At 70.5% G+C, this 55,545-nt stretch carries 52 protein-coding genes and 7 pseudogenes (1 of these 59 only partly in view); 33 read left to right on the top strand and 26 right to left on the bottom strand.

Features of this window, described 5'->3' with window-relative positions; translation table 11 throughout:
• Positions 1–713, top strand: the 3' portion of a protein-coding gene (locus ACWDEW_RS39380) for an epoxide hydrolase family protein (protein ID WP_450519684.1). The gene continues 451 nt to the left of window position 1, outside the view; the window shows 713 of its 1,164 coding nt (coding positions 452–1,164); its start codon lies beyond the left edge, outside the window; its stop codon occupies positions 711–713.
• A gap of 144 nt (positions 714–857) precedes the next feature.
• On the opposite strand, the gene ACWDEW_RS39375 is transcribed toward ACWDEW_RS39380, so the two are convergent.
• Positions 858–1,274 (bottom strand): major capsid protein, encoded by a 417-nt coding sequence (locus ACWDEW_RS39375; protein ID WP_450519682.1) that lies wholly within the window; start codon positions 1,272–1,274, stop codon positions 858–860.
• A 641-nt stretch (positions 1,275–1,915) separates the two neighbouring features.
• Between ACWDEW_RS39375 and ACWDEW_RS39370 the strand changes: the two are divergent.
• A pseudogene (locus ACWDEW_RS39370) lies at positions 1,916–2,218 on the top strand (glutamate-cysteine ligase family protein); the annotation flags it as partial.
• Positions 2,219–2,324: 106 nt separating this feature from the next.
• Here the strand turns inward: ACWDEW_RS39370 and ACWDEW_RS39365 are convergent.
• The 6 genes and pseudogenes from ACWDEW_RS39365 to ACWDEW_RS39340 all read right to left on the bottom strand — a co-directional run.
• A pseudogene (locus ACWDEW_RS39365) lies at positions 2,325–2,588 on the bottom strand (GH25 family lysozyme); the annotation flags it as partial.
• A 419-nt stretch (positions 2,589–3,007) separates the two neighbouring features.
• Positions 3,008–4,216, bottom strand: a complete 1,209-nt coding sequence (locus ACWDEW_RS39360) for an ABC transporter substrate-binding protein (protein ID WP_450519680.1) — start codon at positions 4,214–4,216, stop codon at positions 3,008–3,010.
• A gap of 49 nt (positions 4,217–4,265) precedes the next feature.
• Positions 4,266–6,791, bottom strand: a complete 2,526-nt coding sequence (locus ACWDEW_RS39355; protein WP_450519678.1) for a branched-chain amino acid ABC transporter ATP-binding protein/permease — start codon at positions 6,789–6,791, stop codon at positions 4,266–4,268.
• Positions 6,792–6,803: 12 nt separating this feature from the next.
• On the bottom strand, positions 6,804–7,673 hold the full coding sequence (locus tag ACWDEW_RS39350) for a branched-chain amino acid ABC transporter permease (protein ID WP_450519676.1): 870 nt from the start codon (positions 7,671–7,673) through the stop codon (positions 6,804–6,806).
• Between the two features lie 171 nt (positions 7,674–7,844).
• The gene (locus tag ACWDEW_RS39345) at positions 7,845–9,203 is read right to left on the bottom strand and encodes an FAD-dependent oxidoreductase (RefSeq protein ID WP_450519674.1); all 1,359 of its coding nucleotides are present in this window, start codon (positions 9,201–9,203) and stop codon (positions 7,845–7,847) included.
• 119 nt (positions 9,204–9,322) lie between these two features.
• Positions 9,323–10,402 carry an NAD(P)-dependent alcohol dehydrogenase gene (locus tag ACWDEW_RS39340; protein ID WP_450519672.1) on the bottom strand — a complete coding sequence of 360 codons (1,080 nt, stop codon included), beginning with the start codon at positions 10,400–10,402 and terminating at the stop codon, positions 9,323–9,325.
• A 61-nt stretch (positions 10,403–10,463) separates the two neighbouring features.
• Between ACWDEW_RS39340 and ACWDEW_RS39335 the strand changes: the two genes are divergently transcribed.
• The 17 genes from ACWDEW_RS39335 to ACWDEW_RS39255 all read left to right on the top strand — a co-directional run bounded on the left by ACWDEW_RS39335 (position 10,464) and on the right by ACWDEW_RS39255 (position 25,659).
• Positions 10,464–11,258, top strand: coding sequence for an SDR family NAD(P)-dependent oxidoreductase (locus ACWDEW_RS39335; RefSeq protein WP_450519670.1), 795 nt, complete (start codon positions 10,464–10,466; stop codon positions 11,256–11,258).
• A 118-nt stretch (positions 11,259–11,376) separates the two neighbouring features.
• Complete coding sequence (locus ACWDEW_RS39330) at positions 11,377–12,501, top strand: acyl-CoA dehydrogenase family protein (RefSeq protein ID WP_450519668.1); 1,125 nt, start codon at positions 11,377–11,379, stop codon at positions 12,499–12,501.
• Between the two features lie 91 nt (positions 12,502–12,592).
• Positions 12,593–13,381 carry an enoyl-CoA hydratase/isomerase family protein gene (locus ACWDEW_RS39325; protein ID WP_450519666.1) on the top strand — a complete coding sequence of 263 codons (789 nt, stop codon included), beginning with the start codon at positions 12,593–12,595 and terminating at the stop codon, positions 13,379–13,381.
• A gap of 5 nt (positions 13,382–13,386) precedes the next feature.
• Complete coding sequence (locus tag ACWDEW_RS39320) at positions 13,387–13,743, top strand: Zn-ribbon domain-containing OB-fold protein (RefSeq protein WP_450519664.1); 357 nt, start codon at positions 13,387–13,389, stop codon at positions 13,741–13,743.
• Positions 13,740–14,888 carry a thiolase family protein gene (locus ACWDEW_RS39315; RefSeq protein WP_450519662.1) on the top strand — a complete coding sequence of 383 codons (1,149 nt, stop codon included), beginning with the start codon at positions 13,740–13,742 and terminating at the stop codon, positions 14,886–14,888. Before ACWDEW_RS39320 ends, ACWDEW_RS39315 begins: the two co-directional genes overlap by 4 nt.
• Before the next feature lie 41 nt (positions 14,889–14,929).
• Complete coding sequence (locus ACWDEW_RS39310; RefSeq protein ID WP_450519660.1) at positions 14,930–16,141, top strand: acyl-CoA dehydrogenase family protein; 1,212 nt, start codon at positions 14,930–14,932, stop codon at positions 16,139–16,141.
• The gene (locus ACWDEW_RS39305; protein WP_450519658.1) at positions 16,138–17,106 is read left to right on the top strand and encodes a phosphotransferase family protein; all 969 of its coding nucleotides are present in this window, start codon (positions 16,138–16,140) and stop codon (positions 17,104–17,106) included. Before ACWDEW_RS39310 ends, ACWDEW_RS39305 begins: the two co-directional genes overlap by 4 nt.
• Positions 17,107–17,118: 12 nt before the next feature.
• On the top strand, positions 17,119–18,333 hold the full coding sequence (locus ACWDEW_RS39300) for an acyl-CoA dehydrogenase family protein (RefSeq protein ID WP_450519656.1): 1,215 nt from the start codon (positions 17,119–17,121) through the stop codon (positions 18,331–18,333).
• Positions 18,330–19,139 (top strand): SDR family oxidoreductase, encoded by an 810-nt coding sequence (locus ACWDEW_RS39295; protein WP_450519654.1) that lies wholly within the window; start codon positions 18,330–18,332, stop codon positions 19,137–19,139. Before ACWDEW_RS39300 ends, ACWDEW_RS39295 begins: the two co-directional genes overlap by 4 nt.
• Entirely contained in the window at positions 19,136–19,912 is a 777-nt protein-coding gene (locus ACWDEW_RS39290) for an SDR family NAD(P)-dependent oxidoreductase (RefSeq protein WP_450519653.1), read from the top strand. The genes ACWDEW_RS39295 and ACWDEW_RS39290 overlap by 4 nt, the downstream gene beginning before the upstream one ends.
• Positions 19,909–20,748: an enoyl-CoA hydratase/isomerase family protein gene (locus ACWDEW_RS39285; protein WP_450519651.1), complete on the top strand. Its 840-nt coding sequence runs from the start codon at positions 19,909–19,911 to the stop codon at positions 20,746–20,748. Before ACWDEW_RS39290 ends, ACWDEW_RS39285 begins: the two co-directional genes overlap by 4 nt.
• 422 nt (positions 20,749–21,170) lie before the next feature.
• Positions 21,171–21,797: a TetR/AcrR family transcriptional regulator gene (locus ACWDEW_RS39280; RefSeq protein WP_450519650.1), complete on the top strand. Its 627-nt coding sequence runs from the start codon at positions 21,171–21,173 to the stop codon at positions 21,795–21,797.
• Positions 21,798–21,938: 141 nt separating this feature from the next.
• On the top strand, positions 21,939–22,289 hold the full coding sequence (locus ACWDEW_RS39275) for a nuclear transport factor 2 family protein (protein ID WP_450519648.1): 351 nt from the start codon (positions 21,939–21,941) through the stop codon (positions 22,287–22,289).
• Positions 22,286–22,666 (top strand): nuclear transport factor 2 family protein, encoded by a 381-nt coding sequence (locus ACWDEW_RS39270; protein ID WP_450519646.1) that lies wholly within the window; start codon positions 22,286–22,288, stop codon positions 22,664–22,666. Before ACWDEW_RS39275 ends, ACWDEW_RS39270 begins: the two co-directional genes overlap by 4 nt.
• Before the next feature lie 11 nt (positions 22,667–22,677).
• Positions 22,678–23,028, top strand: coding sequence for an EthD family reductase (locus ACWDEW_RS39265; protein WP_450519644.1), 351 nt, complete (start codon positions 22,678–22,680; stop codon positions 23,026–23,028).
• A gap of 49 nt (positions 23,029–23,077) precedes the next feature.
• Positions 23,078–24,610: a class I adenylate-forming enzyme family protein gene (locus ACWDEW_RS39260; protein ID WP_450519642.1), complete on the top strand. Its 1,533-nt coding sequence runs from the start codon at positions 23,078–23,080 to the stop codon at positions 24,608–24,610.
• Positions 24,607–25,659 (top strand): MBL fold metallo-hydrolase, encoded by a 1,053-nt coding sequence (locus ACWDEW_RS39255; protein ID WP_450519640.1) that lies wholly within the window; start codon positions 24,607–24,609, stop codon positions 25,657–25,659. The genes ACWDEW_RS39260 and ACWDEW_RS39255 overlap by 4 nt, the downstream gene beginning before the upstream one ends.
• A 6-nt stretch (positions 25,660–25,665) precedes the next feature.
• Here ACWDEW_RS39255 and ACWDEW_RS39250 read toward each other — a convergent pair whose 3' ends face one another.
• The 6 genes and pseudogenes from ACWDEW_RS39250 to ACWDEW_RS39225 all read right to left on the bottom strand — a co-directional run.
• Positions 25,666–26,415 (bottom strand): SDR family NAD(P)-dependent oxidoreductase, encoded by a 750-nt coding sequence (locus tag ACWDEW_RS39250; RefSeq protein WP_450519638.1) that lies wholly within the window; start codon positions 26,413–26,415, stop codon positions 25,666–25,668.
• Between the two features lie 48 nt (positions 26,416–26,463).
• Positions 26,464–27,267, bottom strand: coding sequence for an SDR family NAD(P)-dependent oxidoreductase (locus ACWDEW_RS39245; protein ID WP_450519636.1), 804 nt, complete (start codon positions 27,265–27,267; stop codon positions 26,464–26,466).
• Positions 27,268–27,505: 238 nt separating this feature from the next.
• A pseudogene (locus ACWDEW_RS39240) lies at positions 27,506–27,613 on the bottom strand (IS5/IS1182 family transposase); the annotation flags it as partial.
• A 318-nt stretch (positions 27,614–27,931) separates the two neighbouring features.
• Entirely contained in the window at positions 27,932–28,207 is a 276-nt protein-coding gene (locus ACWDEW_RS39235; RefSeq protein WP_450519635.1) for a CocE/NonD family hydrolase, read from the bottom strand.
• 70 nt (positions 28,208–28,277) lie between these two features.
• Positions 28,278–28,439: pseudogene (locus ACWDEW_RS39230) on the bottom strand (pirin family protein); the annotation flags it as partial.
• A 111-nt stretch (positions 28,440–28,550) separates the two neighbouring features.
• Positions 28,551–28,631, bottom strand: a pseudogene (locus tag ACWDEW_RS39225) (hypothetical protein); the annotation flags it as partial.
• A gap of 404 nt (positions 28,632–29,035) precedes the next feature.
• Between ACWDEW_RS39225 and ACWDEW_RS39220 the strand changes: the two are divergent.
• Positions 29,036–29,170: pseudogene (locus ACWDEW_RS39220) on the top strand (metallophosphoesterase); the annotation flags it as partial.
• Positions 29,171–29,305: 135 nt separating this feature from the next.
• Here the strand turns inward: ACWDEW_RS39220 and ACWDEW_RS39215 are convergent.
• Positions 29,306–30,205 carry an NAD-dependent protein deacetylase gene (locus ACWDEW_RS39215; protein WP_450519633.1) on the bottom strand — a complete coding sequence of 300 codons (900 nt, stop codon included), beginning with the start codon at positions 30,203–30,205 and terminating at the stop codon, positions 29,306–29,308.
• Positions 30,206–30,431: 226 nt separating this feature from the next.
• Between ACWDEW_RS39215 and ACWDEW_RS39210 the strand changes: the two genes are divergently transcribed.
• Positions 30,432–30,605 carry a hypothetical protein gene (locus tag ACWDEW_RS39210; RefSeq protein WP_450519632.1) on the top strand — a complete coding sequence of 58 codons (174 nt, stop codon included), beginning with the start codon at positions 30,432–30,434 and terminating at the stop codon, positions 30,603–30,605.
• Positions 30,606–31,078: 473 nt separating this feature from the next.
• Positions 31,079–32,143 carry a LacI family DNA-binding transcriptional regulator gene (locus ACWDEW_RS39205; RefSeq protein WP_450519746.1) on the top strand — a complete coding sequence of 355 codons (1,065 nt, stop codon included), beginning with the start codon at positions 31,079–31,081 and terminating at the stop codon, positions 32,141–32,143.
• A 251-nt stretch (positions 32,144–32,394) separates the two neighbouring features.
• Here the strand turns inward: ACWDEW_RS39205 and ACWDEW_RS39200 are convergent, their stop codons facing one another.
• The 4 genes from ACWDEW_RS39200 to ACWDEW_RS39185 are packed head-to-tail and all read right to left on the bottom strand — an operon-like array spanning position 32,395 to position 37,085.
• Complete coding sequence (locus tag ACWDEW_RS39200; RefSeq protein ID WP_450519630.1) at positions 32,395–33,786, bottom strand: glycoside hydrolase family 32 protein; 1,392 nt, start codon at positions 33,784–33,786, stop codon at positions 32,395–32,397.
• On the bottom strand, positions 33,783–34,655 hold the full coding sequence (locus ACWDEW_RS39195) for a carbohydrate ABC transporter permease (protein ID WP_450519744.1): 873 nt from the start codon (positions 34,653–34,655) through the stop codon (positions 33,783–33,785). Before ACWDEW_RS39195 ends, ACWDEW_RS39200 begins: the two co-directional genes overlap by 4 nt.
• 22 nt (positions 34,656–34,677) lie before the next feature.
• Positions 34,678–35,679 (bottom strand): carbohydrate ABC transporter permease, encoded by a 1,002-nt coding sequence (locus ACWDEW_RS39190; RefSeq protein ID WP_450519628.1) that lies wholly within the window; start codon positions 35,677–35,679, stop codon positions 34,678–34,680.
• On the bottom strand, positions 35,676–37,085 hold the full coding sequence (locus tag ACWDEW_RS39185) for an extracellular solute-binding protein (protein ID WP_450519626.1): 1,410 nt from the start codon (positions 37,083–37,085) through the stop codon (positions 35,676–35,678). The genes ACWDEW_RS39190 and ACWDEW_RS39185 overlap by 4 nt, the downstream gene beginning before the upstream one ends.
• Before the next feature lie 204 nt (positions 37,086–37,289).
• Between ACWDEW_RS39185 and ACWDEW_RS39180 the strand changes: the two genes are divergently transcribed.
• The gene (locus ACWDEW_RS39180; RefSeq protein WP_450519624.1) at positions 37,290–38,849 is read left to right on the top strand and encodes a glycoside hydrolase family 32 protein; all 1,560 of its coding nucleotides are present in this window, start codon (positions 37,290–37,292) and stop codon (positions 38,847–38,849) included.
• Between the two features lie 298 nt (positions 38,850–39,147).
• Here ACWDEW_RS39180 and ACWDEW_RS39175 read toward each other — a convergent pair whose 3' ends face one another.
• Positions 39,148–39,327, bottom strand: a complete 180-nt coding sequence (locus ACWDEW_RS39175) for a hypothetical protein (protein WP_450519622.1) — start codon at positions 39,325–39,327, stop codon at positions 39,148–39,150.
• A gap of 65 nt (positions 39,328–39,392) precedes the next feature.
• The gene (locus ACWDEW_RS39170; protein ID WP_450519620.1) at positions 39,393–40,454 is read right to left on the bottom strand and encodes an alpha/beta fold hydrolase; all 1,062 of its coding nucleotides are present in this window, start codon (positions 40,452–40,454) and stop codon (positions 39,393–39,395) included.
• Between the two features lie 229 nt (positions 40,455–40,683).
• On the opposite strand from ACWDEW_RS39170, the gene ACWDEW_RS39165 reads away from it, so the two are divergent.
• From ACWDEW_RS39165 to ACWDEW_RS39140, 6 genes are all read left to right on the top strand, one after another.
• Complete coding sequence (locus ACWDEW_RS39165) at positions 40,684–41,358, top strand: response regulator (RefSeq protein ID WP_450519618.1); 675 nt, start codon at positions 40,684–40,686, stop codon at positions 41,356–41,358.
• The gene (locus ACWDEW_RS39160; RefSeq protein WP_450519616.1) at positions 41,355–42,398 is read left to right on the top strand and encodes a sensor histidine kinase; all 1,044 of its coding nucleotides are present in this window, start codon (positions 41,355–41,357) and stop codon (positions 42,396–42,398) included. The genes ACWDEW_RS39165 and ACWDEW_RS39160 overlap by 4 nt, the downstream gene beginning before the upstream one ends.
• Positions 42,399–42,562: 164 nt before the next feature.
• Entirely contained in the window at positions 42,563–42,916 is a 354-nt protein-coding gene (locus ACWDEW_RS39155) for a DoxX family protein (protein ID WP_450519614.1), read from the top strand.
• Between the two features lie 310 nt (positions 42,917–43,226).
• Positions 43,227–44,063 carry a PIG-L family deacetylase gene (locus ACWDEW_RS39150; RefSeq protein WP_450519612.1) on the top strand — a complete coding sequence of 279 codons (837 nt, stop codon included), beginning with the start codon at positions 43,227–43,229 and terminating at the stop codon, positions 44,061–44,063.
• Between the two features lie 195 nt (positions 44,064–44,258).
• Positions 44,259–46,160 carry a glycoside hydrolase family 5 protein gene (locus tag ACWDEW_RS39145; RefSeq protein WP_450519610.1) on the top strand — a complete coding sequence of 634 codons (1,902 nt, stop codon included), beginning with the start codon at positions 44,259–44,261 and terminating at the stop codon, positions 46,158–46,160.
• 622 nt (positions 46,161–46,782) lie between these two features.
• Positions 46,783–47,250, top strand: coding sequence for a hypothetical protein (locus tag ACWDEW_RS39140; protein WP_450519608.1), 468 nt, complete (start codon positions 46,783–46,785; stop codon positions 47,248–47,250).
• A 14-nt stretch (positions 47,251–47,264) separates the two neighbouring features.
• Here the strand turns inward: ACWDEW_RS39140 and ACWDEW_RS39135 are convergent, their stop codons facing one another.
• Both ACWDEW_RS39135 and ACWDEW_RS39130 read right to left on the bottom strand, forming a co-directional pair.
• Positions 47,265–47,456, bottom strand: coding sequence for a hypothetical protein (locus tag ACWDEW_RS39135; protein ID WP_450519606.1), 192 nt, complete (start codon positions 47,454–47,456; stop codon positions 47,265–47,267).
• A 105-nt stretch (positions 47,457–47,561) separates the two neighbouring features.
• Positions 47,562–47,930, bottom strand: a complete 369-nt coding sequence (locus ACWDEW_RS39130) for an amphi-Trp domain-containing protein (RefSeq protein WP_450519604.1) — start codon at positions 47,928–47,930, stop codon at positions 47,562–47,564.
• A 234-nt stretch (positions 47,931–48,164) separates the two neighbouring features.
• Here ACWDEW_RS39130 and ACWDEW_RS39125 point away from each other — a divergent pair, with 234 nt between their 5' ends.
• Entirely contained in the window at positions 48,165–48,491 is a 327-nt protein-coding gene (locus tag ACWDEW_RS39125; RefSeq protein WP_450519602.1) for a carboxymuconolactone decarboxylase family protein, read from the top strand.
• Between the two features lie 174 nt (positions 48,492–48,665).
• Here ACWDEW_RS39125 and ACWDEW_RS39120 read toward each other — a convergent pair.
• Positions 48,666–48,848: pseudogene (locus tag ACWDEW_RS39120) on the bottom strand (transposase); the annotation flags it as partial.
• 11 nt (positions 48,849–48,859) lie between these two features.
• Between ACWDEW_RS39120 and ACWDEW_RS39115 the strand changes: the two are divergent.
• Positions 48,860–49,378, top strand: a complete 519-nt coding sequence (locus ACWDEW_RS39115) for an aspartate racemase/maleate isomerase family protein (RefSeq protein ID WP_450519601.1) — start codon at positions 48,860–48,862, stop codon at positions 49,376–49,378.
• 118 nt (positions 49,379–49,496) lie between these two features.
• Here the strand turns inward: ACWDEW_RS39115 and ACWDEW_RS39110 are convergent, their stop codons facing one another.
• Positions 49,497–50,075 (bottom strand): cysteine dioxygenase, encoded by a 579-nt coding sequence (locus ACWDEW_RS39110; protein ID WP_450519599.1) that lies wholly within the window; start codon positions 50,073–50,075, stop codon positions 49,497–49,499.
• A gap of 338 nt (positions 50,076–50,413) precedes the next feature.
• Between ACWDEW_RS39110 and ACWDEW_RS39105 the strand changes: the two genes are divergently transcribed.
• On the top strand, positions 50,414–51,430 hold the full coding sequence (locus tag ACWDEW_RS39105) for a LacI family DNA-binding transcriptional regulator (protein WP_450519598.1): 1,017 nt from the start codon (positions 50,414–50,416) through the stop codon (positions 51,428–51,430).
• Between the two features lie 27 nt (positions 51,431–51,457).
• Here ACWDEW_RS39105 and ACWDEW_RS39100 read toward each other — a convergent pair whose 3' ends face one another.
• Positions 51,458–53,437 (bottom strand): hypothetical protein, encoded by a 1,980-nt coding sequence (locus tag ACWDEW_RS39100; protein ID WP_450519596.1) that lies wholly within the window; start codon positions 53,435–53,437, stop codon positions 51,458–51,460.
• A gap of 292 nt (positions 53,438–53,729) precedes the next feature.
• On the opposite strand from ACWDEW_RS39100, the gene ACWDEW_RS39095 reads away from it, so the two are divergent.
• A complete protein-coding gene (locus tag ACWDEW_RS39095) occupies positions 53,730–54,023 on the top strand; it encodes a hypothetical protein (RefSeq protein WP_450519742.1) in 294 nt (97 codons plus the stop codon).
• A 45-nt stretch (positions 54,024–54,068) separates the two neighbouring features.
• Here the strand turns inward: ACWDEW_RS39095 and ACWDEW_RS39090 are convergent, their stop codons facing one another.
• A complete protein-coding gene (locus ACWDEW_RS39090) occupies positions 54,069–55,388 on the bottom strand; it encodes a DEAD/DEAH box helicase (RefSeq protein ID WP_450519594.1) in 1,320 nt (439 codons plus the stop codon).
• Positions 55,389–55,545 lie beyond the last annotated feature (157 nt).

The following is a 55,545-nucleotide window of genomic DNA, read 5'->3' as shown; positions in this document are numbered from 1 at the left end:
CCCAAAAGCCCACCGAGACCGGGTGGAATGTATCGCGCATCGCCGGCGCATGGGCGGAGCTGATGAAGCGACTCGGCTACGCGAGATGGGCCGCACAAGGCGGCGACTGGGGTGCCGTCGTCACCACCGCCCTCGGGGCCATGCAACCTGAGGGGCTTCTCGGAATCCATCTGAACACCCAGTACGCCTTTCCCGCACAGATACCCGACACCCTGTCGCCCGAACAGCGCGACGCCGTGAAGACCCTCGCCCTCTACACCGGCGAACTCGGTGGGTCTAACCACCTCCAGGGCACGAAACCGGAGACCGTCGGATTCGCCCTGGCGGACTCTCCCGCCGGCCAGGCAGCCTGGATCTACGAGAAGTTCCAGTCCAAGACCGACAACCACGGGCTCGCCGAGGACGCTCTCAGCATCGACGACATCCTCGATGCGATATCCCTCTACTGGTTCACCAACAGCGCAGCGTCGTCCGGTCGCATCTACTGGGAGAACAAGTCGCTCACCTTCGCCGGCCCGAAGGTGACGCTTCCGGTCGCGGTGACCGTCTTCCCGAAGGACATCCCACGCGTGCCACGTAGCTGGATCGCAGACACCTACAGCAATCTCGTCCACTACGGCGAGGCCGACAAGGGCGGGCACTTCGCAGCCTTGGAACAGCCGGAGATCCTTGTCAGCGAAATCCGCACCGGCCTGCGCACCCTTCGGCGGTGATGACTCCCTTGCCGTGCAGCTCGATCGCTTCGGCGGTCCGACCGTACTGGGTCTCGCCCCACGGTTCGCGGCGCGGCGGGATCATCGCCCACAGCGACTCCGGGGTTGTGCGCCAGGGTGTCGCTGCTGTCGTACGCCTGCACGTCAGAGGTGGTCACGGGCGGCAGGTTGTACTTGGCGGGGACCCCGGTTGACCGCCTCTGGCGCCAGCACCGCGGTCGGGACCTGGTCGGCGGACGGCGAGTTGTGAAAGGCGGCCCGGTACTCCGCCGTCGAGCCGAGCAGCGACAGCGCCTTCTCCGAGCTGATGACCCTCTCGGGGCGGGGTGCGCCGATGCTCTTGAGGTACTGGATCCACGCCAGCTCGTCGGTGACCGGGGTGGCCGCATCCGACTGGGACCACGGCACCGCGACCGTCGGACGGTTGGCGGCCGGCCCCTTCCAGTCGACGTCGACTCCGGGCAGGGACTCCGCACCGGTGGACAGCATCTGCCCGGCGGCGATCTCCATGGCGGCCTTCGTGGCCTCCACGTGCTGTTCGAGGTCGTCGTTGAGACTCACTCCACGAGTGCGTGCGGCAGGTCGACTGGGGCAGGATACGGGACGAACACGGTTCCTGAGCTGGAGAGTTGAGACCTAGACACCTCTCTCAACGGCACGGGGACTCTGTCCGTTGCTTACGGTCCCGCCGTCACCCATCCGGGCACCACTCTGAAAACCCTCACTACTGCTATTCCGCCGACCGCACCCTGGCCCGCCACCACGTGCCGCGCCTACGCGGCCTCGGCACACCCGCCGGGCACGCCCAACTCGCCCACCATGTCCTGCCGTTCGCCCTCAAAACCTGGGCCGACCTGCCGTGTAGAAGGTCGCGGTGCAGATCCAACCCGTGGCGCGGTCGCAGCACACAGGTCTCGGCGCTCTCACGGATGGCACCGCTGGCAAGCGGATCGGGATCGTAGCGGAAGGCGGGGAGTTCGGAGGGCACCGATGCAGTCTGTTCGCGGAGCAGCCTCCCGATCAAGCAGTTTCAGCACCGGCGAGACACCAGCGGGCTCCAATGAGATCAAGGGCCAAGGCCCCGGAAGCTCGACCGCGAGACGGGGCTTCCTTCGCCGTGCATCGGCGAGGTCCGTGCCGCGGCGGGACGCGAGCCCGGGGTACGGCGGGAGGACATCGACACCGAACTGCTCCAGGCACAGGTGGAGGTCGCCACGCCGGTGTGTTCCGACCTCGCGGAGGTCACCGCGCACCTCACCCGGTTCCGGCGCGCGGTGGGTGGCGCCGCTCGCAGCGCAGACTGCCGGCTCGCGGCGACCGGCGGCGCGCCGCTGGCCGGTGCGTCGACAGTGCCTGTCACCGCGCAGCAGCGCTACCGGACCATGCGGGCCGAGGCCGCGCGGCTGGTCGACGAGCAGCTGATCTGCGGCATGCACGTCCATGTCGCCGTGCCCGACCGTCAGGCCGGTGCCGCCGCACTGGGCCGGCTGCGACCCTGGCTGCCGGTGCTGGTGGCCATGGGCGCCAACTCCCCGTTCTGGGAAGGATGGGACACCGGTTTGCGGACCAGGCACCGCCGTGGTCGACGAAGTAGTCCGCCTGGGCGGTGCCGCTGCCGGAATCCGGCGTGGCGCAGTGGTAGGTCCCGCGGACCATATCGACGTCGTACGCGGCTTCGTAACGCCCGCCGAAGTAGGGGTTACGGTAGGACGTGCCTTCCGTGGCCTTCGTGTAGGCCCATCGGATGCCGCTGCTCCACAGCGCGGACCAGGCCACGTCACGCTGGTAGCTGGAGACGTCGGCGCCCTCGGTCTGCCCGGCCCGTGCGGCCGGGGGGACCGCATCGGGCGTTCCGGTGATTCCGTCGTGGGCCATTATGCCGATGCACATGTACGCGCTGCCGCGCACGGGTGCGTGTTCCGTCGCCGCGATCGCAGTGGGCATGGCGGGCAGTCCCCGCCGCGATCAGGAGGATGCCGGACCAGACCACGGCCAGACGCAGGCGCGGACGGCCGTACCGGGATGATGTGGATCATCGCATGGCATCCATCTGATCCTCGGTGGCGCCGAGTCGCACATCATGTACCGCCAATGACGCCGCCCCCGGGCACGGCAGCGTCCGGCCGGGGCCGACGAGGAGGGAGCCGAGGGGCAGTAGCACCCGGATGTCTGTGTGGACGTTCGGGCCGTTGACCACCGGGCGCGAAGAGTGAACCGCCGCTCCGCCGCACCTCTGTGCGGCACCGTTCGCGGCCACCTGCCCCGGACCGGCCGCGGTGCTCGGAGGGGAACGGTCAGTCGCGGGCCGGCGGTGTGTAGAAGTCGCCGACGGACGTCCACACGCCGTTCTTCACGACCACGCGCTGCACACTGCGCGTGCCGAGGTGATCGCTCGCGCTGAACTTCATCACCGGCGACACCCCGGGATCCACCGACGACGCCTTCTCGTACGCCGCGATGATGGCCTTGGAGGTGACGGGCCCCTTGATGGTCTTCGCGATCTCCGCGAAGACCTTCGCGTTGCTCCAGCCCCACAGCGCGAGGAACCCGGCGTCCTGACCGGGCTCGTACTTGCCCATCGCGGTCCGGAACTCCTGCACCGCGGGGTCGTTGTCGGAGGGTGCCTTCACGAGTTGTACGGCCTTGAGTCCCTCGGCGGCGTCCTTGGCCAGCGCGACGGTCGATTCGGCGGCCACCGGCGCGTAGGCGTAGGTGGGCAGGGACAGGCCCTGGAGCTTGGCCTCCTTGAGGAAGGCGGCGGCCTCGGGCGAGGTGAGGATCAGGACCACCGCCTGGGTCTTCGCGGCCTTCACCTTGCTGATCACGGGGGTGTAGTCGGTGGTCTGGTACTTGACCGGCAGCCGGTCGACCTCGACCGAGGGGGCGAGCTTCTTCGCGACGGGCTCCACCTGTTTGGCCACGTTCACGAACGCGGCCGGGTCGCTGTGGACCACGAGGATCTTCTTCGCGCCGTCCTGCACCGCCCACGCGGCGATCGCCGCCGCCTGGTCCTCGTAGAGGGTCTGGGTGCCGAACAGCCCGGAGCGCGGTGGCTTGTACCAGGTTTCCGTGCCGCCGACCTCGTTGAGGACCGGCACCTTGGACTGGTTGAGGACGAACGGGAAGGCCGCCTCCGCCTGGGAGGTGCCGTTCGCGTTGACGATGGCGACGACCTTGTCCTGGCCGACCAGTTCGCGCGCGATCTGCACGGTCTGCTGCGGATCGGCCGCGTTGTCCTTGACGGTCCACGTGATCTTGCGGCCGTTGATGCCGCCCTGGGCGTTGACCATCTTGAAGTACGCGTCGGCGCCCGCCTTTTCACCGACGCCGTATGTCGCGGTCGCGCCGCTGAGAGGGAGCCACGCCCCGATGTGGATCCCGGAGGAGCTGCCACCGGCAGTCGCGGAGTCCTGGCCGGCGCAGGCGTTGGCGGTGAGTACCACCGCGGCCATGACGGCCATCGCGCCCGTGGCGCGGCGGATTTTTCTCTTGGTCCGGAACACGGTCCACCTCGTTCAGTGCGGGTTTCGCTACGGAGTTCGGTTCGAGCTGTCAATTCACCGGGGAGGTACGGGTGTTGGGCACCGCAGCCGGGGCGGCCGGGGGCCGGCCGCCGCTGAAGTACGCCGATTCCGCCAGGGCCGCGAACTCCGGGTCGCCGGGCCGCCCCTGTGCCGCGACGACGCCTTCGTGCAGTACGGCCACCTCGTGGCACACGGACAGGGCGCGGCTGAGGAGTTGTTCGAGCAGGACGACGGTCAGACCTTCGTGGGCCAGGCGGGTCAGCCGGTCGTAGACCTCGTCGACCAGGGCGGGGGCCAGTCCGAGTGCGGGTTCGTCGACGATCAGGACGTCCGGCGCGACGATCAGGGCCCGGGCGATGGCGAGCATCTGCTGCTCTCCTCCCGAGAGTCCACCGGCGGCGGCCGACATCCGGTCACGCAGCCGCGATGGCAGCCACTGGACGGTCTCCTCCATCCGCTCGCGCAGCGGCGCACCGGTGATGCCCGCCGCGTACGCCGCGACTTCGAGGTTCTCGCGCAGGGACAGCGTCTTGAACAGGGCCCGGCCTTCGGGTGCCAGGCTGGTGCGCACGCCACCGCCCAACTCCCGCCCTCCACGGGCCGGTTCGAGCGATCCGTGCAGGATGCCGGCGAGCGTGCTCTTGCCCGCTCCGTTGGCTCCGGCGATGCCCAGCACCACGCCCTGGCGGACATCGAGGTCGACGTCCTGGAGTGCGACGACCCCGCCGTAGGTGTGGCCGACCCCGTGCAGGCGGATCATGCTCCTTTCACCCATGTGTTCGGGCGGCCGGGTCCTGCCGTCGACCGTTCCCAGGTACGACGACCGCACCTTCGGGTCCTGGAGCACGGTGTCCGGGGTGCCCTCGCCGATCGTGCGCCCGAAGTCGAAGGCGAGCACCCGGTGAGCGACGGAGAACAGGTCGTCGAGGACGTGGTCGATGACCACCACGGCGGTGCCGTCGGCGTGCAGCCGCCTGATGTGCCCTGCCAGCAGCGCCCGTTCGTCCGCGTCGAGACCGCCGAACGGCTCGTCGAGGATCAGCAGTTTCGGTTTCTCGGCCATCGCGCGCGCCAGGTCGAGGCGCTTCTGGAGGCCGAACGGCATTTCTCCAGGGCGCCGTTGGGCCACTTCCGCGAGACCGACGGAGCGCAGCAGCCGCGTGACATCGGCCCGGTGCCCGGCCGTGATCCGGCGCCGGGTGCACAACACATTCTCCTCGACGGTGAGTTCCGAGAACACTTCCGCGTGCTGGAACGTACGGCCGATGCCCAGCCGCCGCCGCGCGGTCGCCCTGGCTCCCAGCAGCGGTTGCCCGTCGAAGTCGGCTGTGCCGCTCACCCGGCCGTTGCCGGTCAGCCCGGAGAGGGCGTTCAACAGGGTTGTCTTTCCGGCACCGTTGGGACCGATGACGGCCAGGATCTCGTTCTGACGGATCGCCAGGGAGGCGTCCTCCAGGGCTTTGAGCCCGCCGTACGAGACCGAGACGTGCTCCAGGCGCAGCAGTTCGGGGCCGTCGCCGACCGCCTCGGACCGGGGTTGCGGAGACGGGGGGTCCGCCGACTCCTGCGCCGGTGAGGTGCGTTGAGCGCTCGGTCGGCGCAGGACGCGGCCGGCGAGCCGGCCGAGGAACGGCACGACTCCGCCCGGCAGGAAGAGCAGCACCGCGATCAGCACGAGGCCCTGCACGACCGGCTGGGGCAGTCCCACGGCGGAGGAGAGCGAGGGGTTCCAGGTCAGGTAGATGCCGCCGGCCACGGCGCCGACGATGGTGCCGACCCCGCCGAGCACGCAGGCCGCGATCAGCGAGATGCCGAACGCCAGCGAGAACGGATCCGGGCTCACGAAACCCGTGAGCAGTCCGAGCAGTACGCCCGCGAAGCAGGTGCAGGCCCCGCTCACCGCGAACGACAGTGCCGACTGGGCCTCCGGGGCGATGCCGATCGTACGGGCCGCCAGGGGATGCGACTTGGCGGCCACCAGGCGCATCCGCAGCCCGGAGGCGGCGGCCGGCACGGCCAGTGCGAGGACGACGGCCGCGGCACCGACCGCGAGGTACTGGGTCTCGGTGCCGCCGCCCGCGAGGGTGCCGAAGCCGAGTGCGCTGCGCAGCTGGACCACGGGCACCCCCTGGTCGCCGCCGGTCACGCTGCTCCAGCGGTTGATCAGCTCCAGGGTCACCGTGGTGAACGCGAGGGTCAGCAGGGCGATGTAGAGGACCGAGAACCTGGCACCCGCGTATCCGAGGAACGCGCCCAGGGCGGCACCGGCGGCGATCGCGCCGAGGACCACCGTCTCCAGCGACCAGCCGTGACCGCTGCCGTACGCGGCGAAGTAGGCGCCGATGGCGAAGAACGCGGGGTGGCCCACCGACCAGATGCCGGACCAGCCGGCGAGCAGGCCGACCGACAGGATGACGATCGTGTACACGGCCGCGAGCCCGACCGAGTACATCTGGTACGCGGGGATCGCGCCGGAGGCCATGAACGCCATGAGGACCGCGCCGGCCGCCGGGCCCAGGGCGGCCCGTGCCAGGAGGGAACGGTTGAAGACCATGGATGCGACCCCTCAGACCCGTTGGAAGGTGCGGGTGCCGAACATGCCCTGCGGGCGGATCAGCAGCACCAGCACGGTGAAGGAGAAGACGAACGTGTCCCGGAAGCTGGCGGAGACGTAGTTCGCCGCCAGGTTGTCCAGGACGCCGATGGTCAGCCCGCCGAGGACTGCGCCGTACATGCTGGTCAGGCCGCCCAGGAAGATGCCGGCGAAGGACCGGAAGAGCGGCGCGACCAGTGCGGTGGGCACCAGGCCGGACCGGGGCGCGTAGAGGCAGGCGGCGAGTGCGGCGAGGCCCAGGCCCAGCGCCCAGGAGATACGGGCCAGCCGCTGCGAACTCAGGCCGATCACGCGCGCGGTCTCCGCCGACTCGGCCGCGGCGCGCATGGCCGAGCCGAGCGTGGTGCGGGCGAAGAGGTAGCCGACCAGTGCCATCGCCAGGGCGGCGACGCCGATCGTCAGCAGGCTCTGGGTCGGTACCGCGGCCCCCGACCAGCGCACCGTCCCGTCGACCAGGCTGGGGAAGGACTTGGGCTGGTCACCCCAGATCGATCCGGCCACGTTCTCCGCGATCAGGGACACGCCCATCGTGACGACGAGCGCGGAGAACAACTGGCCCTGCCCCAGTGGCCGGATCACCGTCTCGCGGACGAGCAGGCCCGCCACCACCGTGATCACGACGGCGGCGAGGACGCCGAGGATCGTGGCCACACCGCGGTCGTGCAGCGAGAGCGCCACGTACAGGCCCAGGGTCGCGAGCGACGCCATCGCGAAGTTCACGACGTCCGTGGCCCGGTAGATGATGACCAGCCCGAGACCCATGAGGCCGTAGACGGCTCCACTGGCCACACCGCTCACCAGGACAAGCAGGAACTGACTCACAGTCCCTCCCTCGGGGAAGAGCGCGTTCGCGCCACATGTGCGAGAAGCATGATCACCTCACGGGCCATTGAGCTAAAGTGAACTCACTTCAGTAAGCTAGGCACTGTCGCGCGGAGGGGCAAGCCTCGTGCACAGGATTTGCGCCGGGCGGGCTGGACGGACCGGGCGGGCTCAGTGCCCGGTGGCCGACGGTGTCCCGGCGACCGCGGTGCGTGCCGCCGCCAGGCCGAAGACCAGTGCGGGGGCGAGACCGCCCGCGTAGGCACGCCGGTACAGGCCGCCTGCGTCGGCGCCTGCCGCCAGCAGACCCGGGACCGGCACCCGTCCGTCCGAGGCCGCGGACAGCGCGTGGGCGCCGGCGTCGATCAGCAGGCCGCCGAAGGTGAACGTGATCGCCGGGACCGCTTCGACGACGTAGAACGGCGGCTCGTCGAGCGGCCGTCGGTCGAGGAGGCGGCCTGGCCCCGGACCGCCGCCAGTGCTCATGACGGCGTTGAACTCCTCGATCCGGTCACGGATCACGGTCCCGGGATACCCCCACTCCTCGGGCATCGACGCGAAGTCATCCAGACTGTCCGCCACAGCGCTGCGAGCACCGGCGCGGTGGCAGAGCTGGAACTTGTCCACTCCGGGGATGCCCTCGACGTACGAGGCGCTGATCCACTCCCGGTGCACGCGCGCGTCGGCCACCAACAGGCCGCGCGCTTCCGGTCGTTCGAGCAGCACCATGGCGGTGAGATGGTCCCCGACCGTCTCGTCGACGAAGCGCTCACCGCCCGTGTCGAACAGCAGGGCGTGCTCGCTGTAGTAGAGCGCCAGGTCCACGAAGTGCGCCGGGTCGGCCAGCGAGACGCCGGCCGGCACGAGGTGGCCGTAGAACCCCGCGTCCTTCTTGCCGAACGCCGCGCCCGCGCGCTGCCCGAGAGCCAGCCCGTCGCCCCGGCTGTCCGGGTTGGCCCGCAGCCCGATGTCGGCGGCCCGGGAGTGGATGTGTTCGGCGCGCAGGCCCGGATCGCCCTGGAAACCGCCGGTCGCGATGAGCGTCCAGGTGGCCTCGATACGGCGCGGAGAACCGTCTGCCAGCAGGAGGTCCGCTCCCCTGACCACTCCGTTCTCCGTCACGAGGGACTTGGTCCAGGTGCCGGTCAGGACTTCCTGGCCCCGGTCGCGGATCAGTCGCTCGCACGTGTCGAGGTAGTGGTTCGTGTCGAGCTGATGGCCCCGGCCGAAGCCGAGCACGGGCACCGGCGGGCGGCAGTCCACGCCGAGCGACCGGATCCAGGCCACGCCGTCAGGGAACCCGTCCAGCAGGGCGACGGCCAGTTCCGGGTCGCCGTCCGGATTGACCCGGCGCATCTCCTCGATGGTCGGGGTCGTCCACACGAAACCGGCGAAGCGGGCGGAACCGCCGGTGCGTTCCGCCTTCTCCACCAGCACCACCGAGCCGCCCTCGGCGGCCACCCGGGCGGCGGCCGAGAGACCTGCCATGCCACCTCCGATCACCAGCAGATCCACTGTCTCCGCATCCATAGCGGGTCCCACCGCCTCTGTGTCGCCGACTGGAACGTGACGCTAATTGAACTCACTTCTGGAGTCGAGAGGGTGGACGACGGAGGATGTGGCGGTACGGTTTTCGGCCGCGCGAGCCGTCAGTCCGGTACGAGGACCGCGCGTCCCCGTACCTCGCCGGAGCGAAGCCTCTCGATCGCCTCCGCAGCGCACGACAGCGCGAACCGCTCGACGCCGACCTTCAGCGCGCCCTCCCGTGCGAGGGCGGCGACCGCCTCCAGTTCGGGCAGCGTCCCCCAGAACGGCAGCGAGACACGCGTTCCTGGAGGGAGTGCGCCGGGTTTGCGTACGGCCACCTCCCCGCCCCCGCTGCCGACGACCGCGAGCTCTCCACCCGCCCGCAGCACCGCCACCGCAAGCCCCAGACTGGACCCGCTGCCGACGAAGTCGAGCACCGCCGCCGCCCCGACACCGCCCGTCCGGTCCCGCAGCACCCGTGCGGTGTCGGGTCGCAGCAGCGTGGCGAAGTGCGCGCCGCACTCGTCGGCGAGGGCGAGCGCCTCCTCTCGTACATCCACGGCCAGGATCCGCGCGGTCGTCGTGGCGCGCAGGATCTGGACGGCCAGGTGCCCCAGGCCGCCGACGCCGAGGACCACCGCATGGGCGCCCACGCCGTCGCCGAGGACGTGCCGGACCATGGCCACGGCGTGGTGAGCGGTGAGGCCGGCGTCCGACAGGGGCGCCGCCTGGACGGCGTCCAGGTCGCCCACCGGGACGAGCAACCGCCCGGACGGCACGAGCAGGAAGTCCGCCATTCCGCCGTCCCGCCCGAGCCCAACACCGGTGCCGACACGCCCTGCGTCCAGAGCGGCCCGCCGATCGCAGTAGTTCTCCGCCCCGGCCGCACACCGGGCGCAACTCCCGCAGCCCCAGGGGCCGTAGACGATCACGCGCTCGCCGACCGCCGGTCCCGTCGCCAGTGGGCCGCGTCGCAGCACCCTGCCCGCGACCTCGTGTCCCAGCGTGAACGGGAGCCGGTAGGGGAGGTCTCCCGGTCGGGAGTCGATGACATGGAGGTCCGACCGGCAGAGGCCGACCGCCTCCACCTGGATCAGGACCTCCTCGTCCGTGGGGGTGGGCTGCGCCACCTCGGTGAGGACCGGTGGGCCGCCCCAGCGGGTCAGCCGGACCGCTCGCGCGCTCTTCCTGCCTGTTGACATACGTGCGAAGGTAACAAACATGAAGTCAGTTCAGGAGATGGACATAGGGTGGTGACTGTGCATGAGCGGTGAGCGTGCGGGACGCTTCGACGGGCGGATCGCGCTCGTCACGGGCGCGGGTTCCGGCATCGGCGCGGCGGTCGCCCGGCGACTCGCCGCGCAGGGTGCCGACGTCCTCGTCACGGATGTCGACGGCCCGGCGGCGGAGTCCGTTACAAAGGGTCTGCCGCGAGCACACCCTCTCACCCTCGACGTGGCCGAACCGGCGCAGGTCGACGGGGCTTTCGAGGAGGTCGTACGGCGGCACGGGCGGCTCGACATCGTGGTGCACGCGGCCGGAGTCGACGACCCCGTGGCCAAGGAGTGGATCGCGGAGGCACTGGTCGCGAAGCGGTCGCCCGAGGTCACGGCGCGGCTCGGCGACGACGCGTGGCGGCGCGTCATGCGCGTCAACCTGGACGGCACGTTTCACGTTCTGCGTGCGGCACTGAGAGTCATGGCGCCGCGCCGGTCCGGGGCCGTCGTGACGGTCGGTTCGTCCTCGGCCTTCGACACCCAGGCCGGCTATCCGCACTACGCGGCCTCGAAAGCCGGCGCGCACGCGGTGAGCCAGTCGGTCGCCAAGGAGGCGTTCGCGTTCGGCGTTCGGGTCAACACGGTGGCGCCGGGCCCGACGGAGACGGGGATGGCAGCACGGACGCCTGCGGCGCTTCGGCGGGGGTTCACCGAGCCCGGGGTGCGTGCGTATGCGACGCCGGAGGAGATCGCCGACGCCGCTCTGTTTCTGGTGAGCGAGGAGGCGGCGAATCTGGTGGGGGCGGTGGTGCTTGCGAACGGTGGGCGGTTCACGGTGTGAGGGCTCAACCCGTAGGGGTCTGGAGCGAGTTGTTCGTGGCTGGTCGCGCCCACACGGCGGAGCCGCCCGATGGCACAGCCCCGTGCCCCTCAGGTGGGCCTCGTCGAGGGAGGTTTGGATGTTTCGGCTTGATGTCGGTCCCGAAGCGCTGCTGGAGACTGACGAGCAACGGCAACTGCGTGCAGGTCTACGGGACTTGCTCAGCGAATCCTGTGGGCCCGGGGATGTTCGCGCCCAAGGCGACAGCCCGCGGGGATTTGACCGGGCGCTCTGGGAGCGGCTCGCCGGGGAGATCGGGGTGCATGGGCTGGCGTTGCCCGAGGAGTATGGCGGCGCGGGATACACGTACGCCGAACTTGCCGTTGCTCTGGAGGAGTTGGGGCGGGTTCTGTGTCCCGCTCCCCTGCTCACCACCGTTGTGCTCGCCGGGCACGCGCTGCTGGTGAGCGGTGATCGGCGGGCCTGTGCGCGGTGGTTGCCGGGCATCGCCTCCGGTACGGTCACGGCGACGGTCGCCGGATTCCTGCACGCCGCCGAGGTCACCGCCGAGCGTGGCCCCGACGGCTGGGTGCTGCGCGGCGAGGCCGACTTCGTACCCGACGGAGCCGGCGCCGATCTGCTGCTGGTCCTGGCCCGCGCACCTGACGGAGAGCGGTTGTTCGCCTGCGAGCCGGACGGTGCGGCCTGCGAGCGTACGGCTCGTCGGGTCCTCGACCCCACCCGCCGACAGGCCCGCGTCCGCTTCCGGGGAGCACGGGCCGAGCCCCTCGGTGAAGCCGGGCGGGCGGCGGGAATTGTCGAGGCCGTGCTGGACGCCGGGCGGGTGGGCCTGGCGGCCGAGCATGTCGGGGGCAGCTCGCACACTCTGGACGCCGTGCTCGACCACGTGTCCGGCCGGACCCAGTTCGGGCGGGCGATCGGGTCGTTCCAGGCGGTCAAGCACCGGCTGGCCGACCTGCTGGTCGAGATCGAGGGGGCGCGGTCCGCCTCGGCCTACGCGAGCGCCTGTCTCGCCGCGTCATCACCGGAACTCCCGCTCGCCGCCGGTGCCGCGGCGGTCGTGTGCACCGGCGCCTACCGGCTCGCCACCACGGAATACGTGCAGCTCCACGGCGGGATCGGCTTCACCTGGGAGCACCCCGCCCATCTGTATCTGCGCCGGGCGAGGGCCGACGAGGCGCTGTTCGGCACCGGCGACGACCATCGTCTGCGCCTGGCCGGACTGCTCGGCCTCGCCGGCTGATCACTTACCGGCCGATCGCTCCCCGATCCATTGACAGGGCATCCATCCGCCCACAGAATCGAACTCAATTCAGTTCAGTTTGGAGGAACTCATGGCAGTCGAAGACGAGATCCAGTTCGAGCGCGACGGACAGGTGGCACGGATCTGGCTGAACCGTCCGCACAAGAAGAACTGCGTGACCGTGCCGATCCTGAACCGGCTGGACGAGATCATCACGGAGATCGACGCGGACCCCGAGCTGCGCGTGCTGGTGCTGCGCGGACGCGGGAACACCTTCTGCTCCGGGTTCGACCTGGACAGCCTCAAGGCCGAGTTCGTGGGCAGGTCCAACGCGATCGACGTCGCCGTACTGTCGGCGAAGGTCTGCGACCGGCTCTACTCGATGAAGACCCCGTCCATCGCCGTCCTCGAAGGCCATGTGACCGCGGGCGGCTTCGAGTTGATGATCTCCTGCGACTTCGCGATCGCCGCGGACGACGCCCTCATCGGCGACTTCCACATCCGCCGCGCTCTGTTCGGCGGTGCCGGCCCCATCTACCGGGTGCCGCGCATGATCGGCGTCCGCAAGACCAAGGAGCTGATGCTCACCGGCAAGCTGCTCACCGGGGTCGAGGCCGCCGAGTTCGGCCTCATCAACTCCTCGGCACCCGCCGACAAGTTGGACGCCACGGTCGAGGAGTTCTCCGACCAGCTCATCGACAAGAGCCCGTTCACCATGTGGATCACCAAGATGACCATCGACCGCAGCCTGGACGCCGACATCCAGTCACTGATGGTCATGGAGCACCTCGCGGTCGGCGTGATGCTCAACTCCGAGGACGCGGCGGAGGGCGTGGCGGCCTTCCTGGAGAAGCGGGAGCCGCAGTGGAAGGGGCGCTGAGCGCCGTGTCGTCGGAGACCGGGGGCCGGCTGCGCGGTTCCCGGTGCGCCGACTGCGCGGTCGCCACCTATCCCGCCGACCCGGCGTGCCCGCGCTGCGGCGGACCGACCGAACCGGTCGTGCTCTCCGGTACGGGCACGCTGTGGACCTGGACCGTGCAGCGGTACGCACCCAAGTCGCCGCCGTACGTCCCGCCCGTCGCCGGGTTCACGCCGTTCACCGTCGGCTACGTCGAACTGCTGGAAGGCGTACGGGTGTTGGCAACCCTCGACATCGGGCCCGAGGACGTGGAGATCGCCATGCCGTTGACGATCACGGCGGGCGGCGACGGGGTGCCGAGGGCCACCGGAGCCGTCGTATGACCGCCGAGGAAGTCTTCGTCTGCGGGGCCGGGATCACCTCCTTCGCCCGCACCGAGGAGAGCGGCCGGCAGCTCGCCGTGCGGGCCGTGCGGGCCGCCCTCGCCGACGCCCGGCTGCCGTGGAGCCGGGTGCGCGCCGCCTACGGCGGCAGTGACGCGGCCGGGAACGCCGACACCCTGGTCGCCGAACTCGGCCTGACCGGCGTCCCGTTCACCAATGTGCGCAACGGCTGCGCTACCGGCGGCAGCGCGCTCGTATCGGCCGTCAACGCGATCCGGTCCGGGGCGGCGGACGTGGCCCTCGCCGTCGGTTTCGACAAGCATCCGCGCGGCGCCTTCGATCCGCGGCCCGCCGACTGGGGCCTCGACGAGGCCTACGGTCGCGACGGGCTGATGGTCACCACGCAGTTCTTCGCCATGAAGATCCAGCGTTACATGCACGACTACGGCATCAGCCCGCACACCCTCGCCCTCGTCGCCGAGAAGGCGTACGCGAACGGGGTGTTGAACCCCCACGCCTGGCGCCGCAAGCCGCTCGACGCGGCCGAGATCCTCGCGTCCGGCATGGTCAACGACCCCCTCACCCGCTACATGTTCTGCTCGCCGGGGCAGGGCGCGGTCGCCCTCGTGCTGTGCGGCCGGGCGGTGGCCCGCCAACTCGGCGCCACGACAGTGGCGTTGCGCGCCGCCGTCGTACGGACCCGGCGATTCGGCTCCTTCGAGGTGTTCAGCCCCTCGGCGCCGACCGTGACACCCACCAGCGTGACCGCCGATGCCGCCCGACTCGCCTTCGAGGAAGCCGGGTTGGGCCCCGGTGACATCGACGTGTGTCAGTTGCAGGACACCGAGAGCGGCGCCGAGGTGATGCACATGGCCGAGTGCGGGTTCTGCGCACACGGCGACCAGGAGTCGCTCATCCCGTTCGGGGCGACGGGCATCGGCGGCTCACTGCCGGTCAACACCGACGGCGGCTGCATCGCCAACGGCGAGCCCATCGGTGCCTCGGGACTGCGCCAAGTCCACGAGATCGTCCAGCAGTTGAGGGGCCGCGCGGGCGAACGCCAGGTCCCCGGCGATCCGGCGACCGGCTTCACCCACGTCTACGGGGCGCCCGGCGTCAGCGCCTGCACCGTACTGACCCGCTGACCCGCTGACCCGCTGACCCGCTGGAAGGAGGAAGGACCGCCATGGACGGCATACCCGACCCCGACGAGTTCCGTGCCGAAGCCCGGCGTTGGCTGAAGGGCGTGGCGACAGCGCGCGCCGCGCACCGGGAATGGGGCAGCGGCGACGACTCGGTGGCCGTCTTCGAGAACTGGACCGATGCCGAGGAGCGTGACCACACCGCCCGGATACGGGACTGGGAACGCATCCGGTACGACCAGGGCTGGGGCGCGATCGGCTGGGCCCCGGAGCATGGAGGACGTGAACTACCCGCGTACTACGAACAGTTGTACCGTGCGGAGGAAGCCGGCTTCGAGGTGCCGCGGCGCACCGAGATCTTCCCGGTCACCCAGCAACTCGTGGCACCCGCGATCCGGATCTGGGGCACCGGCGAACAGAAGCGGCGCTGGCTGCGCCCGATGCTGCGCACCGACGAACTCGCCTGCCAGCTGTTCTCCGAGACAGAGGCCGGCTCCGACCTCGCCGCCGCCCGCACCCGGGCCGTGCCGACCGGCGACGGCTGGACGCTGACCGGCCACAAGATCTGGACCTCCGGCGCCCGGGTCGCCACCTGGGGTGTCGCCGTCTGCCGCACCGATCCCGACGCGCCCAGGCACGCCGGGCTCACGGTCTTCCTCGTCCGGATGGACGCACCGGGCGTGACCGTACGGCCCATTCGCCAGATGACCGGCGGCGCCAGCTTCAACGAGGTCTATCTGGACGACGTGTTGGTGCCCGACAGCGACCGGCTCGGGCCGGTCGGCGCGGGCTGGCGGGTGACCCTCAGTGTGCTGGCCGCCGAGCGACTCGACTCCGGTGGTCTCGGACTGGACAACGCCGAGCGCGCCCTCGACCTCGCCCTGCACCTGCCCCGCCCGCTCACCGGCGGCGAACGACAGCAGGCGGCCGACCTGTTCGCCCGCGCCCTGGTCCAGCGACTGATCGCCCTGCGCGTCAGCGCGGCCCTGGCCGCCGGCCGTGAACCCGGCGCCGAGGCCTCGGTCGGCAAGCTCCACGCCACCGCGACCATGCGCGCCACCACCGACCTGGTCCAGCAACTCCTCGGGCCACGCCTCGCCGCCGACACGGGAGCGTGGGGCACGTTCGCCTGGACCGAGCACCTGCTCGGCGCACCGGGTTACCGCATCGCCGGAGGCAGCGACGAGATCCAGCGCAACATCCTGGCCGAACGAGTGCTGGGGCTGCCCAAGGAACCGAAAGGGGCAGGACGGTGACCACCACGACTGAGGTGACCGCACTCACGGCACGGGTCCGCGCACGGCTGGCGGAACACCACCCCGGTGTCCCCATCGGGGAGTTGCGCACCCTGCCCGGCGGCCACTCGGGACTCACCTACAGCATCGACGCCGGTCCGGTCCGCTACGTCGTAAAAGCGGTGCCGCCGGGGCAACGGCCCGTCGGCCGCAACGACGTGCTGCGCCAGGCCCGGGTGCTGCGCGCGCTGGCCGGATCACCGGTTCCCGTGCCGGGCGTGGTCGCCGTCGACGAAGGTGAACCGGCCTGGTTCGCCATGGAGTTCGTCGACGGCGAGGCGATCGAGCCGGTCCTTGACGAACACCGGCTCGACCCGGGACTGTGCCGGACACGGATGCTCGCTCTGGCCCCCGTCCTGCGCGCACTGCATCGGACCGCATCACAGGGTTCCGAACCTCTCCGCGCAGCAGGCGAGTTGGAGCAGTGGAGTCGCACCATGCGGGCCGTTCCGACCGAACTCCGCCCCGGCGGCGAGGACTTGCTCGCCACCCTCACTGCCACGATCCCCGCCGGCGTCGAACCCGCCCTGACCCACGGCGACTTCCGCCTCGGCAACGTCCTGTGCCAGGACGAGCGACCCGCCGCGGTCGTCGACTGGGAGATCTGGGGGTACGGCGATCCGCGCATCGACCTCGGCTGGTTCCTCCTCTTCGCCGACCACCGCAACTTCCCCCGGCTCGGCCGTGCCGTCCCTGGCCTGCCCGGCGAGGACGAGTTGCTCGCCGCCTACCTCGACGGCCGGCCCGAACCTCCCGACCTCGACTGGTTCCGTGCCCTGGCCCGCACCAAAATGGCCGCGATCATGGGCCACAACCTGCGCAGACACCGCGAGGGCAAGCACCACGACCCCGACCAGGAGCGGCTGCCGCCGACGATCGCGGCGATGATCCGCACCGCGCGCGACCTCCTCGCACGACGGTCCTGAAGGAGCACCACCATGGATTTCGGACTCTCACCGAAGGCCGACGAACTCCGCTCACGCATGGCCGCGTTCATGGACGAGTACGTCCTGCCCGCCGAGGACGTCTACGACCGACAGCTCGCCGAGGCGGCCGGCCCGCACGAACTGCCGCCCATCATGCGAGAGTTGAAGGAAAAGGCACGCGCCGAGGGCCTGTGGAACCTGTTCCTCGCACACGGCGAACTGGGCGCCGGCCTCACCAACCTCGACTACGCACCGCTCGCCGAACTCGCCGGACGCTCGATCATCGGCCCCGAGGTGTTCAACTGCTCCGCGCCCGACACCGGCAACATGGAACTGCTCACCCTCTTCGGCACCCCCGAGCAACAGGACCGCTGGCTGCGCCCGTTGCTGGCCGCCGAGATCCGCTCCTGCTTCGCCATGACGGAGCCCGAGGTGGCCAGCTCCGACGCACGCAACATCCGTACGCGCATCACCCGCGACGGCGACGAGTACGTCGTCAACGGCCACAAGTGGTACACGTCCGGAATCCTCGACCCGGACTGCCGGCTGATCATCCTGATGGGGGTCACCGACCCGGACGCGCCCGCCTACCGGCAGCAGAGCATGCTCCTGATCCCGCGCGACACCCCTGGGATCACCGTGCTGCGCGATCTGCCGATGTTCGGCTACACCGACCGGTGCGGCCACGGTGACGTGCTCTTCCAGGACGTACGGGTCCCGGCCTCGGCACTGCTCGTCGGCGAGGGCGAGGGATTCGCCCTGGCCCAGGGGCGGTTGGGGCCCGGGCGCATGCACTACGCGATGCGCGCGGTGGGGTTCGCCGAGCGGGCGCTGGAATTGATGTGCCGGCGGACCCTGGCCCGGAGCGCCTTCGGAGGCGCGCTCGCCGAACAGGGCGTGATCCGGGAGTGGATCGCCCGCAGCCGGATCGAGATCGAGCAACTACGGCTGCTGGTCCTCAAGTCGGCCTGGCTGATGGACTCCCGGGGCAACGCGGCGGCCCGTACCGAAGTCGCCGCGATCAAGGTGGCCGCGCTGGAGGTGGCCCACCGGGTCGTCGACCGGGCCGTCCAGGCACATGGAGCCGCGGGCGTCAGCAACGACACCGTACTGGCGCGACTGTATGCGATCACCCGGGCGCTGCGGATCGCGGACGGTCCGGACGAGGTGCATCTGCGGACGGTCGCACGACGTGAACTGGCCAAGTATCCCGGGGAGTCGACATGAACGGACAGGAAACGGACGGGCAGTCGCTGTACGGGCCGCACGCTCTCGGCGGCCGGGTCGCCGTGATCACGGGCGGCTCCCGAGGCATCGGCCTCGGGATCGCCAAGGCGTACCGGGAGGCGGGAGCCCATGTGGTCGTCGCCGCCCGTAAGCCGGACGGACTGGCCGCCGCGCGCGCGGAGTTGCTGCGGGTCAAGGGCGACGGCGAGGTGCACGAGGTCGTCGCAAACGCCGGGGAGCCCGAGGACGCCGAGCGGTGCGTCGAGGAGACCGTGTCCCGCTTCGGCCGCCTCGACATCCTGGTCAACAACGCGGCCACCAACCCCTACATGGGCGATCTCCTCGGCCTCGACCTCCCCCGCGCGGAGAAGACCGTACGCGTCAACCAGTACGGCATGATCGCCTGGACCCGGTGCACCTGGCGGGCGTGGATGCGGGAGCACGGCGGGTCGGTCGTCAACATCGCCTCCGTCGGCGGGCTGATCGTCGACCCCCACATCGGCTGGTACAACGCCACCAAGGCGGCCATGTTGCACATGACCCGACAACTCGCCTATGAACTGGGGCCGTTGGTGCGCGTGAACGCGATCGCACCCGGGCTGATCAAGACCGAACTGGCCCGGGCGGTGTGGGAGCCGCGGGAGGCGGTCCTGACCGCGAGGCTGCCGCTGCGCAGACTCGGGACGGTGGAGGACGTGGCGCACACGGCCGTCTTCCTGGCGTCCGGGGCCTCGTCCTGGATGACGGGGCAGACGTTGGTTCTGGACGGCGGGGCGACCGTGCTGCCGATCGGGGTGGAGGAGTGAGCCACGCGATCGGAGACCTGTTCTCGCTGCACGGCCGGACCGTCGTGGTCACCGGGGCGTCGTCCGGGCTCGGGGCCCGGTTCGCGCTGGTGCTCGCGTCGGCGGGCGCCACCGTGCTGGCAGCCGCCCGGCGCCTGGAAAAACTCAAGGAACTCGCCGACGAGGACCCGCGCATCCATCCCGTCGTCTGCGACGTCTCGCGCGCGGAGGACCGGGTTCGGCTGATGGAGACGGCACTCGACGAGACCGGCCGGGTCGATGTCCTGGTGAACAACGCCGGCCTGTCCGGCTCCGTCCGTGCCGAGGACGAGAGCGCCGACGACTTCACGGACCTGCTGGCCGTGAATCTGGTGGCGCCCTTCCATCTCGCGCGGCTGCTGGCGGAGGCTCCGGCCCGCGAACACGCTCGTACGACCCGCTCCATCGTGAACGTCTCGTCCGTCCTCGGACTGGTCTCCGGCGCTCCGCTCGGCGGCGCGGCCTACGCCGCCTCCAAGGCGGGGCTTGTCGGGCTGACTCGTGAACTGGCCGGACAGTGGGGGCAGTCGGGGGTACGGGTCAACGCGCTCGCACCCGGTTGGTTCCGCTCCGAGATGACCGCCGAACTGTTTGCCGACGCGCGCGCCCGGCGCTGGGTCGAGCGCGGCACGATGCTGGGGCGCGGCGGTGAACAGGGCGAACTGGACGGGGCGTTGCTCTACTTGGCGTCCGACGCGTCCTCGTACTGCACCGGGCACGTACTCACCGTGGACGGCGGGTGGACGGCGCGATGAGGGTCACGGTCGAGGTCGACGGCCACGGCCTGGCCCGGGTCGAGATGTGCCGCGGGGCGGGCAACGCGATCGACCTGGCGATGGCCCGGGCGCTGCGGGAGGCGGCCGAGGAGTGCGAGCAGGCGCGGGTCCGGGCGGTGCTGCTCACCGGGCGGGGGCGGTCCTTCTGTGTCGGCGGGGATCTGAGGGAGTTCGCCGCGCTACCGGAGGAGCGCCTCCCGGGGCACCTCACCGACGTCACCGACGCGCTGCACGTGGCGCTGCGGATCCTCGCGGGACTGGACGCCCCGCTCGTGGTCGCGGTGCAGGGGGCTGTCGCGGGCGCCGGTCTCGGACTGGTCTCGGCGGCGGACGTCAGCCTCGCGGCGACCGACGCCGGCTTCACGGCCGCGTACACCGCTATCGGGTACACGCCGGACGCCGGGGTCAGCTGGTCACTCCCCCGGCTGGTCGGACCGCGCCGGGCAATGGACCTGCTGCTGACCAACCGGCGTGTAGCGGCGGCCGAGGCGCTGGGCATGGGTCTGGTGAGCCGGGTCGTGGAGCCGGAGCGGCTGAACGAGGAGGCCACACGGACGGCGGGTGCCCTGGCGCGCGGGGCCACAGCGGCGTACGGCGCGACACGGCGGCTGGTCGACCGGGCGCTCAGCGCCGGTCTGGACGAACACCTCGACGCGGAGGCCCGTCAACTGGCTGTTGCCGCGGTGTCCGAGGAGGGGCGGGAGGGTGTGGCCGCGTTCGTCGCGGGGCGTCCGGCCCGATTCACCGGGGGTGAGATCGAGGAGGCCGGTGCCGATCGGTCGCCGACCCGGTCCACCCGCCGTGGCTCGGAGTGACCGGATGACGGCAAGCCCGCCAGGCACTGCCCTGCACAGCCGGCCGTCGGTGTTGTTCCGCCGCTACCACCACCGTGGAGGCGAGCGGGTGGAGTGCCTGCGCCTCCGGGCATACGGAGGCGGGCGTGTGGGGTGCCGCGATGTCCCGAGCGACCGAGGACGGGACGGGTTGATCGTGTCCCGCCGCATGCTGAACGCTGGGAGTCGGTCTCCCACGGCCCCCGCACCGACGCCGGCGGCCACATCGGCCCACTCCCCCGTCCTGGCCGGAGGGAAGTGGTCTCGTCGGGCACCGCCCCACCCGAGCGCACGGCGCGCCGGCAAGCCGGTCGATCTTGGATTCGTAGCCGACTTGAACTTGGGTCTACTCTCGGACGGGCCGGATGGTGATCGGCACCGGGCATGAAGGAAAGGGAGTGGCGATGGCGAGGGCACGGATCGTGGATCCGGAGGAAGGGCCCAGGTCGAAGCGCGGCGCGATCCTCGTGGCGGCTGTGGAGCGGTTCGGGGAGGACGGCTACGAGAACACCAAGTGGTCGGAGGTGGCCGACCGGGTCGGCATCGGACAGACCGCCCTCTACCACTACTTCGAGTCCAAGGCCCACTGCCTGCTCACCATCATGCGGCTGGAGCTCCAGCGCTCCCACGACCAGTTCGTCGAGGCCACGAAGGACGAGACGGACCCGGTGGAGGAGGTGCGCGCGGCGGTGCGGTCCGCCTTCGCGGTCACCGAGCAGGAGATCCGCCAGATGCGCATCCTGCAGGCCAACATGTCCCTGCTCGCCACCCCGCGGAAGTCCAAGCGCGAGGAGACCGAGCGCGTCGCGGCCCGCCAACTGGTCCAGATGGTCGAGCGGGACTGGACGAGTCTGCTGATGCGCGGCATGTCGAAGGGCGCGTTCCCGCTCCGGGACGCCCACACCCTCGGCCTCGCCCTCCTCGGCATGATCGTGAGTGTCTGGCGCTGGTACCGCCCGAGCGGCGCGATCCCCCTGTCGGAGATCAGCGAGATGATCGAGGGATGTGTGGTGCGGATGGTCGCCGAATAACCCTCCTCCGCCCCTTGCCCGGGGCGGGGAAGCAGGCCTACAGTCAAACTGAACTGAACTCAGGTTGTTTCTTGGGATCCGACCCTCTGGTGTGGGACGCACGGGGGTCGGACCTATGGCACCGAGGGAGAGCGAACCGCGATGGTGCTTCGTGAATACATGGCCAGAATGGACGGCCAGGACCCGGAAAAGGCCCTCGAACTCCTGGAACCCGACTTCCGGTTCCTGATCGCCCTGCCTGGCGGCGGGCGGACCGGTACGTCCCGTGCGGACTTCGCCGACTACATCACCGGACGGAACGCGGTGGACCGTAGGCACGAGATCGTGCGGTACTCGGTCGACGGTGACGTCGAGACGGCCTACGGCTTCGTCGTCGACGAAGGGGTGACGAGCGGGGCCTTCCTGTCCGCCGTACAGGTGTCGCCGGCCGGGCTGATGGCGCGCTACCAGTCGTTCTTCACGCCCGACTTCGACCTCGTGGACCGGCCGTGAGCGCGCCGGCCACGTCCGCCGCCCCGTTCCTGACCACGTGGTTCGGGATCCTGGACAGCGACGACGCCGACCGGATCCTCGACCTGATCAGCGACGACTTCTCCTTCTCCATCCTGTTCTCCACCGGCGGCGACGCCGGCACCGACTTCCACGGCGGCCGGGCCGAGATGGAGGGCTATCTAGCCCAACGCGAGGTGGGCGTCCGTACGCATCACCTGCTCACCGGGTCCGTCGTCGGCCGGGACGAGCTGTACCTCGGCGAGGTGCGCAGGTCGGGCGAGCCGGAGGCGACCTTCGTGGCCTCCGCCCGGCTGGACGACCAGGGCAGGGTGCGGCGCCTGCTGATCGGGCGCTCGCCCGCGGTCCTGTTCACCTGAGGAGACACACGATGTACACCCTCGTCCTGCTGGCCGCCCGGCCGCCCGAGTGGACCCATGAACGGTTCATCGACTGGTGGCGCGGCGAACACGCCGAACTCACCCGGCTGTTGCCCGGACTCAGGTCCTGGCGGCACACCGACCTCGACGCGGCCCTCGAACCGCGCTCGGAGGGTTGGGACGGCCTCTCCGTCCTGGGCTTCGACTCCCCCGAGGACCTGCGCACGGCACTGGCAAGCCCGGAGTGGGCGGCGGCCGTCGCCCAGGTCGGCGACATGCGCGGCCGCCGCATCGCCGTCATGGGCGGCGAGGCGGAGCTGTACACCGACCCGGCACAGCGGACCGAGCACACCGGGGCGTGACGCCGGGCCGACCCGGAGCGCCCCACTTCGCAACGAGGCGAGGAAGCGGATGCGACAGACAGTGCGGGAGTTCCACGACCGCTCCGAACAGGGCGACTTCACAGCCGTCGTCGATGACCACGGGCCGCACGGCGCGCGTGAACTCCTGCGCCGGGCGACCGAGTTGGCCGAAGTGATGACCCCGAACGGCACGCCCGGTGGCACGGTGCTCCTCCAGGCCGACAACTCCTGGCGCACCGTCGCGGCGACCCTCGCCGTGGGACTGACCGGCGGTGTCCTGGCCCTGGTCAACCGGCATACGACCCGGGCCGAGTTCACCGGTGCGGTGGCGGACATCCGCCCGGACGTCCTGATCGCCGAACCGTCCGCGATCGAGGAGTGGGGCGGTGCCGCGGTCCTGCCGGACGCCGTGACCGCCGAAGCCCTCGACGGGTGGACGGTCCGCGCGGGACGGGGTCCGCGCGACGTCTCCCGCTGGTCCGGCGGCACACTGATCGGCCTCACCTCCGGCTCCACCGGCCGCCCCAAGGGCGTCGTCCAGTCCGAGAGCGCCCTGCGGTACGCGTGCTCCTGCACGATCGACGTCAACGGCCTGCGCGCCGGGGACGCGGTGGCCGCCGTGGTCCCGCTCTCCTCGACCGCCGCCTACTGCTTCGGCGTCGGCCTCGCGCTCATGCTCGGCGGACCGCTCGTACTGTCCGGTCGCTGGGACCGCGAGGAGGTGCTCGCGCGGATGGCCGCCCATGACGTCCGGTGGACCATGTGCGTACCCACCATGGCCCTCCAGTTGGGCTCCACCGCGGCCGGTTCCCAGGTCCTGGACGGGGTCCGTTCGATCACCGTCGGCGGCGGCCCCATGGACCGCGGGGCCCTCGCCCGTGCCGAACGCTCCCTGGGGACACGGATCCTGCGCGTCTTCGGCATGTCGGAGTGTCTCGGGCACACCTCGCCCCGGCCCGACGACCCCGAGGAGATCCGCCTCGGCCGCGACGGACGGCCCTTTCCCGGCACCGACCTCAGGGCCGTCGCCCCGGACGGCACCCCTCTCGGGCCCGGGCAGACCGGCCGGGGCCAGGTCCGCGGCCCGTCCCTCTTCCTCGGCTACGCCCGGGACGGCAAGGTCGAGCCGCCGGCCCTCACCCCGGACGGCTTCTTCCCCACCGGCGACCTGGTGGTCACCGACGAGGACGGCACGGTCACCGTCATGGGCCGGGAGAAGGACGTCATCATCCGCGGCGGACTCAACCTCGACATCACCGAGATCGAACGCGCCGTGGCCGCCCATCCGGCGGTGGCCCGCGCCTGCGTCACCCCCGTACCGGACCCGCTCCTCGGCGAACGCGCCGCCGTGCTCGTCGTGATGGAGGACGGCCACGCCGAGCTCGGCCTCGACGAGATCACCGCACACCTGGCCCGCACCGGCCTGTCCAAGGCCAAGTGGCCCGAATTCGCCTTCACCGTCGGCGAGTTGCCCCAGACCACCGTGGGCAAGCTCGACCGGTCGGGCGCCCGCAGGCTCGCCCACGACCTGCACACGGAGCTCGCCGCGCACCCCGAACCGCATCCTCAAGGAGATGAGTGACCACGCCCACGACCCGAACTCCCCGTTTCGACCGCGGCCGTTGGGCACAGGCGGGACCCGAGACCGTACGGCCCGGGGTCCACCGCATACCCCTCCCCCTCCCGGACGACGGACTGCGGGCGGTCAACGTCTACGCGCTGGAAGGGCTGACGGAGGGCCTGGTCCTGATCGACGGAGGCTGGTCGATTCCCGAGTCCCGCAAGGCACTTGAGGACGCCCTGGCCGAACTCGGCCACGATCTCGGCGAGATCGACCACATCCTGGTCACCCACATCCACCGCGACCACTACACCCAGGCCGTCGAACTGCGCAGACTGCTGGGTTCCCGCGTGCACCTCGGCACCGGCGAGCGGCGTGGACTGGAGTTGCTGGGCGAGCTGCGCACGGACCGGCCGGTCGGCTCACTGGAGACACTGCGCCGCGCCGGGGCACACGAACTCGCCGAGCGGGTCGAGGCCATGTACGGCGACGACTTCGACCACACCGTCTGGGAAGCGCCGGACCGCTGGCTGCACGCGGAGGAACTCCGGTTCGGGGACGTGCGGTTGACGGTGATCCCGACTCCGGGCCATACGCGGGGGCATGTGGTCTACCTCGACCGGGCGCGGGGGCTGCTGTTCTCCGGGGACCACGTCCTGCCGCACATCACCCCGTCCATCGGCTTCGAACTCGGCAGCCCCGCGCTGCCGTTGGGCGACTACCTCGACTCACTCCACCTGATGACCACGCTCGGCGACGCCCGACTGCTGCCCGCGCACGGCCCGGTGGGCGACAGCGTCCACGCCCGGGTCGGTGAGTTGCTGGCCCACCACGACGACCGGCTCGCCGAGGCGCTGACGGCCCTCGGCGACCGCACCCGCACCGCGCACGAGGTGGCGGGAGACCTCGACTGGACCCGGCGCAAGGTGCCCTTCGCCGATCTCGGCGCCTTCGACCAGATGCTCGCCGTCAACGAGACGGCGGCGCACCTGGACGTGCTGGCGGACCGCGGACACGCCCGGCGCATACAGTCCGACGAGATCAACCGCTATACGGCGACGCTTGGTTAGGGCCGCTCACCGCGCCGTCCAGCCCCCGTCGACGTACAGCTCGGACCCGGTCATGAAGCTCGCGTCGTCGGAGGCGAGGAAGGCCACCGCGGCCGCCACCTCCTCGGGCGTGCCCAGCCGGCCTAGCGGTGTCCCCTCCACCATGGCGCTCAACCGGGACGTATCGCGCCACAGTTCGCGGGAGCGGGGCGTCTCGATGAAGCCGGGATGAAGTGAGTTCACCCGCACGCCGCGCTTCGCCCAGTGCAGCGCGGCGTTCTTCGTCATCAGGCGTACGGCGCCCTTGGCCGCGTGGTACGAGAACTGCGCGCCGAAGCCACCGACCGTGCCGAAGATCGACGCGACGTTGACGATCGAGCCCCCGCCAGAGCGTTCGATGGACGGGCCGCCGTGCTTCATGCCGAGCCAGACACCGGTCTGGGTCACACCGAGCACCCACTCCCAGGAGTCCATGGTCTCGGTCTCCACCGTGTGCATCGTGGCGATCCCGGCGTTGTTGACCAGCACGTTCAGCTCGCCCAGCGCGGCGGTCGCCGCACTGACGACTTCGCTCCACGCCGACTCGTCCGAGACATCCAGGGCCATCCCGAGGGCGCCGCCCCCGACCTCCTCTGCGAGCTTCTCGCAACGATCGGCGTCGAGGTCGGTCACCACGACCGCCGCACCCTCGGCCGCGAGCCTGCGCACGACGGCATCGCCGATGCCTCCCGTGGCACCGGTCACCAGGGCCGTCTTCCCGGCCAGTCTCGGCTGCATCGGCTCTCCCAACTCTCTGCCGTTACGTCAAATCCCTTACAGCGGAACTCAGTTCCGTACGCCGAGCCACGCGACGGCGCCGCCGTCGATCACATAGGACGATCCCGTGATGAAGGCGGCGTCGTCGGAGGCGAGGAAGCACGCCAGCTTGGCGACCTCCTCCGGACGTCCGAAGCGCTTCACCAACTGCGGTGCGGTCAACTCCCGTTCCATGGCGTCACGGTCCTTCGCAGCGGCGAAGTAGTCCTGGGCGAGCGGCGTGTCGATGACGCCGGGACAGAAGCAGTTGCAGCGCACCGGGGCCAGGTCCACCGCGGTGACCTTGGTCAGATGGATGACACCGGCCTTGGTGACGCCATAGGCCGGGGCGTTGGGGAAGCCGGTGAGCCCTGAGACGGAGGCGGTGTTGACGATGGCGGGCCCGCGCCGCGAGCGGCGCAGATACGGTGCGGCGAACTTGGTCGCCAGCCACACCGCCTTGAGGTTGACCTCGTAGACCGCCTCCCAGACCTCCTCGGGGAGCGCGTCGACGCCACGGTCCGGTGCACCGGTGAACGCGGTCTCGATCACGCCTGCGTTGTTGACCAGGACATCGAGTCCACCGAAACGCTCCGCCGTACGCGTGACCATACCGGCGATGTCGTCCCGCACCCGCAGATCGCAGACGATCACCTCCGCTCGCGCCCCGGCGGCGCACACGAGGTCGGCGGTCTCGGCAGCGGTCTCCTCGGTCCGGTCGGCGACGGCCACCGCAGCGGCGCCCTGCCGGGCCATCTCCACGGCGATCGCCCTGCCGATCCCCTGCCCCGAGCCGGTGACAAGGACGGTCCTGCCGTCCAGGGAACTCATCATGAGCCTGCTTCCAGCACGCATCGCGGAACCTGAACTGACTTCACTTCTTTTGAGTCTAGATCTACAAAGGGTGGGCTACAAGGCTCGCGGCGAGCCCGCCTCTCGCCGTCGCTCCGCGACAGGCATCCGTCCCCCACAGTCGGCAGGCTCGGCCACGACCAGGGCTCGTACTGTCACGGACCGAAGAGACCGTTGTCGCTGCCAAGTTGCGAGAAACACTCAGCAGAGACTCTGCCGCGGCCAAGATGCCGACGAGGAGAGGCAGTCCGTTCGCGTCCGACAGGACCTGCATCTTGAAACCCGGCTTGCCACTGTCCACGAGGCTCGGACCTGTGCGTTCGCCCCCCATTGTCCAATGGGGGGCGACGAAGCCGGTGGATCGCTACCCGTTACCCGGCCCCAGAGGTCTTGAAAAAGAGCGCGGCCTCCGGCTTTACGTCCCGTTCGTGGTGGTAGCGGTCAGTGTCGGGAAGTCGTAAGAACACCGCCGGGACCTGATCCCTTGGACAAGAGCCGACCCCCGGTCCCGCCGAACGTCACCCTTGCAGTGGCTGCTTGACAGCTCCCTCCACCGAACTGGGACGGTCCAGTCACATGAAGAGTCACTCCGGCAAAGGGCTCAACCGCCCGCTCATACGCGAGTCGTCCACCTCTCCCGGCTGCGTCAACCGGATACCGAAAGCGTTCTCAACGAGCGACAGGACGCCATAGAGAGGGGGTCGAACGTGTCGCCGGAGCCGAAGGTCCCGCGGGTGCTCGGCACCAGCACCTGGAAGCCTCGTTCTGCCGGCGGCCTGGCCATCTGCGAGGCGGTCGCGCGGGTACGGCCGTAGGGGACACGGATCAGGGCGGTGGGCAGACCGGTGCTGCCGGTCCTCGGGTACCAGTGGTCCGCGACACACCCTGGAGGACTACCGAGTACTCGCGAAACAACGTCCACTGCTCGCCGCGAGCCTCGTCATCCATCTGCTGGGGCTCGTCGGCACCCCGCCGTCGTCAGTTACTAGCTCTTTTCCTCGCGGCTTCAACGGAACGGGCGGCAGCTCCGGAGCGGGCAGCGGGGCGCCTTCGCATCCCTTGACCTCACCGAACCGTGTGCCTTCCATCCAATCCCGACGGGCCTGTACGATCTCTTCCTCGGACCGTCCGATCCAGTTCCAGAATAACAACACCCCGGCGACCGGCCCGCGAACCCTCGGACTCGCGGCTGCCTGCGGGCAGACGTCATCGGCGAGCCAGGCGGTCAGCCGTTCCTCGTCCGCGCGGGTCACGCGGCGGAACCCGAGGGCCTCGCGGATCTGCGTACGGTGCCCCTTCGCCGAGCGGGACCACAGGTCGTACTTCGCCAAGTCCTCCGCCGACACTTTGACGACGTCGACCACGTAGTCGACCGCGGTCTGCGGGAACTCCTCCACGAACTGGGGGGAACCGGCCTTCCAGTTCGAAGACCTTCAGCATCAGCACGAAGCCGAGCCGGGTCGGGCCCGGCATTTTCGCCACCAGGTCCCAGTCACTGTCCACCGGCTTCCATCACGCCACCACCTCCTCGGAGGACCACTCCCGACGCATGAACGCTCCCCCTCCACGAACTACCAGTTCGGCCTGACGACGGGGCCGACCACGAAGCAACGGGGCGCGCACAAGGGGGCAACGGCTACTTTGCACCGTGGGTCAGAGACAGGAGACCTGGGCCATGTCAAAGCCCACTTCGCGAACTGGGCGACCGCGTACTGCGCGCGGGACGGCAGCCCGGTCAGAGAGGCGAAGCGTGGCCGACACCAGCAACACCCGCCCTGCCGACGGCGAAGCGCGGACTCCGCGACGGAGCCAGCTGCTCCGCGTGGTGCGCCTCCTCCCCCTGATCGCTCCCGTCCTGCTGTGGGCCGTGCCCTGCGGGGTGCTCCGGGCCCGCCGTACCGGGTCTTCTCACCCTGCTCGTGCTCGACCAACTCCGCCGTCATCCACTGTCGACGGCAACACGTCCACTCTGAACCCGGTGAACCCGGCTTCGTTCAAGGCCGTAATCCAGACCTGTTCCTCAGTCCGCCGGTCCGCCGACCGGGATGCCGAGTCGGTCGGCGACGGTCGTCAGGGCCGTTCCCAGCGGCAGCGCGACGCGGGTGCGGGCGTGCGGGTCGCCCCGGGTGGGGTCCCGGTTGACGATCAGCACCGGCTTGTCCTCCTGCGACGCCTGACGGACGAACCGCAGCCCGGACATCACCGTCAGCGACGAGCCCAGAACCAGCAGCGCGGTCGCCTCGCGGACCAGCTGTCGGCAGTGCTCGACACGCTGCACCGGAACGGACTCACCGAAGAACACCACGTCCGGTTTGAGGACACCCCCGCAGTCTGCGCACGGCACGACGCGGAAGTCCCCCACCTGCGCGTCGGTGAGGTCCGCGTCACCGTCCGGATTGATCCCCGCGGCGACCGGGGCGAAGCGCGGGTTCTCGGCCTCCAGGCGCCGGGCGAGTTCGCGGCGCGGGCTGATGGCACGGCAGGAGAGGCACACGACCCGGTCCAGGCTGCCGTGGAGCTCCACGACCCCCTCGCTGCCGGCGGCCTGGTGCAGGCCGTCGACGTTCTGGGTGATCACGCCCGAGACGCGGGCGTCCCGGGCGAAGGCGGCCACCGCCAGATGTCCCGCGTTGGGGCGGGCCCGCCCGAAGGCACGCCAGCCGAGGTGGCTGCGCGCCCAGTACCGTCTCCGCGCCTGCGCGCTCGCGGTGAAGTCCTGGTAGGTCATCGGGGTGTGCCGGCTCAGGCTCCCGCCCTCGCCCCGGTAGTCGGGGATGCCCGACTCCGTCGAGAGGCCCGCCCCGCTGAGCACCAGCACACCGCCGGTGCTCAGCGCGTCGACGACCGGTTCCAGGTCGGCGGTGCCCGGCAGCAGGTCCACCGCCGTGGAGTTCCAGCTCAGGGTGGGGCGCATGCGCATGCCGCAAGGGTACGGAATCAGCGGTGGCCCCCGGCGAGCATGGACGGCTGCCGGAGAACGGTCCTCCGTCCCGCCGCGGGCAAACCGGCGCCCGGCGCACCGGGCAGGCTCGTGGGCGCGCGGACACCCGCCGCGGTGAGCGCGAGCGCCGTTGCGGGCCGACCGGCCGCGGAAAGCATGCCTCCCCACGTGCAGTACTGCAGTACTGCACGTGGGGAGGCATGTGATGTCCAGCGAGTTCCAGCGGACCAAGCTCCAGGCCATGTTCGTGGCGTTCGACGCGGACGGCAACGGCTACCTCAGCCGTCCTGAGTTCGCCGCACTGTGGACCCAGTTTTGGACCAGCGACGACCCTGCCGAACCCGGCAACCTCATGTGCGGCTCGATCGGCACCGGGTGAGGCACCGACAACGACCGTTCAGAGCCGGCCGCGTTAGACCGCCGGCCAGGCCATCCACGTACGGGTCGTGCCCCCCGACGAGGATCGCTATCCGCTGGATGTGACGCTGGATGTTCGCCGACTGAGCCCCGTCCGACCGGCGATGGCCTTGTCCGCGATGCCCGCCACCGTGAAGAAGAGGGTGGGTGCCGTCAGGTCCGCCGTCACAGCCCGGTCGTCGTGGGCGGCTTGCCGCGGCCCGGACCGTCCCGCGCTGCCCTCCGCCGGGCCGGTGGGCTGGCATTGCCGACGGGGGACGTAATTACGTCCACTCCGAAGCGGTCCCCGCCCTCCGGGGAATCCGATGGAATCCGGTGATCAGATCGCACGCCCACGTCGCGGGGCCCTGAGGATCTCCCGTGTGCCGTGGCGCTCCCCGCCGATAGGGTGGACGGTGATCGACGGAGACGGGCTGGGTGAGGGCGGCGGACGGTGTGGGCGGTGCCGAGGAGAGCGGGAGCACGGGCACCGGACGCCCGACGTCACGGGACGTCGCCCGGCTCGCCGGCGTGTCACACACCGCGGTGTCCTTCGTGTTCAACGGACGGGCCGAGGGCAACCTCTCCCCCGCCACGCAGGAACGCATCCGGCAGGCAGCGACCCGGTTGGGGTACCGACCCAACCCGGTGGCCCGCGGTCTGCGCAGTCGCCGTACGGCCGTGATCGGGCTGGTCACCGATGAGATCGCGTCCTCGCCGTTCGCCGGCCGGCTGCTGCGCGGCGCCATGGAGACCGCCTGGGACAGCGACCATCTCGTTCTCACCGTCGACTCCGGCGGTGACCCGGTCAAGGAGGACGCGGCCGTCGCGGAACTGCTCGACCGCCGCGTGGACGGCATCATCTACGCGGCCATGTCACTGCGTCGGGTCCGCGTCCCCGAGGGCCTGCACCACACCCACTCCGTGCTGGCCAACTGCCTGCCCGAGGACGACTCCCTGCCCGCCGTGGTCCCGGCCGAGCGCGCCGGTGGCCGTACCGCGGCCCGGCTGCTGCTCGCCGCGGGCCACCGGCGGCTCGCGGTGATCGGCGGTCTGGACGACATCGCCTCGGTGGAACGTACCCGCGGCTTCCGCGACGCGCTGCGCGCCGAGGGCGTCACCCTGCCCAAGGAGTCGATCGTGCGCGGCGGCGGGGAGATCTCCGCGGGATACGCGGGCGCACTACGGCTGCTCGACGGCGTCGAACCGGACCGTCGCCCCACCGGCGTCCTGTGCTACAACGACCGGGTCGCGGCGGGTGTCCTGCACGCCGCGACCCGGCTCGGAATCGACGTGCCCGCCGATCTCTCCGTGGTCGGTTACGACGACCAGGAGCACATGGCCGCGTTCCTCACCCCGCCGCTCACCTCGGTCGCGCTGCCGCACCGGGCGATGGGCGAGGCGGCGGCCCGCCTACTCCTGGACGCCATCGAGGCCGGCCGTACGCCGCCGGCGACCGTCCGACGCCTGCCCTGCCCTGTGGTCAGCCGCGATTCCGTGGGTCCGGCGCCCAGTCGGTGACCTGGGCACTCGGCCCGTACGTGACCTGCCTCGTGGTCAGCCACGCCTGCATGGGTTCGGCGCCCTCTCGGTGTCACGGGTGCCTGGCCTGCCCAGTGGTCAGCCGGACCTCCGTGGGTCCGGCGCCCAGTCGGTGACCTGGGCACCCGACCCTCGCGTGGCCTACCCCGTGGTCACCCGCGCCTCCCTGGGTCCGGCACCCGACCCGACCCGACCCGGCCCGGCCCGGCCCGGCCCGGCCCGGCCCACGGTCACCCGCGCCTCCCTGAGTCCGGCGCCCACCCAGTCACCCGCGCACCCGACCCGTCGACGACCAACTCGGCGATGTCGCCGGGGCGCCGGTAGACGCGCTCGGTGACCATCGCTCGTTCCTCGACGAAGAGTTCGAGGAGCGAGCCGTCGACGAGCAGCCGGAGCGTCAGTACCGGATCCTTCGGCACGTGCACGGTGATCGGGGCGGAGCCTTCCCTGCCGGTCCGGGGCCAGGCGCTGCGGTCGAGGACGACGGTCCCTAAGGCGGGGTCCGCCCGGATGGTCAACTCCCGCCCCGCCGCGTCCCGGAGCAAGCTCACCGTGGTCGGTTCGCATGCGGTGACCGTCAAGTCGTACGCCTGTGGAAGTGGGGCCCGGCCCGGCTCGGTGACGAACGGCTCGGCCGGGTGCAGCAGTTCGAGTTCCGGGGCCGGGGTCACCCGTAGTGAACCGTCGGGGTGGACGTCGACCACCCGAGGCGCCGTGAGTACGCCCGCCCAGCCGGCCCGATCCGTCTCCTCCTGCTCGCGGGCCTCCCACGACCAGCCCCACAGCAGCGCGCGGTCCGGCTCCTGGAGCACGGCGGGGGCATAGAAGTCCCGCCCCTGGTCGAGTCGGCCGCCGGTGTGCGGTACGAACCTCAACGCGCCCTGGCCGTCCGGCTCCAGACGGCCCGTCAGGTAGCCGGTGGAGCAAGGGTCTCCGTCCCACAAAGACACCAGGAGTACGTGGTCGCCGCCCGCTGTCCGGTACAGGTGCGGGCACTCCCAGCCCACCGACTTGTCGCCGAACACCCCAGCCGCCACCGGGTCGTTGCCGTCCAGCAGCACTCCGGCGAACCGCCAGTCGGCCAGGTCGTCGCAGTCGTAGAGCAGGACCGATGGTGTGCCGTCGGCGTGCCCGGCCCCGACGAGGGCCCAGCGCCTGTCCACGTAGTGGAAGACGAACGGGTCGCGGAACATCACGACGTCCAGTCCCGGCGGCGGGCCTGCCACCACCGGCGTCGGCAGCGGCTTCCACTCGGTCAGTAGCTCGTCGTCCGGGTCGGCCGCCCGCGCCAGGCAGATGGTGCCGAGTCCGGTGTGGGCATGGTCAACTCCCGTGTATACGGCGGTCGGTGTGCCGTTGTCGTCGGTCACGGAGCCCGACCAGCAGCCGGCCTCGTCGGGGCCGCCGGGTGTCGGGGTGAGCGCGATCGGGTGGTGCTCCCAGTGAGCGAGGTCGGTGCTGGAGGCGTGACCCCAGTGGACGTTCGCGTGTACTGGTGCGTCGGGGTTGTACTGGTAGAAGAGGTGGTAGCGGTCTCGCCAACGGAACGGCCCATTGGGGTCGTTGATCCAGCCGGCGGGCGGACGGACCCTGAAACGCGGTGCGTTGGGGTCATGGCTCAACGGTTGACTCCTGCCGAGGTGATGCCCTCGCGCAGAGGGCGCTGACCGACGACGAACACGGCGAGGGCGGGAAGCATCGAGAGCACGACCCCGGCCAGGACAACCGAGATCGATCCGGTGCCGAGGTTTCCCTGGAGGGAGACCAGACCCAGCGGAAGCGTGTAGTTCTGGCTGGAGGTCTCCAGGATCAGCGGGCGGAAGAACTCGTTCCAGTGGTAGTTGAAGGCCAGTACGCCGACGATCGCCAGGCCGGGCGCGGCCAGCGGCGCGTACACCGAGCGGAAGATCCGCCAGGGGCCCGCGCCGTCCAGCATGGCCGCCTCGCCCAGGTCCTTGGGCATACCGAGGAAGTACTGGCGCATCAGGAACGTGCCGAAGGCCGTCGGGAAGGCCGGGATGATCAGGCCGAGGAGGGTGTCGGTGAGGCCCATCGACTTCAGCACCAGGAACACCGGCACGATGGTGACCTGCAACGGCACCATCATGGTCGCCAGGACCAGGCCGAAGAGTGGCTTCTTGAAACGGAACTCCATGCGCGCGAAGGCGTATCCGGCCAGGCCCGCCGTGATCATCTGGCCGACGGCGATCAGTGCCGTCACCAGCGTGGAGTTCAGGGCGAGCAGCCACACGTCGATCTGATCGAAGACCCCGCGGTAGGCGGCGGCGGTCGGGTGGGTCGGGATGATCTGCGGGGGCAGGTCGAAGGACTGGGCCGGGGTGCGCAGCGAGGTGGCGACGGTCCAGATGACCGGGCCCAGCGTCAGCAGGGCGCACACGGTCAGTACGGCGATCCGGGTCCAGGGGGCGAGTGAGTGACGTGCGCGGCTCAGGGCCGGCGTCGCTTTCAGGGTCGGGGTTGCTTGGCTCATGGTGCTCATGCGGCTCACCGGCTCACTGGTAGTGGACGAAACGCCGGCTGAGCCGGAACTGGACGGCGGTGACCGCCATGATCAGCGCGAAGAGCAGCACGCCCACCGCGGATGCCTCGCCGAAGTCGAGCTGCTCGAAGGCCCTCTCGTAGATCACCATCACCACGGTGCGGGTGGCGTCGCCGGGGCCGCCGTCGGTGAGGACGTAGGGCTGTTCGAAGACCTGGAGGGCGTTGATGATGCCGACCACCGACGCGACGAGCAGCGTCGGCGACAGCAGCGGCAGCGTGATGCCGATGTGCTTGCGCAGGCCGGTCGCGCCGTCGAGGGCGGCGGCCTCGTAGATCTCCTTGGGGATGTTGTTCAGACCGCCGACGAACAGCAGGAACGAGAAGCCGAACTGCTGCCAGACGTAGACCAGGATCACCGTGGCCATCGCCGCGTGCTCCGAGGTCAGCCAGGGCACGGGCGCGATGCCGACCAGGCCGATCAGCCAGTTCACCACCCCGAAGTCCTGGTTGAACAGGTACTTCATGACCACCGAGATCGAGGCGGCGGACAGTACCAGCGGGAAGAAGAACGCCGAACGGAACAGCGACCGCAGCCACCCCGGCATCCGCGCGTTCAGCGTGAGCGCCAGCGACAGTGCGATCAGCAGTTGCAGCGCTACCGCGAGGACCATGAAGAGGAGCGTGTTGCGGAAGGAGACCAGGACGGTCGAATCTGTGAACGTAGTGCGGTAGTTGGCGGCGCCGGCGAAACGGGGCGGGTCGATCACGTTCCAGTGGAACAGGCTCAGCACCATGGACCCGATGATCGGCACGACCGTGAAGACGACGATGCCGACGACCGTGGGCGCCAGGAACAGCGCGGCCAGCAGCCGGGTGCCGCGGTCGCGGACGGACTGCCGTACGGCGACGGCGGGTGGCGGCGGCGTGGCGGGCCGCGAGCGTACGGCCGGGACCTGGTCGTTCGGGAATTGGTCGTTCGGGACCTGATTGTCCGGGACCTGAGTGTTCGTCATACCTCACGCTCCATGGCCCGCTCCAGGTCGCCCTGCATCCGGCGCAGCGCGGGACCCACCGCACGCGGCGAGGCCAGCGCGGTGCCGGTGTACTTGAGCAGGACGTCGGTCACCTCGGCGACCTGCGGCGGCGCGGGGATCGGGCCGGTGTCGGGAAACCGGTCGAGGGTGCCGTAGAAGACCTGCCAGTGGGCCGGGCCGCTCTCGGCGTAGCGGGCGGCGTTCAGCATCGAACGGCGGGCCGGGGTCGTCTGGTTGCTCTGGAACAGCATGGTCATGGTGTCCTTGCGGGCGGCGTACTTGATGAACTCCCAGGCGGCTTCCTGCTTCTTGGAGGTGCGCAGCAGCGCGTAGCCCGCCGCGCCGAACTGGTGGCGCTGGGTGCGCCAGCGCGGGAAGTACTGCACGTCGTAGTCGGTGGCCCGCATGCCGGCCTGCTGCAGGCCGCCCGCCCAGAAGCCGCCCGCCGGTGTGACGCCGACGCGGCCGGTGGAGAACACGCCGACCAGGTTGCTGCCGTTGCCACCCTCGGGCCGGGTGCACAGGTCCTCCTGGACGAGGGAGGCGAGATAGTCGTACGCCTCCTCGACCCGGTCGGCGGTGGCCTGCGGGGTCGTCCAGCGGAAGCCTCCGCCGCGCCCCTGGCGGTCGGCGGCGGGGTAGAAGGTGTCCCACAGCCAGGAGCCGCCGGGCGCCTTCGACTCCTTCAGCAGGTTCGTGCCGTTCGCGAAGAGCCAGGGCACCACGCCGCCCCACAGCCGGTTGGTCCAGAAGTACGGCGTGAAGTGCGAGCCGCCGGTGCGTTTCATCTCCCGCAGCAGCGCGGTGAAGTCGTCGCGGCTCCAGTCGGCCGCCGGGGAACCCGCGCCTGCCCGCTTCAGTACCTGCTTGTTGAGGTAGATGTCGGCGGCGTTGAACTCCATCGGGAGTTGGTAGAGGTTCCCCTCGTACATCATCGACTCCACCAGCGAGGGGTGGACGTCGGCGAAGTACTCACGCAGCTCCGCCGCGTCCCGCCGCACCCAACGGTCCAGGGGCACGCCGAGCTTCCGGGCAAACAACTGCACGCCCTCGGTGGCCACATACACCAGGTCGGGGGCGGTGCCGGCGGCGATCTGGGTGAGGATCTTCGCGAAGAAGTCCGACCAGTCGACGGCCTGCACCGCGTTCACCCGCAGTGGGATGTCGGGGTGGAGCCGATGGAAGCCCTTGGTGAGGGCGTCGATGGTGGCCGGGTCGAAGGCGGCGCCGAGGGTGGCGACCACGAGGGAGCCGTCGTCACGGCCGGGGATGTCGGCTCCCGTGAGCCGGTCCCAGCTCGCGGCGGTCCCGGCCAGGGCGGCTGCTCCGGCCGCGTACGCGCCGTATCGCAGCAGCGTGCGGCGAGCGAGGTGCGAGTCAGTCATCAACAGGCCTAACTCGTGTTAGTTTAGGAGTGATGCCCAGATGATGGGAACCGGGCGGCGGGCCTGTCAAGGGTCGGGAACGCTTGACCTTTAACGAGTTAGGCCTCTTGGGCCTTTATCGAGTTAGGTCTACAGTCCTCGTTCGCAGGAGCCGATTTTCCACGCCCTCTGCGTCGTGAGCCGCCACGAGAGGAACGATGCGTCATGCCCGGAACATCGGGGCTGTCCAGGAGATCACTGTTCGCGGGATCGGTCGCGGGCACCGCCGCCGCGCTGCTGTCAGCCGGAACGGCCACGGCCGAGAGCAAAGCCAAGTCCGTTGCGACCGGCGCGAGTTACCGTGCCGCGTACCACTTCACGGTCCCCGACCAGTGGAAGAACGATCCGCAGCGGCCCGTCTGGATCGACGGCGAGTACCGCTACTACTACCTCTACAACGCCGACTACTTCACCGGTGTCGTCGGCACCGCGTGGCGCCTGGCCACCACCAAGGACCTGGTCTCCTTCACCGACCGCGGGGTCGCCGCGCCCAAGGACACCACGCCCAACGGCGATCTCTGGTCGGGTTCGGCGGTGGTCGACACCGGCGACACGGCCGGATTCGGCGCGGGCGCGGTCGTCGTCATCGTCACCATGTCCCCCGGCGACGGCACCGACGACCAGGCGCAGTTCCTGTACTACTCGACCGACGGCGGTCTCACCTTCACCAACTACGGGACCAACCCCGTCCTGCCCAACCCCGGCGTCGCCGACTTCCGCGACCCCAAGGTGATCCGCGACGAGGACCGGGACCGCTGGGTGATGGCCCTCGCCGAGAACGACAAGATCGGCTTCTACCACTCCGACGACCTCAAGTCCTGGACGTACGTGGACGGTTTCGTCCACGACGGCATCGGCGTCCTGGAGTGCCCCGACCTGTTCCGCATCACCGCCGGCGACGGCACCGTGAAATGGGTGCTCGGCGCGAGCGCGAACGGGAAGGGCTCGGGGCTGCCCAACACGTACGCCTACTGGACGGGTTCCTTCGACGGCAGCGCGTTCACCGCCGACGCGAGTGACCCGCAGTGGCTCGACCACGGCTGGGACTGGTACGCCGCCGTCACCTTCGATAAGCGGGACGCGAGCGGCGCGGTGGACGCGGCCGCCCGGTACGCGATCGGCTGGGTGAACAACTGGGACTACGCCGACACCACCCCCACCATCGACTGCGACGGCTTCAACGGCACCGACTCCGTCGTCCGCGAGATCACACTGAAGAAGGCGTCCGACAGCACGTACTACCTGGCCTCCCGGCCCGTCGCCGGCCTCGACTCGTACGTCTCCCGCACGGTGAACCTGGGTGATGTGACCGTCAACGGCACCAAGGTGCTCGATTACACCGGTATCTCCTACGAGGTGACGACCGAGATCACCTGGTCCCAACTCACCGGCGCCGGGCTTCAGTTGAGGCGCTCACCCAATGGCGGCCGACACATCGACGCCGGGATCTACGCCGACTACGCCTTCCTCAACCGGCGCAACACCGTGAACGCCGACACGTCCGGCAAGTGGCAGGAGAGCCACACCCCGTTCGACCCGTCCGCCGGCACGGTGAGGCTGCGCATCATGGTGGACCGCACGTCGGTGGAGATGTTCGTCGACGACGGCCGCTACGTGCACACCAGCCAGGTGTTCCCGTACCTGCTGGACACCCGGCTCGCGCTGTTCACGATCGGCGGCGGGGCAGTGTTCCGCAACACGGTGATACGCGAGTTCTCGGTGTGAGGCCGGTCGGGGGCTCGGGGACCCATGGAGGCCCGCCGCCTCACTCCTGACTCCGGCGCGGGCCCCGGTCGCCGGTCGCCGGTGCGGCGGTGCGGCGGTGCGGCGGTGCGGCGGTGCGGGCGTCGTCAGGCGGGGGTCTCGGCGGTGACGGTCAGGACCGCGCGGGCGAGAATGTGGCTGGTCATACTCCCGGAAGGTCGGCTACGAACACCCCAATACTCTGCGGGTGTTGCTGCGCGAACGCACCGGCAAGACCACGTCGGCTCTGCGCGGCAGGTAATGCCCGCCCGGGGCACGTCTACAGACAGGTACGGGTGAGCCAATCGTCGGAACTGTAGGTGTCCCTGGCGGGGTCCGGCACGGTGGCGGGCTGTGTCTCCACCAGTTGCTGCGGGGGAACGCGCTGCGGAAGCCGGCCGAACCAGGGACGTCGCCCGGTGCCGGCGGCACCCGGGAGGTCTGTCTTTTCAGCTGTCATGTCATCCTCCAGATGGGCGATCAGATGCGCGAACAGTCGAAGCGCCGTTTCGGGTGGGCGGCCTGTCAGAGTCGGTCGGCGTCGAGGACGGCTCGGGCGAAGGCCTCGGGTGCTTCCTGCGGCACGTTGTGGCCGATTCCCTTGAGCGTCCGGTGGTCGTAGGGGCCGGTGAATCTGGCCCGGTACGCCGTGCCGTCCCCGGCCGGCGTGAAGGGATCCAGTTCCCCGTCGAGAGTGACGGTCGGCACCGCGATGTCGGGCGCTGCCGCGAGACGTGCCTCGATGCGGTCGTAGCGGGGGTCGCCCTGGGCGAGGCCCAGTCGCCAGCGGTAGTTGTGGATCACGATGGGGACGTAGTCCTCGTTGTCGAATGCCGCCGCCGTACGGTCGAAGGTCGCGTCGTCGAAGTCCCACGACGGGGAGACGTTGTGCCAGACGAGCTTCGCGAAGTCGTGCCGGTACTTCTCGAAGCCCTGCGCACCGCGTTCGGTGGCGAAGTAGTACTGGTACCACCACGCCCGCTCGGCCGCGGGCGGCAGCGGCTGCTTGTTCTTCTCCCGGTCGGTGATCAGGTAACCGGTCACGGAGACCAGGGCCTTGCACCGCTTCGGCCACATGGCGGCGATGATGTCGGCGGTCCGCGAGCCCCAGTCGAAGCCTCCGAACACGGCCTTCCTGATCCTCAGGGCGTCCATCAGGGCGATGATGTCGTGGGCGATCACCGACTGCTGCGCGTTGCGGAAGGTGGTCGGCGAGAGGAACGTCGTGGTGCCGTGTCCGCGCAGGTAGGGAACGACGACCCGGTAGCCCTGTGCCGCCAGCAGTGGGGCGACGTCCACGTAGCTGTGGATGTCGTACGGCCATCCGTGCAGGAGGATGACAGCCGGTCCGTCGGCCGGACCGGCCTCGGCGTAGCCGACGGTGAGTTCGCCGGCCCTGACCTGCTTCAGCACCGGGAAGGACCCGGCGCCCGTGCCCGGCGCCGGCCCTGTCGCAGCCCGTTCGGCGCCCGGCCCGGGCGGCGAGGACGCTGCGGCCGCGGAGCCGCTCAGGCCGATCAGCGATGCCGCGGCCGTGCCCGCCGCGCCCGCGCCGACGACCTTGCCGAAGGTACGCCTGTCGATCATCTGTGCACCGTTCCGTCCGTGTCGGCCGGTCGGGCGCTTCCGCCCGGTCGGGGTCTCTCACGAGTCATCCTGGTGCTCCGCAGCCCAGGGGGCCTCAGTGTCTGTCCGCAGTCGTCCTTCGGGTTTCCCGCACATGCCGCTCGGCCGCCCGACGCCTCGGAGTTCACCCGATCGCTCCCCCAGCCCCTGGGGCCCGGGCCGGCCCGCCGCACCCAGTACCTTTGCTCCCATGGATGGCGACCGCGCTGAGCAGGAGATACCGGCCGTGGCACGTCTCGGCGTGGTGATCGCCGACGATCACCCGGTGGTCCGTGCGGGCATGCGCGCGCTGTTGTCCCGGGACGAGTCCTTCGAGATCGTCGCGGAGAGTTCGACGGTCCCGGAGACCGTGCGGGTCGTGGCGGAAGAACAGCCGTCCGTGCTGATCCTGGACCTCACCATGGCGGGCCGGTCCAGCCTGCCGTCGATCCCCGACCTGCTCGCGGCGTCACCCGACACACGCATTCTGATCCTCACGATGCAGGAGGATCCCGCGTTCGCCCGCGCGGCCCTGCGGATCGGAGCGGCCGGATATCTGCTCAAGGAGGCGGCGGCGGAGGAACTGGTCGGCGCGGCCCGCCAGGTCGCCCAGGGGGGCACCTATCTGCAGCCCGCCATGGGCGCCCGACTCGCCGTCGCGGGAGCCGGAGATCCCCGTGCCGATGGGGACGCCACTCTGACTGCCCGCGAACTTCAAGTCCTGTCCCTGCTCGCCCTGGGCCACACCAACCAGGAAGTCGCACAACGCCTCTTCGTCTCCGTCCGGACGGTGGAGACCCACCGCGCCAGGGTTCGGGACAAGCTCGGCACCGAGACACGGGCGGAGCTCATCGCCGCCGCCCGCGAGCGCGGGCTGCTGGGATGACCGGCACGCTGCGCGCAAAGGCCGGCCCGATCATGGAGGCCGCCGGTGCCGGGCTGCTGGTCGTCGCCTTCGCGGTCGAGGTCCTCCAGCAGCAGCCTCGCTGGGTGATGCGCTTCTCGCTCGGCGCTGCCGTCGTCCTCATCGTCGCGGCGGCGCTGAGCAACGCCGTGCGGAGGGCATGGCTGGCGGCGCTGTGCGGGCTCGCGCTCATACTCTCCGTGTCGCAACTGGTTCGTATGACCGAGCAGCCGCTCTTCAACGGCCTGAACATCGTGCCCCTGCTGCTGATCGGCTGTGCCTTCATGCTGGGCCGCAGCGCGGTGGCACGCCGTCGGAGTCTCGCCCGGGAGCGGGCGCAGGCCCGCAGCGACGGCGAGGAACGTGAACGGCGACGCTGGGCCCGTGAGTTGCACGACGAGACCCTTCAGGAACTGGTCGCCGTTCAGCTCGTGCTGTCCGCCGCCGCGGGCACCGGCCGGCTCGATGCCATGGACGAGGCCATCGGCCAGGCGCGGAGTCTGATCGCGAACCAGATCACCTCCTTGCGGCACCTGATCGTGGAGATGCGGCCTTTCGCCCTCGACCAGCTCGGACTCGCGCCCGCTCTTGAGACGCTGTGCCGGCGCACCGAGGACACCTTCGGGCTGGACGTCGAGCTGCGCGTCGGAACGGAGTGGCACGGGGTGGAGGCCGAACTGCCGCCGGAGGCCCAGGCCCACGTCTATCGCATCGTGCAGGAAGCGGTGAACAACGCGGTCAAGCACGCTCAGGCAGACCGGCTTCTCGTGGAACTAGACAGCGACGACCAGGCGTTCAGCGTGGCGGTCCGGGACAACGGCCGCGGGATGGACCAGCGGCCCTCCGCCTCGGTCGACCGATCCTCGCTCCCCACGGTGGTCTCCACGGGCACCGGGCTGTCGGCCATGCGTGAACGCGCCCACCTGTTGAACGGGCACCTCGATGTCGGCTCCGCCCCGGGCGCGGGAACCCGCGTCACGCTCCTGTTGCCTCGCCGGGCGAAGCGGCGTTCCAGCCCATAGGCATGCCCTGCCCCTCCAGAACGTCGGCTACGACAACAGCCTCATCGGCACCCAAGGCTGCCGCCCGTCGATGTCACACATGCGAGGCACCGGTTCGTCGTCCAGGAGATCGGCATCCCGCAACAGGATGCCTTGGACGCTGTCCCCACAGAACCGGAGAAAACGTGTTCGCCGCCTACCTCACGGTCACCCTCCTCGCCGCGGTGTTCAACGGTGCCGCCGCCGTCACCTACCTGATCGGCCACGAATACCCCAAGACCCAGGCGGACATGAAGGGCATACCCCGGAAGTGGGTACCGGTGCTGGGCATGCTGCTGGCAGCGGGCACCGTGGGACTGCTGGCCGGGCTCGCCGTGCCGCTCCTGGGAACCCTCGCCGCTTCCGGGCTCGTGCTGTACTTCATCGGCGCGATCGTCGCCCACCTGCGGGTGGGCTCCCGCAACATCGTCGGCGGGATCGTGTTCCTCGCCACCGCGGCGGCTGCCCTGACTCTGGGCCTGCTCCACCACGGCGCCTGACAGCTGCCGGCACGTCACACCGATCCCACCGTCGGCCGGCTCAACCAGCAGTGATCCACTCCATGAGGAGATGCGGGGCGCACCTGTACCCCGAGCGCGGCCAGAAACGGCGACATCCGCAAGACCGATCGGTCACTTCGGGAACAGCGGGTCCGGTCGGCGAGGTTGCATCGGCCGAGGGCCCGTGCCGTACCGGCGGGGCACACGGAGACCGCGAGGTCGTCCGCCCCGCCGGGATCCGGGCCCCAGGATGGTGTTACACCGGCCGCGCTCCGTGGACGGCGACGTAATTTCTGTTGGAGGACTTTTCATGACCGACCGGCCCCTGACCTTGATGGCAGTACACGCCCACCCCGACGACGAGGCCACGACGACCGGAGGAGTCCTCGCCCAGTACGCGACGGAAGGCATCCGCACGGTGCTCGTGACCTGTACCGACGGCGCCTGCGGTGACGGACCGGGAGGCGTCAAGCCGGGCGATCCCGGCCACGATCCGGCGGCGGTCGCCCTGATGCGCCGCCAAGAACTCGAAGCGAGCCGCGACGTCCTGAAGATCAGTGAATTGGAAATGCTGGACTATGCCGACTCCGGGATGATGGGCTGGCCCAGCAACGACGCCCCCGGATCCTTCTGGCAGACCCCCGTGCAGGAAGGCGCGACCCGGCTGGCGGACCTGATGCGGCACTACCGCCCCGATGTGGTCGTCACCTACGACGAGAACGGCTTCTACGGCCACCCCGACCACATCCAGGCCCACCGCATCACGATGGCGGCGCTGGAGATGACGACCGAGCTGTCACCGAAGGTGTACTGGACCACGATGCCCCGCTCGATGACGCGGCGCTTCGGCGAGATCATGCGCGAGTTCCACCCCGACATGCCGGAGCCGGATCCCGCCGAGGCCGCCGCGATGGCCAAGATGGGTCTCCCCGACGACGAGATCACGACGTGGGTGGACACCACGGCGTTCAGCGGTCAGAAGTTCGACTCGCTGGCCGCGCACGCCAGTCAGGGCGACAACATCTTCTTCCTCAAGATGGGCAAGGAGAGGTTCTCCGAGCTGATGGGCATCGAGACCTTCCTGCGCGTCCAGGACGCGACCGGTGCGGCCGTACCCGAGAACGATCTCTTCGCCGGACTGCGCTGACCCGCCCGGCCGCCCGGCCAGGAAGACGCGCGTTTCCGCGTGCCTCCCGGCCGGGCATGGGCGAGCGCACATCGACTGCGTGTTTTGTCCGTCGACGGGTTCGCAGGTCACCGGTAGTGTCCCCCGAGCGGCTGCTGCGGGACTTCGAGAGCGCTGCCATCTGTCGGGATCGGTATCGGTACGGAGGGCACCCCCATGACCAAACTTGTCCGGTACCTGACATTACTCGTCGTGGGCGTCTCCCTGCTGTTCCCCTCCACGGGGGCAGCCTCCGCGGCGCCGGTGTCCCCCGCAGCGCCCGCCGCCGCCGAGAGCTCCTGGCAGCCGCCCCTGTCCACCCGCGGGCGCTACATCGTCGACGCCAACGGCAACCGGTTCCGGCTGAAGTCGGCCAACTGGGACGGCGCCCAGGGCTCCTGGACCGGCAGCGGCAGCACGGCCGACAACGCCAACCACCACGCCGGGCAGAACTCCTACGGCATCCCCCTGGGCCTGGACCGCGTACCCCTTGCTCAACTCATGGCCGACTTCCACAAGTTGGGGATCAACAGCATCCGGCTCCCGTTCTCCAACCAGATGATCCATGACACCACCGCCGTACCGGACGCCGCCGTGGCGGCCAACCCGCAGTTGCGCGGCCGGACTCCGCTCGGGGTCTTCGACGCCGTGGTCTCCGCCCTGACGTCGGCCGACTTCGCCGTCATCCTCAACAACCACACCAACACCTCCCGTTGGTGCTGCGGCATCGACGGCAACGAGCGGTGGAACAGCAGCCAGTCGACCGGGCAGTGGGCGGACGACTGGGTGTTCATGGCCCGCCGCTACGCCGCCGACCCCCGTGTGGTGGGCGCCGACCTCTACAACGAGGTACGCCGTGACGTCTGGGACGACCCGAACTGGGGCGGCGGCGACGCGCACGACTGGTACGCCGCCGCCCAACTCGCCGCCGACCGCATCCTCACCGAGGCGAACCCGAACCTGCTCATCGTCATCGAGGGCATCAACTGGACCGGCATACCCGTCGACGGCTTCGCCCACGGCCGCCCCCTCCTCACCCCCGCCCGCACGCTGTCGCACACCTTGGTGGCCGCCCACAAACTCGTCTACTCGGCCCACTTCTACGGCTACACCGGCCCCCACCACAGCGGAGCCACCGGCATCGGCGAGACCAGCGACCCCCGCTACCAGGACCTCAGCCGCGACGACCTGTTCCAAGCCCTGTACGACGAGGCGTTCTTCGTCTCCCAGGACAACGGCAAGCACTACACCGCCCCCGTGTGGATCAGCGAGTTCGGCATCGGAGCGGGCGAGACCGGCACCGCGGCACGCACCTGGTTCGGCAATGTCACCGACTACTTCGCCGACCACGACGCCGACTTCGCCTACTGGCCCCTGGTCGGCTGGCAGGGCCACGACGACTGGGCCCTCCTGCGCTACGACGCGGACGGCACCCGGCACGGCCTCCTGGACGACGCCGACTGGCGCGCCGCCGGGTGGCAGCGGCTGATGTCCGCCGCCTCGCTCAGCGGTCCGGTCGCCAAGGTCCCCGCCTGGCAGATGCTCGCCACCGACCACGGCGACTACGTCCAGTCCGTACGGGTGCGCGCCACCGGCGACTGGGACCCGGGCGCCGCCAAGGCCGCCTGCCCCGACGGGCTGCGCCTGATCGGCCTCGGGCGCACCTCGGGCCGGGGACTGTGCACGGACATCACCGCGGGCGACCTGCGCGCCGCCGGCGGCACCCAGTCAGTCGTCACCGACGAACGCAACGTCCCCCAGGGTGGCGACTGGGCCTCCGGATACACCAAACTCCAGTGCGCCCAGGGCCAGTTCCTCATCGGCTACAGCCACCGGGATGTGCGGACGTCGGCGGCCCTGTGCGCTCCCGCCGCTGCCGCGCTCGCGGGAGCGGGACGCACGGTGTGGTTCGACCGCTCCGACAACCGGCCCGGCGACACCGGCGGCGGTGACTTCGCCGTCGGCGACTACAAGGGCCAGTGCGCGGACGACGAGTACGCCGCGGGCATCGCGTACACCACGCGCATCGGCAGCTCGCCGGGCCCCGCGGCCCTGCTGTGCCGCAAACTGGCCCTCTGACCCGCACGGGAGCAGTGGCGCCAGACGGACCGGCGACGGTGTTCGGCGCGGCGGGCGGTGCCGCGTCCGGTACCACCCGGCTCGAAGTCGGCTGGGCCCTGGTTGAAAGGCAGTCCGGGCGGACAGGGCCACAATCCTGGCGTCCGCCGGATTCACCGTCGAGGACACGAATGACGAGCAGCGCCGTCACCAACTGCGGGTCAGCGACGGGGCCGCCCGAGCGGCACCCATGTGGACCTTGCCCGACGAGGAAGTGACCGTGCCCAGCCGGCCGGCAGCCGGTCCACGTGACGACACTGGCTGACCCACGGCATCCGGCGCACGCACCCCCCGAAGCTCCGCTGCCGCCATGTCTCCGCACGTCCCGGCCCGCGTGCCGAGCAGCCCCGGTTCCACGTTCCCGGCATCACCTCTGGCATTGCATCAAGCTCAAGATCTTCCCCGCCCCCAGTCCGTTGAGCACCTGATCACGGTCAAGGCCGCGGCGGCACATTGGACACCGGTTTCACCACCTCCCGAACCCTGAGAACGCCCTGAAACCGCGCTGAATGGCGAGGCAGCCACGCTGTGCGCCATGACGACGACGGCCCCGCCAGGGGCAGCGGTCAGGGAGGGGATCACCATGAACAGCCTGCGACTGATCCACCGGCACACGGTGGCCTTCGGGCGCTTCGCCGGGCTGGGCAGCGGGCTCACTCTGGCGGCCTCTGCAGTTCTGGTCCTGCTCTCGCAGTGGATTCCGTGGACGGCGGCGAACGCGCTGACCACCGTCGCCTCCACCGTAGTTGCCACCGAACTGCACGCCCGCGTCTCGTTCCGCCACGGACGGCCCGGTCTGGCCGGCCACTTGAAGAGCGCTGCCACCATGGCCCTCGGCTGGCTGGTCACGTCCGCCGCGGTCGGCGCGCTGGCCGCGCTCCGCCCCGACGCCGGACTCGTCCTGCAGCAGACGGTGTACTTGTCGGCCACCGCACTCGTCGGGATCGGCCGCTATCTCGTGCTGCGGCTGGCTGTGTTCACCGAGGCCACTCCCCGGTCCGGGGCCAGCAGCGACGTACGGTTGCGGGCCGCCTACGACGCGGCTGCGTAGACCCTCGGCCGCGCTCAGGCACCGTTCGAGAACTGCGGGATGCTGCGCAACCGAAAGCGCAGGTCCCTGTGCGGCGCGAGCTGCCTGGTAGGACTCGGTGGTCTGTCGTAGCGGGTGGCGATGCCGCGACGTCGCGGCCAGGTGCGGATGGTCCAGGCGAGCGAGCGGCCGGCACAGCGCAGGCCGACGAGGCTCTGAAGTGTCATCGCTGCGGCAGGCACCGCGATGCCCCAGGGAGAAGGGTCTGCTCAGGAGGTCTTCCTTCCGGGCCGGCCCTTCGTCGGCTGCGGCGGGAGTCGGTGGCGGATGCCTCAACTCGCTTTCGATGCGGACCGTTTGGCGTTCTTGCTCCTGCTGGTGCGCGTGCTGCTTCGACCGGGCTCCGCGGGCGCCTTCTTGACCACTCCGGCCTTCTTCGTGGCTGCGACCGTTCGCGACGGCGTCGTGCGGGGCGGCGTGGTCGGCCACTTGAACTCGATCTCCAGCTCGATCTCCCCGTTGCCGATCTCGACCTCTGTCTCGGTGCGCAGGTCGTCGGGGATCCGCAGGCTGAGCGTTCCGAGGCCGAATTCCAGATCGACATCCCCGCCCTCTCTCAGTGCGGCCGCGAGTGCCGTGAGTTGGTCAGCGGCCTCAAAGCGCGACAGAGAGCGCTTCTGCTCGAACTTCAGGTCTTTCATGGGTGTCTCCCCTTCGGAAGAGAAGAGTCGATTACGCCCATTCTGAGGCCATGCGCGAGATCGGACATCCGCACGGTCGGGCGCTCGGAGCTTCTCTCCGGCGCGACGGACCCGGCGCCCCCGCGCGCGAGGCCCGGAAGCGTTCTACGGTGGAAAGGGATCCCTCGTTCGCGGAACTCGGTACCTTCCGCCTGTTGTCTCTCGGGGTCGCATCTCACCAGGAGGGCATACAGCATGTCCACTTCATCGGAAACACCTGTCCTTGACACCCTCGCCGCCATGACGGTCGACTCGATCGAGCGCTGCGGGATGAGCCCGGACCTGCTCATCCTCACGCGTATCGCCGCACTCGCCGCCTCGGACGCCCCGCCGATCTCGTACGTGGCGCATATCGACCCCGCCCTCAAGACCGGCCTGACCGCCAACCAGTTGCAGGACGTCCTGGTCGCCATCGCGCCCATCGTGGGCACCGCCCGCGTCATGACCGCGGCCGGCAACATCGCCACGGCTCTCGGCATCGCCATCGCCGTCGCAGACACCGAGATCGAGTCCCAGGGCTGAGAAGCGGTTCCGCCCGCCATCGGATCTTGCCCAGAGCAGGAATGACGCGAGACTGACCGCTGCCTCGTAGGAGGTGGCGGTCTTAACGATGGCGGAGTCGATCTGAACGAGCCAGTCGGTGTCGCCGACCGCGTCCGCATGGGCCTGGATCTGCTGAAGGGCCCGCGTGAACACGCCGTCCAGGGCGTAGCGCCGGAAGCGGGTGTAGACCGTCTGCCACGGCCCGTAGCGTTCCGGCAGGTCGCGCCAGGAGATCCCGGTCCGGATCTTGTAGACCCTCCCGTTGACGACCCGCCGATCCTCCACACGCGGTCGGCCCGTCGCGGCCCGCGGTATCAGCGGAGCGAGTAACTCCCACTCCTGATCACTTGCGGCGCCTGATCTTGGCCCAAGCCTCCTTCAAGGCGTCCGCCGCGGTTCCCACCTTCTCCGCCAGTGGCGGGATTCGATCGAGCACGGCGTCTACAACGAAGAACGTCCCAGTCACCGCGCCCGACGCGCCGTATCTGAAGCCGCTCACACAGCTCGTGGCCGACTACATCGAGGACGCGGGCATCGAGGTGGTGGACGCGCTGAGCCTGGAGGTGCCGGACAATCTGGCCGTCGCCCGCCTCGACCCCGCCGACCTGCGCGAGCACTGGCGGCGCCTTGATCTGTCACGGGCCGACGCGCTCGTCCTGTCCGCCTGTGTCCAGATGCCTTCGCTGGCGTCGATTCAGCCTGTGGAGGAAGCGGCGGGGCTCCCCGTGCTCTCGGCGGCCACCGCGACGGCGTACCGCGCCCTGGTCGAACCGGGCCTCCCCGCGGTCGTTCCCGGCGCGGGCAGTCTGCTCAGCGGCCGGGCCGGGGCGGGAGGGCAGAACGGGCCAGGTCCTGGGCGGCCGTGACGGACAGCAGGAAGGGACGATCCGCAAGCGGCGGCGAGGCCGGCGACGAGCGGCCCGACTCGGGGGCGAACCATGACGTGTCACGGGACCAACTCGGCAGCGAACCGCGTCAGTCGGGTCAGACCATGTCGTCCAGTGGACGCAACTCGTCGGCGTAGGACACCGAAGTGCGGCGCAGGATCCCGTTGCGCCCGACCGTGTACTGGCCCATCCGCCACAGCGGCGGCGAGTACGTGTGGATCGACACGCTGCCGGCATCGCGTCCGGTGAGCCGGTGGATGTGGTCGGGGCCGAAGCAGAAGACCTGACCGGTCGGCACCTCGGTCGCCAGGCTCGGCACGCCGACGGCCAGATTGTGTTCGACGAGTGTTCCCTCGGCCACCGCCACGGCACCGGAGGAAACATCGTGATCGTGCCAGCCGGTGTCGTTCCGCGGCGTCCAGCACAGCACCCAGACGTCGACATGGGCGTCCCTGTACAGCGAGACGTAGTGCCGGTTGTCGTCGTCGAAGGCCACGTGCTCACGCCAGCTGCCGGGGTCCGCGGCGATCGACGCGGCCAGCTCCAGCAGTTCCCGCTTGTCCAGGTCGCGGCCCGGAAGCGTGTCGAGAGTGACGGCCGCCCGCACCCGGTGCCACGGTTCGGCATCGCGGGCGGCTGCGGTGTCGAGGTCGTGGGCCGGCAGCGGTGCGGTCATGGCCGTACTCCTTCGAGTGGGTGGCGTGGATTGCCGACGCGGACGGAGCGCCTCGCGGTCGTACGACGAAGGATCGTCACGGGGCCGGGTGCAGCGTCCCTCCGGCGGACCGGAACGGTTGTGTGCGGGGCTTCATCTGCTCGACGAGGCCTTCCGGACAGGGGGGTTGGCACATGGTGGTCGCATCTTGCTCGCTCGCGCCGCCTCTGGGTTAAGCGCTTCAGTGATGCGTTCCAGTGAAGCGCTTAAGTGGAGCCGGTGTCAATGTGCGTCGAGGGCCGCTCCGCTCCGAACGGCAGGAGCGGAGCGCCAGTTCATCGAGTCGTTACACTGACCACGTGCCAAAACAGCCGCGGCGGATCACCCTGCGCGACATCGCGGAGGAGACCGGGCTCTCCGCCGCCGCGGTGTCGTACGCGCTCCGCGGACTCCAGGTACCGCCCGAGACCCAACGACGTGTCCGCGAGGTCGCCGATCGGCTCGGCTACCAGGCGGACCCGATCGCCCGCGCCCTGGCCTCCGGTCGTACGGGGTATGTCGGGGTGCTGTGCGGGTCGCTCGCCGACGTCTGGCAGCAGGACCTCGCCGCCGCCCTGGGCCGCAGGTTCCTCGGCGTCGGGCGGCACGCCCTGATCGTCGACGCCTCCAACGACCCCGAACTGGAGGCCACGCTCGCCTCCCAGCTGGCGGACCAGCGGGTGGACGCGCTCATCGTCCTGCCGGTCGACCCGTCCGCCGCGCACTGGAAGGAAGTCGCCCGGCGGACGGTACTCACGTCCATCGGTGACGGACTGCCAGGTGCGGCCACCGCGGCGGAGGTCGTTTTCGACAACGAGGCCGGGGTCACCGACGCCTTCCATCGACTCGTCGACTGCGGTCACCGCAGGATCGCCGTCATGACCCCGAGCCGGCCCACCACCCCCGACCGTCCCGCCGAGGTGATCGCCCATCGGGTCGCGCGGAGTCTCGGCCTGGACGTCACGCTCCACCCCTCACCGCACGACCTGGACGGCGCCACCGCCGTGGCACGGACCGTGCTGGGCTCCGCGAATCCGCCGACCGCCTTTCTGTGCCTGGCCGACTCGATGGCCTACGGCGTCTACGCCGGGGCTCGGGAGCTGGGACTCGACGTACCCGACGACGTCTCGGTCATGGGCTTCGACGACCACCCGTTGTCGCGATTGTTGACGCCGCCGCTGTCCAGTTACCGGTGGCCGGCGGACCTGCTGGTGGACCTGGTGGTCAAGCGCACGGTCAGAGCGATCGACGAGAACAAGCTCAGCCGCCGCAAAGTCCTCCCCCCGGCGGCGAAGCCCCGCGGTTCGGTGGCACCGCCGAGGACCGCACGCCGGTAGGGCCGAGGCCGCGGAGCGGCACAGGGTTTACGTTCCGGGAGTGCCGACTGCGTCCAGCCCTTCGCCGGTGGCGAGTCGCGCCCGCACGGTGATGCGCGGGTTGTGGGGAGCGGGTACGGCGAGGGTGCGGGACCGCTTCGTGGCCTTGACGTCTCCGCTCACCGACAGGCTGGTGACGGCGCGGCTGCCGGCGGCCAGTGCGTACCAGTGGCCGTTCGGGGAGCGCCAGCCGCTCGCGGCGACGATGTGCTGGCCGAACCGGCTGCAGGCCGCGGTGGCGCGGGCTCGGGCGATCGTACGGGCCGGTGCGGCGGGCGCGTCTCCGCTGGTGCGCAGGGAGACCGTCACGTCGCCGGGTCCGCGCCAGGTGTCGGCGCGGGCGCAGGTCCACACGGCGTGGCCGCCTCCGTCGGGCAGGTCCTGTTCGGCGAAGTCCCAGTTGTTGACGGCGCGTACGCCGGAGCCGCGCAGCGGCTCCAGGGCGCAGGCCTGGTGGGCCCAGGCCAGCAGGGCCTGGGAGCCGGTGGCCTCGCGGGGCTGACGGGCGGGCGGTGTGCCGTGGCCGGGCAAGGGGGTGTAGGTGAGGTGGACCGGGGACAGGTCGCCGAGGGGGGCGAGCAGGAACGCGTGGTGTTCGGCGATGCGTGGCGAGGAACGCAGTTGCAGGACCGGTCGGCTCTCGCAGTGCGCTGTCGCGGGCACGGTCGGGACCGGATCCGTGACGCCGTCCTTCGAGACGTGCAGCGCGCGGGCCAGGACATCGGGGCGCAGCAGGTCGCGGGTCTGTGCCTCGGCCACCCAGGGGGCCAGCAGATAGCGGGCGGTGCCGCCTGCCCGGGTGAGGGTCACGGCCGCCGCCGTGGTGACGTCGGCGTCGTCGACGCGGGCGACGCTCAACTCCGCGTCCCGCGCTCCGGAGCGGGTCTCGCTGTAGCGGGCGAGGCGTTGGCCGTCGTAGAACAGCACCACTTCGCGGTCGCCGACGTCTCCGGCGTAGAGGAGTTGCGGTGCGGTCGCCGGTGGGACCGCGGTCGTGGCGGGGGCGAGGTGGAGGCGGGTGTGGGCCTGTGGGTGCGTCCACGCGTTCAGGGCGCGGTCCAGGAGGTCCTGGTCGTGGGGGCGGGAGCCCCGGGCCGGCCAGGCGGTGAAGTCGACCCGCGAGGTGTTGTCCCATGCCCCGGCCGTCGTGCGCACCAGGTCCGCCGTACGCGGCATGCCGAGTGCCGCCGGTGTCCCGCGTTCCGGCCGGTGTGCCGTGCCGTCTCCTGCCACGGCCAGGGTCACCACCGTCAGGAGTCCGATCGCGGCGGCCCCCAGGAGCAGGCGGGTCCGCCGGGCGCGGCGCAGCAGGTCGGTGGGGCCGGCCTGGAGGGCGCAGGCGTCGAACTCCTGTGACGCGAGCAGGGCGGCGGGCGATCTGCGCGAGCTCTCCTCCAGCAGGCCCGCGGTTCGCAGGGCCGCGGCCGGGTCCGGTGCGTCCGCGGATTCCAGCAGGCCGTGGACGGCGTCGAGGGGCAGGCCGTGGACCGTGCGCAGCAGGAAGGCGGCGCGGGCCGCCGCCGGGGCCGCGGACAGCCGTTGGGCCAGGGCGAGTTCGTCCGCCCCGCCCGAACGCGGGAACAGCCGCAGACCCAGGACCAGGGGCAACCGGGGCCACAGCGCGCCCGGGGCGACGAACCGTGCGGGCCACATCCGCGGGCGCCGCCCATGAGCCAGCGCGGCGCGCAGCACCTCGGCCAGGAGAAGGCGCTCCACGGAGTCCCCGGCGCGGGACTCCCCGCGCGGCGCGGGGACGGCGGGCGCCGAACGTGTCGTGCCCGCGCGACGCAACGCCCGTTGCACGAGGGCGTGCGCCACGAGTACCCGGCGGTGCCGGCCGAGCGAGGCCGGGAGGACGAGGTGCGCCAGACGGACCAGATCGCCGTACTGCTCGACGAGGACGGACTCGGCCTCCCGGACCCGAGACCTGACACCCCCGGCGTGGGGGCGGAGCGAACGAAGTTTCATGGAACGGGACGCTTTCCGGGACGGGAGAGGACGCGGCGGGGTGCCGTTGCGTCAAACGAGTGAATCCCGGACAGGTCACCGTCACCCGCCGCCGGTGCGGACCTCCGCGCGGACATGCGGACTCCCGCCTACCGGGCGTGAGAAGTGAACCGCAGCGGTGCCGCGCCTCCGTACGCTCTTCGCCCCGTCCCTGTCGCGCAGGAGGATGGCCGGGCCACCACCACTGGTGGACGCGGCACGTGGACACCGGTGGCCGGTCGTACACGACACGAGCGAGGAGCGGACATTGGCTGTGGTGATGTTCATGCGCTGGACGGGTGTCACCCCCGAGCAGTACGACACCGTTCGGGACACCGTGGGCTGGGAGGAGACGGCCCCCGCGGGGTCACAGGTGCATGTGGCCTGGTTCGACGACGAAGCACTCAATGTGACCGACGTATGGGACTCCGAAGAGGCCTTCCAGACCTTCTTCGCCGAACGACTGGCGCCCGCCGTCGAGAAGGCCGGCATCACCGGCCGGCCCGACAGTGAGTTCCGGCCGCTGCATCGGCGCTTCGTCCCGCCCGGAGTCGTCGGCGGCGCATGAGAAGCCGGTGCCGGGCCTCACGGGCCCGGCACCGTCGTCCGAGGGTCAGCGGCCCTTGCGTACCCGGGCCGCCGCGCGGGCTTCCGCGGTCTTGCGGGCCTCGGCTGCCTTGCGGGACTCCTTGGCCGGTCGGCCCGGACGGGTTCCCATGCCCCGGAAGGGGGCGTTGCCGCTGGGCTTCGTCCCCGCCGGAGGGCGCTTGGCACCGGTGATGGCGGTCAGTTTCTCCTCGCCGGAGCGCACCTGTGTGACGGTCGGCCGGATGCCGGCCTCGGACATCATGCGGTTCACATCGCGCCGCTGCCCGGGCGTGACCAGAGTGACCACCTTGCCGGACTCCCCGGCGCGCGCCGTACGACCGCCCCGGTGCAGGTAGTCCTTGGCGTCGGCCGGCGGGTCGACGTTGACGACGAGGTCGAGCGCGTCGATGTGAATGCCGCGGGCGGCGACATTGGTGGCCACCAGCACGGTGATCTCACCGTCCTTGAACTGGCCGAGCGTGTGCGTGCGTTGGGGCTGCGACTTCCCGCTGTGCAGAGCGGACGCCCGTACCCCGGCGGCCCGCAGATGACGGGTGAACTGGTCCACCCCGGCCTTGGTGTCCAGGAACATCAGCACGCGGCCGTCCCGCGCGGCGATCTCGGTCGCCGCGGCGTACTTGTCGGCGCCGTGGACGTTCAGCACATGGTGTTCCATCGTCGCGACCGAGCCCGCCGCCTCGTCGACCGATGCGAGAACCGGGTCGTGGAGGTAGTCCTGGACCAGCCGGTCGACGTCGCCGTCGAGCGTGGCCGAGAACAGGAGCCGCTGCCCGTCGGAGGGAACCTGGTCCAGGAGGTCCGAGACCTGCGGCAGAAAGCCCAGGTCGCACATCTGGTCCGCCTCGTCCAGCACCGTGATCCGTACATGGTTCAGGTGGCAGTCGCGGCGCGACACCAGGTCGGTCAGCCGCCCCGGCGTCGCGACGACCACCTCGACACCGGTCCGCAGCAGCGCCGTCTGCCGGTTGATCGACAGACCGCCGACCACCGTCGCCAGCCGCACGCCGACTGTCCGCGCGTACGGGGTGAGCGCGTCGTCCACCTGCTGCGCGAGTTCCCGGGTCGGCACCAGGATCAGCGCGAGCGGCCTCTTCGGCTCCGCCCGCCGACCCGCGGTCCGTACGAGCAGCGGGAGCCCGAACGCGAGTGTCTTGCCGGAGCCGGTCCGTGCCCGGCCCAGCACATCGTGGCCGGCCAGCGCGTCGGGGAGCGTTGCCGCCTGGATCGGGAAGGGTTCCGTCACCCCGAGGTCCCTCATCGTCCCGACCAGCTCGGGCGGCAGCCCGAGCGTGGCGAAGGAAGCGGTCGGCGGCTTCGCGTTCATGGGGAACCTTCCTCGGTCTGCTGCCCGCAACGCGCCGGGGCCCGCACCCCTTGGTACGGGCCCCGGCGATCTCGAAGCGTTCGTCCACTTTAACAGCGGCCACAGCCGGGCGGCAGCCCTCCCCCAGAGGCGGTGCCCCCAGACTCGGCCAGACACA

The organism is Streptomyces sp. NPDC001100 (assembly GCF_053598575.1).
This window is presented reverse-complemented; position numbering and strand designations above follow the sequence as displayed.

Excerpts from the sequence above, each read along its gene's own strand:
- ACWDEW_RS39355 (WP_450519678.1), bottom strand. The coding sequence starts at position 6,791 with ATGGTCTTCAACCGTTCCCTCCTGGCACGGGCCGCCCTGGGCCCGGCG.
- ACWDEW_RS39345 (WP_450519674.1), bottom strand. The coding sequence starts at position 9,203 with ATGGATGCGGAGACAGTGGATCTGCTGGTGATCGGAGGTGGCATGGCA.
- ACWDEW_RS39340 (WP_450519672.1), bottom strand. The coding sequence starts at position 10,402 with ATGTCAACAGGCAGGAAGAGCGCGCGAGCGGTCCGGCTGACCCGCTGG.
- ACWDEW_RS39335 (WP_450519670.1), top strand. The coding sequence starts at position 10,464 with ATGAGCGGTGAGCGTGCGGGACGCTTCGACGGGCGGATCGCGCTCGTC.
- ACWDEW_RS39330 (WP_450519668.1), top strand. The coding sequence starts at position 11,377 with ATGTTTCGGCTTGATGTCGGTCCCGAAGCGCTGCTGGAGACTGACGAG.
- ACWDEW_RS39325 (WP_450519666.1), top strand. The coding sequence starts at position 12,593 with ATGGCAGTCGAAGACGAGATCCAGTTCGAGCGCGACGGACAGGTGGCA.
- ACWDEW_RS39315 (WP_450519662.1), top strand. The coding sequence starts at position 13,740 with ATGACCGCCGAGGAAGTCTTCGTCTGCGGGGCCGGGATCACCTCCTTC.
- ACWDEW_RS39310 (WP_450519660.1), top strand. The coding sequence starts at position 14,930 with ATGGACGGCATACCCGACCCCGACGAGTTCCGTGCCGAAGCCCGGCGT.
- ACWDEW_RS39300 (WP_450519656.1), top strand. The coding sequence starts at position 17,119 with ATGGATTTCGGACTCTCACCGAAGGCCGACGAACTCCGCTCACGCATG.
- ACWDEW_RS39295 (WP_450519654.1), top strand. The coding sequence starts at position 18,330 with ATGAACGGACAGGAAACGGACGGGCAGTCGCTGTACGGGCCGCACGCT.
- ACWDEW_RS39285 (WP_450519651.1), top strand. The coding sequence starts at position 19,909 with ATGAGGGTCACGGTCGAGGTCGACGGCCACGGCCTGGCCCGGGTCGAG.
- ACWDEW_RS39280 (WP_450519650.1), top strand. The coding sequence starts at position 21,171 with ATGGCGAGGGCACGGATCGTGGATCCGGAGGAAGGGCCCAGGTCGAAG.
- ACWDEW_RS39275 (WP_450519648.1), top strand. The coding sequence starts at position 21,939 with ATGGTGCTTCGTGAATACATGGCCAGAATGGACGGCCAGGACCCGGAA.
- ACWDEW_RS39265 (WP_450519644.1), top strand. The coding sequence starts at position 22,678 with ATGTACACCCTCGTCCTGCTGGCCGCCCGGCCGCCCGAGTGGACCCAT.
- ACWDEW_RS39260 (WP_450519642.1), top strand. The coding sequence starts at position 23,078 with ATGCGACAGACAGTGCGGGAGTTCCACGACCGCTCCGAACAGGGCGAC.
- ACWDEW_RS39250 (WP_450519638.1), bottom strand. The coding sequence starts at position 26,415 with ATGCAGCCGAGACTGGCCGGGAAGACGGCCCTGGTGACCGGTGCCACG.
- ACWDEW_RS39245 (WP_450519636.1), bottom strand. The coding sequence starts at position 27,267 with ATGATGAGTTCCCTGGACGGCAGGACCGTCCTTGTCACCGGCTCGGGG.
- ACWDEW_RS39215 (WP_450519633.1), bottom strand. The coding sequence starts at position 30,205 with ATGCGCATGCGCCCCACCCTGAGCTGGAACTCCACGGCGGTGGACCTG.
- ACWDEW_RS39210 (WP_450519632.1), top strand. The coding sequence starts at position 30,432 with ATGTCCAGCGAGTTCCAGCGGACCAAGCTCCAGGCCATGTTCGTGGCG.
- ACWDEW_RS39195 (WP_450519744.1), bottom strand. The coding sequence starts at position 34,655 with ATGAGCCAAGCAACCCCGACCCTGAAAGCGACGCCGGCCCTGAGCCGC.
- ACWDEW_RS39190 (WP_450519628.1), bottom strand. The coding sequence starts at position 35,679 with ATGACGAACACTCAGGTCCCGGACAATCAGGTCCCGAACGACCAATTC.
- ACWDEW_RS39185 (WP_450519626.1), bottom strand. The coding sequence starts at position 37,085 with ATGACTGACTCGCACCTCGCTCGCCGCACGCTGCTGCGATACGGCGCG.
- ACWDEW_RS39180 (WP_450519624.1), top strand. The coding sequence starts at position 37,290 with ATGCCCGGAACATCGGGGCTGTCCAGGAGATCACTGTTCGCGGGATCG.
- ACWDEW_RS39175 (WP_450519622.1), bottom strand. The coding sequence starts at position 39,327 with ATGACAGCTGAAAAGACAGACCTCCCGGGTGCCGCCGGCACCGGGCGA.
- ACWDEW_RS39170 (WP_450519620.1), bottom strand. The coding sequence starts at position 40,454 with ATGATCGACAGGCGTACCTTCGGCAAGGTCGTCGGCGCGGGCGCGGCG.
- ACWDEW_RS39165 (WP_450519618.1), top strand. The coding sequence starts at position 40,684 with ATGGATGGCGACCGCGCTGAGCAGGAGATACCGGCCGTGGCACGTCTC.
- ACWDEW_RS39160 (WP_450519616.1), top strand. The coding sequence starts at position 41,355 with ATGACCGGCACGCTGCGCGCAAAGGCCGGCCCGATCATGGAGGCCGCC.
- ACWDEW_RS39150 (WP_450519612.1), top strand. The coding sequence starts at position 43,227 with ATGACCGACCGGCCCCTGACCTTGATGGCAGTACACGCCCACCCCGAC.
- ACWDEW_RS39145 (WP_450519610.1), top strand. The coding sequence starts at position 44,259 with ATGACCAAACTTGTCCGGTACCTGACATTACTCGTCGTGGGCGTCTCC.
- ACWDEW_RS39140 (WP_450519608.1), top strand. The coding sequence starts at position 46,783 with ATGAACAGCCTGCGACTGATCCACCGGCACACGGTGGCCTTCGGGCGC.
- ACWDEW_RS39135 (WP_450519606.1), bottom strand. The coding sequence starts at position 47,456 with ATGACACTTCAGAGCCTCGTCGGCCTGCGCTGTGCCGGCCGCTCGCTC.
- ACWDEW_RS39130 (WP_450519604.1), bottom strand. The coding sequence starts at position 47,930 with ATGAAAGACCTGAAGTTCGAGCAGAAGCGCTCTCTGTCGCGCTTTGAG.
- ACWDEW_RS39125 (WP_450519602.1), top strand. The coding sequence starts at position 48,165 with ATGTCCACTTCATCGGAAACACCTGTCCTTGACACCCTCGCCGCCATG.
- ACWDEW_RS39110 (WP_450519599.1), bottom strand. The coding sequence starts at position 50,075 with ATGACCGCACCGCTGCCGGCCCACGACCTCGACACCGCAGCCGCCCGC.
- ACWDEW_RS39100 (WP_450519596.1), bottom strand. The coding sequence starts at position 53,437 with ATGAAACTTCGTTCGCTCCGCCCCCACGCCGGGGGTGTCAGGTCTCGG.
- ACWDEW_RS39090 (WP_450519594.1), bottom strand. The coding sequence starts at position 55,388 with ATGAACGCGAAGCCGCCGACCGCTTCCTTCGCCACGCTCGGGCTGCCG.